Raw genomic sequence first — 56,564 nt, 5'->3', positions numbered from 1 at the left:
CACTACTTAATTCTAATAATTTGGTTCTAGACATCGCATAACCTGCATGTAGATTCCATGTAAAATCTTTTGTTTTAACAGGTGTAACATTTAAATCAACCTCAAAACCTTTCATTCTGGATTTACCAATATTATCTCTGTAAGAAGACAATCCTGAAGAGTTTGACGGTGTAATGCTGCTAATCAAATCCTGAGTTGTTGACTGATAAACAGATCCTTCCAATGTAATTCTATCATTCAGGAAGCCCATTGCTACATTTAAATCCATTGTATTAACAAATTCCGGCTTTATGTTTGGATTTGTAATAGATGTAGAGAGTATATAGGAAGGAGAAGATCCGAAAGGATACCCTGTAGGAATTATACCTGTTGCATTAATATTGTATGGATTGATACCTGATGAGTTTCCAACTTTTGTAAAACTTGGAGCAATTTTCATATAATTCAATACTCCTCCACCAAAATTAAATGCCTTTGTAGGAATAAATGATAGTCCAACAGAATAATATGAGTATGGCTTATTAGAAGCTAATCGTTCATTAGTAGATGCATCTCTACTATTTAACGTGTATACAGAATTCTTTTCATATCTGAATGTACCATTTAAGAATAAATAATCTTTAAACGCTAAATCTAAATTGGCAAAACCTGCAATCACCCTGTTTCTAAGCGTATAGTTATCCATTGTTCCTCCATCAGCCTGAGTTGCGGTATCACCATATTGCGCCGGATTTGAAACGTTGTTAAAGTTATACCAACCCGGAATGAATAAACCAGTACCACCAACAGTCCTTGCTGTGAAATAACTGTCCTGAATATTATTTCCTATATTAAACTTTAAATTTAAGTCTGAGGTTAAATCATAATCAAAGTTTAATAATAAATCTCCATAATATTTTCTGTCATTGTAAACTCTATTGTAGTAGTAAGCAGTAACGTCTGGTGAACCAAACTGATTTAAAGTATGAGTATCTAAGAAAGGAACTCCAGTATTTGCATATGCGATAGTTCCTGTAGATCCGTCATTCCAGTTATCTTGTTGTGTTTTGGTTAAACTTAAGTTTCCTGTATAAGAAATATTTATATGTTTATTAAACTCGTATTGTAATGATAAAATACCATTCAAATAATCTCTGTTTGTATTATATCTTGCATGCTGAATAGTCCAGTAAGGATTTGTTGCATACGCAGTTAAGTACCCTCCAATGCCAGAGTTTCTATATTTTCTAATATCATTGGTTGAAGGTATCTGAAGTATATCATCATAAAGACCTGAATCAGTTTTATTAACCAGTCTTCCGATATAATTAAATTGTCCGTCAACTCTAAGCTTCCCCAATTTTTTTCCTCCTTTGAATAGGAAATTATTCTGTCTCAACTTATCCCCTTCAACAACAAAAGAATTGTCTAATCTGTTGATTGACATGAAAGCATATGAATCTGCTCCACCAACATTCAAACTTAATCCGTTTTGAAAACTAACGCCGTTAGTAAAGAATTTAGAAAAATGATCATCTACTGGCGCATATTTTTCTAAAATAAACTGATTATTAGATTGAGGTAATCCACCTGGCACCATTGTTCCTCCTAGCGATGAATTGTAGGCAGGTCCCCAAGATGTATTTTCCCAAGGAACATAATTTGTACCCCCGTAATCAACATCACTATAGCTATCATCCTGAACTCCTTTTCCATATTTCGTCTGAATTTTTGGATACTTAAAGCCCTGGCTAACTTCAACAGCTGATGTTAAATTAAATTGAATCTTTTCGGATTTTGTGCCTTTTTTTGTTGTAACGATGATAGCTCCGTTAACTCCTTGTGATCCATAAAGAGCAGCACCTTGTAAACCTTTAATAACATTTACACTTTGAATTATTTCTGGAGGTAAAGCATTTAAAACTGTTGCATCAGAGATAACATTATCAATAACCACCAATGCCTGATTGTTCCCAGTGATGGATTTAGATCCCCTTAGAATTATCTTGAAACTAGGATCTACTGCACTATTTGTATTTGTTATCTGTAAACCAGAAACTTTTCCAGTCAATGCCTGAACTGCGCCTGGCGCAGCTGCTTGATTCAATTCTTTTGTATTAACTATCTGCTGTGCATTTGTAACAGCATCGGCTTTCTTTTTTATACCTAAAGCTCCTGTTACAACAACTTCTTCAATTTTTTGTGTTCTTATAGTATCGCCTTTCTGTGCTTTTACAACAGCAAAAGAAGATGACAAAACTACAAGTAAAACACTTGCTGTTAATTTCTTCATATTTAAATTGATTATTTTTTATTATTTGCAAATATGTAAAACTTTCTTAAAGTGACCAAATATTTTGTTAAAAATCTTTAATATTGCATGATTTTACTTGGGTGAAATAGCGAAAATTATGGATTTAATAAAAAAATGGTCAATTTTTTATGTTGAGGCAGGTTGCGATGAAGTGGGTCGAGGCTGTTTATCCGGACCTGTGGTCGCTGCTGCAGTAATTTTAGATGAGAATTTTAACCAAAATTTGGTTAACGATTCTAAAAAGTTAAATTTTAAGACTAGAATGGATCTTGACAGTTATATCAAAGATAATGTAAAAGATTACGCAATTGCAGAACTTTCTCCTGCTTTTATAGACCAACACAATATACTGAATGCAAGTATCCATGCAATGCATCAGGCCTTGGATAAATTAATCATCAGACCGGAGCTGATTTTAGTAGACGGGAATAGATTTCATCCATACAATTTTATTCCTCATGAATGTATTATCAAAGGAGATTCTAAAGTATTATCAATTGCTGCAGCTTCTATTTTGGCAAAAAATTACAGAGACAAATTAATGATTGAGCTTCATGAAGAGCATCCCGAATACGGCTGGAACACAAACTTTGGCTATGCTACTAAAAAACACCAGGAAGCTTTGATAAAATTCGGACCGACAAAACATCACAGACAGTCTTTCAGGTTGAAATATGACTAATATTAATGATTTAAAATAAAAAAGAGAGGCAAAATTTAAATTTACCTCTCTTTTTTTATTCTCAGAAATTTTATTTCTTTTTCTTCTGCTGCTCCTGATATTTTTGCTGCTCCTGAGCTTTCTCCATCATTTCTCTCATTCTCTTCTGGAACTTCCCTTCCGTTTTCGGCTTTTCTTTATTCGCCTGAATCTGTGCATGGATTTTCTTTTCATCGAGAATTACATATTTAATTACAAGGATTATTAAAATGTTAATCGCATTCGAAACAAAATAATACCATGAAAGACCGGATGCCGAAGTATTCAGGAAGAATAAGAATGTAACCGGGAAGATATACATTAAGACCTTCATATTAGGCATTCCCTCTTGTTGCGGCTGTTGCATATTTCCTGAAGTCATTACAGTATAAATTAAAATCACCACAGTACAGGCTAAAGCAAAAATACTTAAGTGATCTCCCAAGAAAGGCACTTTAAATGGCAATTTAATTAAATCATCATAAGCCGTTAAATCTTTTGCAAACCAGAATCCTTTACCTCTTAAATCTATAAAATTCGGGAAGAAACGGAATAATGCATAGAAAATAGGAATCTGCACCAACGCCGGCAAACATCCCGCCATCTGATTAACTCCGGCTTTTCGATAGACCTCCATTGTAGCCTGCTGCTTCTTCATCGGATCTGCATCCTTAAATTTGGCATTCACCTCATCAATTTCCGGACGGATTACTCTCATCATCGCGCTTAATTTGTGCTGTTTGTACATAATCGGCGATAAGATTAATTTAACCAAGATGGTCAGTAAAAAAATTGCCCAACCTGCAGTTAATCCCCAAGATGCGATAAAGTTATAGATAGGAATAAAGAACCCTCTGTTCATCCATCCGATGAAAGACCATCCTAAAGGAAGAATTTCATCAAAGTTTTTATCATATGTTTTTAATAATGGTAAATCCAAAGGCATGAAATACCATGTGAAATCCTGATTCAGCTCACTTCCTGTCATCTGAACAAAACCTTCATAGTTTAATTTTTTCAGATATTCTCCTTCTTCAATGGCTTCCTGATTTCCTTTACTTTGGGTAAACCCTGTTTTAGATTCAATCACAGAAGCAAAAAACTGCTGTTTAACCCCGATCCAGTTAAGCGTCTCTTTATCCTCAGTCATCGTTGTTCTTCCATCATAATCATAGTCTTTATAATTATTGAAAGCATATGAGAATTCCGAGTGAGACTGTTCCTGCGCTCTACCCTTTTCCAAGTTTCTTACGCTGTAATCCCAAATGAAATCTGCCTTATTGTCGGAAGTAATTTTAGCAAGTCCCTGAGTTCTTACTTTAAAATCTAAAGCATACTGATCTTTCAGTTCCGCTTTTGGATTATTGTTTAATGAATATACAAACTGAATAACTGCGCCATTGTAATTCGCCGTTAAGGTCGCAACATTTTCATTGACAACAGGAGCAAAAACTAAATCTTTAGTATTAATAATTTTCCCCGTCTTGTCTTTAAACTGAAAACCGTAGTTGGAATTGTTTTTTGTAATCAGGTAAAGCGGAAGATCTGCATTATCCGTTTTATGATCGTATGCTTTGTATTTTGCAAGTTCCACTTTGGAAACCTGCCCTCCTAAACTGTTGAATTCAATTTTCAATTCATTGTTTGCAAGCGTTGCCGTCTGAATTGAGCCGGGAGTTACATTTGGATTGATATTGGTTGCCTGAGTCTGTTTTACGGCATTTTTAGCCTGTTCAGTTTTCTGCTGCTGAGCTTTTACTGCATCTTCTTTCGATTGTTTGTTTTGGAAATAAAACATGAAACCGAAAAGAACTAAGCATAAAACCGCAAAACTAATAATCTGACTTTTATCGAGTCCGTTGTTCTGTTGCATTTTATTTTAATTAAAATTTTACCTATTAAATAAATATATAGTAAACACTATACATTTTCGAGTCGACAAAAATACTGTTTTTTTATCAAAACTCTATTCTTTAATGCATTACTATATAATAAACTCAGGCTGAGAATAATCAGTCTGAGTTTATTTATGACGTTTGTAATTTTTAAATTACTTTATTTTGAAGTACATGCTTTAATAAAAGCTCTGAATAAAGGATGCGGTGTTGCAACCGTACTCTTGTATTCAGGGTGATACTGAACTCCCACATAAAAAGGATGATCCGGCATTTCCAACGCTTCCACCAATCCTGTTTCAGGGTTTGTTCCCGTTGCTAAGAAACCGTTTTTCTCGAATTCTCCAATGTAATCACTGTTGAATTCATATCTGTGACGGTGTCTTTCCGTAATATTTTTTGCTCCGTAGATTTCGTTTAATTTAGAACCGTTTTTCAAAGAACATTTCCATGCTCCAAGACGCATTGTTCCTCCTTTGTCTACTACATTTTTCTGTTCTTCCATTAAAGAAATTACAGGATGCTCCGTAGAAGTATCGAATTCCATAGAGTTCGCTTTAGTGTATCCTAAAACATTTCTTGCAAATTCAATCGTCATAATCTGCATTCCTAAACAAATTCCCAACATCGGTATTTTATTTTCTCTTGCGTATTGAGCCGTAAGAACTTTTCCTTCAATTCCTCTGTCGCCAAAACCCGGTGCAACCAAAATTCCGCTAACTCCGGATAAAGTTTCTTTAATATTTTCAGAAGTTAAATCACCACTATAAACCCATCTTACTTTCACTTCCGTTTCAAGATCTGCTCCGGCATGTTTGAAAGCCTCAGCAATGGAAATATAAGAGTCCTGAAGAGAAACATACTTTCCAACCAACGCAATTTCAATAGATTTTTTAGGATTCTGGAATTTTTTAAGGAATGATTTCCAGTCTTTAAGATCCGCTTCTTTATCACTTTTCAGATCCAATTCTTTAAGAACCACATCATCAAAGTTCTGTTTCTGAAGGTACATTGGAACTTCATAAATTGTATCTAAATCTTTACATTCAATTACATTATCTAAAGGAACATTACAGAACTGAGCCAGTTTCGCTCTCTGATCTTTCGGGATCTTATGCTCCGTACGGCAAACCAAAACATCCGCCATAATTCCGCTCTCCATCAACTGACGAACAGAATGCTGAGAAGGTTTTGTTTTTAATTCTCCGCTTGAAGCCAGATAAGGCAACAAAGTAAGATGAATTACCATAGAATTTTTCTCACCCAACTCCCATTTTAACTGACGAACCGTTTCAATGTAAGGTAAAGATTCTATATCTCCCACAGTTCCGCCGATCTCCGTAATAATGATATCGTAGTTCTGTTTGGATAAGATTTTAATTCTGCGTTTGATTTCGTTCGTAATATGAGGAATTACCTGAACTGTTTTTCCAAGGAAATCTCCTTTTCTTTCCTTTTCGATTACCGTCTGGTAAATTTTTCCTGTTGTAACGTTGTTATTTTGGGAAGTCGGCGCATCAAGATAACGCTCGTAGTGTCCTAAATCCAGATCCGTCTCCGCACCATCTTCGGTTACGTAGCATTCTCCGTGTTCGTAAGGATTCAAAGTTCCCGGATCAATATTAATATAAGGATCAAGCTTTTGAATAGTTACGTTGAAGCCACGCGATTTTAGTAGAAGTCCAAGAGAAGCTGAAACGATTCCCTTTCCCAAAGATGAAGTTACACCTCCTGTCACAAAGATGTACTTTGTATTCTTTTTACTCATTAGATTAGGTTTGTGCAAAGTTAGGGGAAAAAGAAATACAAAGCAATTTTGGATGAAGTTTAATCCAAATGTTTATTTGATAATAAAATTAAAAATCCAAAAATCGTTTTAATTTTTACTGCTTGAAAAGGCTTTTCAGAGTAATTAATTTAATAAATCTTTAGCAAATTAAAATTTCATTAAAAATTGATTCATAAATCCTTCTTTCTCCAAAATAATAAAAAAGGGTTTCCAAAACTGAAACCCTTCTAATCATATTTATAGTTATACAAATTATATTTTGGTCATTTCAAAATACAGATTAACATCCACGTCTTTAGCAACTCCTGTTCCTGTAGGATCATATTTAATATCGTAATCCAAACGGTTTATGGTAAAACTTGTCTGGAAACCCATCACTTCTTTCCCCTGCTGGTTTTTCGCAATTCCGCCAAAAGTTACGGGAACAGTGACATCTCTGGTTACATCTTTTATAGTTAATTTTCCTTTCAGAATGTAGGTGTTATTTTTATCCTTCTTCATGGAAGTTGTTACGAAACTCATCGTCGGATATTTTTCTGCACTAAAAAAATCTTCGCTTTTCAAATGCTTATCCCTCATTTCAACTCCCGTATTAATAGTGTTTACCTCAACCGTAAAATTAAGGTCTGCATTTTCTAAAGTATTGCCTTTTGTGGAAGCTTTCCCGTCAAACTTATCAAATCTTCCCTGCACAAAGCTGATTCCCATGTGTTTGATGTTGAAATTAACAGAAGAATGCATCGGATCTACCGCCCAGTCTGTCTGCGCAAAACTAAAAATATTGAGCAGAGTAAATACGAAAGTTAAAAATACCTTTTTCATTATATATTATTTTGAATTAATTCTAAAGTAAAAGTAATCTATTATAACGTAAAACAAGCCCTGATTAGTTTTTCGATTTTGTTAAAATTACTTATTTCCTCTACTGGAATGATAAGCTTCATTATTAGGATTCATTTGGTTAGCGTGATTATCTAGCTCAGCCTTTGAATATCCACTGTTTCCTCCCGCATTTTGCCAATTATCAGGTCTTTCATTATGCCCTCTACTTCTCCAATAGGCGTTGTTGTTTGAATTCATTTGATTAGAACGATTGTTGATATTAGCTTTGGAATATCCCGAAACTTCATTATCAAAACTATAATCTTTGTCATCACGATACGTGTCTGAATTATAATTAAATTTATTTGACGTCTGATGATAATTTTTAAAATTCACTTCAGAATCAGTCAGTTTATCATATAATCTTTTAGCCCGACCATCTTTTATAGGAGAAATGATAAAATGCCCGACGAACATACCGGCAAAAAAAATTGCGCTTTTTGAAATTTTCATGGTTAAATTTTTAAACAAATTTAAAATTTTATCTTATTGACACTTAAAAAATATTTCAGAACTTCGCAGTATGGCAAAACTCAAAACAGCATATTTCTGTCAGAACTGCGGAACCCAGTATTCCCAATGGATGGGACAGTGCAAAAACTGCGGACAATGGAATACTTTGGTGGAAGAAGTCGTGGAAAAAACAACTTCACACAAAACACCGCCCTTTTCGAAGACCAAACAGCACGTCATCAATATCGTTGAAGTTGAAACCAATGAAGAACCGAGAATAAAAACACCTTCTGAAGAACTCAACCGTGTTTTGGGAGGCGGAATTGTCTTAGGATCCGTTACGCTGATCGGCGGAGAACCGGGAATTGGTAAGTCTACCCTGCTTCTTCAACTCGCTCTGAAAATGAAGAAAAAAGTCTTCTATGTTTCGGGAGAAGAAAGTGCTTCTCAAATTAAAATGAGAGCCGACCGTCTGACTGACATCCAAAATCCCAACTGCTTTTTATTCACAGAAACCAATCTGGAAAAAATTCTTCACGAAGCTAAAAAACTGGAGCCCGATTTCGTCATTATCGATTCTATTCAAACCTTGCAGTCTCAATTAATTGAAAGTTCTCCCGGAACAGTTTCACAGATCAGAGAATGTTCGAATGAAATTATTAAATATGCCAAAGAAAACAGCGTTCCAGTATTTTTAGTCGGTCACATCACAAAAGACGGACAAATCGCAGGACCAAAAGTGTTGGAACACATGGTAGATGTCGTTTTAAATTTCGATGGCGACAGAAACCACCTTTTCAGATTATTGAGGGCCAACAAAAACCGTTTCGGATCCACTTCCGAGATTGGGATTTATGAAATGATTTCTCAGGGTTTAAAGGAAATTAAAAATCCATCGGAAATTTTAATCACCAAAAAATTCGAAGAACTTTCCGGAAATTCTGTAGCCGTGACGCTGGAAGGAAACCGTCCGATGCTGTTGGAAATTCAGGCTTTGGTAAGTACGGCAGTTTACGGAACACCGCAAAGAAGTTCCACCGGTTTTGATGCCAAAAGATTGAATATGCTTCTTGCAGTTCTGGAAAAAAGAGCAGGTTTCCAACTCGGAGCAAAAGACGTTTTCTTAAATATTACCGGAGGAATAAAAACCGATGATCCTGCTTTAGATTTAGCGGTTGTTGCTTCCATTCTTTCCTCGAATGAAGATATTGCCATTTCCGAGCATTACTGTTTTGCGGGAGAAATTGGTTTAAGCGGCGAAATCCGTCCGATCGCACAGGCGGAACAGAGAATTACCGAAGCAGAAAAATTGGGCTACGAAAAGATTTTTATTTCTAATCTGAACAAATTACCGAAGAAAAAATTCGGGATTAAAATTGAAGAGGTAAGCAAAATTGAGGATTTTCATGAAAGATTATTTTAATTAAAAACACACCATATTAAATGATGAAAACCAACATTCTCAATTACTATAACCATCTTGCAAAAACCTATGACGAAAACCGTTTCGGGAATTCCTACGGAAAATATATCGATGAACAGGAAAGAGCTTTTTTAAATTCCTTTTTTAGAAATAAAAGTTATTCAAAAATTCTGGATTTAGGTTGCGGGACAGGAAGACTGCTGAATTTTGCCACTCACGGCGCAGATTTCAGTGAAGAAATGCTGAATATTGCCCGAAAAAAATATCCTGAAAAAATTTTAGCCAAAGGAGAAATTTCAAAAATCCCTTTTGCAGATGAATTTGACTGTATTTTCTGTTTCCACGTCATCATGCATCAAAACAGAAAGGAAACGGAAGCTTTTTTGGATGAATGCTTTTCGAAATTAACCAAAAACGGAACTTTAATTTTCGATTATCCCACGAAAAACAGACGGAAAGTTGTTTCTCCACAGGAAAACTGGCACGCAGGAAACAGTTTTACACCCAAAGAAATTTCTGAATTAGCCGGAAAACGATGGAAAATTAAAAATTCAACCGGAATTTTACTGTTCCCGATTCATAGAATTCCTAAAAGCCTAAGAAAATATTTTCTTCCGCTGGATATTTTGCTGTGTAAAACATTCCTGAAAAACTGGGCTTCTTATCACATTGTTGTTTTAGAAAAGATATGAGACAGCAATTACGAAAACTTCTTCCACATGGTTTTAAACTGCAATTGAAATTATTGAGAAGATATATTAACGAAAGCAAAACCCAATATTCTTATCCGAAATATTACAGCTCAGAAAATATTGGAGAATATAAAACTGAACTCCGGCAAATCATCAGGAAAGGAGAATTTTATGAGAACAAACTTCATAATCTGAAGATTGTGGGAGAAAAAATCAACCATCTGATTATTTATCCCAACGAAGTTTTTTCTTTCTGGAAACTGATCGGAAAACCGAATGAGAAAAATAATTTTAAAGAAGGAAGAAATTTAATTAAAAACAATATTTCGAGTGATTTTGGAGGCGGAATCTGTCAGTTTTCTTCAATTTTATACTTCTTAGCATTACAGTCAGGTTTAAAAATCATTGAAAGATTCCCTCATTCCATTGATATTTATAAGGATCATGAGCGTTTTACGCCTTTAGGTTCAGATTGTACCGTGGTTTATGGGTATAAAGATTTACAGTTTCAGAATACTCTTTCATTTCCTGTTCAGTTGCAATGTTTTGTGAATGATGAAGAACTTTATGTCTGTTTTCTTTCACCGAAAGAAATCGTTTTGAATACAATCAATTTCAGCTATTCTGAAACAGAAAACGGAGTCTGGGTTGAAACTTTACAGAACGGTAAAGTTTTGCTTAAAAATTTCTATATTCGTTTATGAATTATTTGGCGCATTCCTTTCTTACTTTTACAGACGGACAGATTGTCGGTCAGTTTTTGGAAGATTTCATTAAAAACAGAGACCGTTATTCTTTTCCGAAAGATATTCAGGACGGGATCACTTTACACCGCGCTATTGATACTTTTACAGACGGTCATCCTGCCATTCATGAAGCAAAAAAAGTTTTTGCACCTTTGGTAAGATTGTATGCCGGAGCTTTTGTGGATGTTTCTATGGATTATTTTGTAGCGAATGATTTAAGTCTGAATTCTCTGGAAGGCTGGAAAAATCATTCCCGAAAAGTTTACCGTGTTTTGAATGAAAATTATGAATTTCTTCCTAAAAATTTCAGAATCATGCTTGAAAAAATGGAAGAAGGCGATTGGCTTTACAATTACCGTTTCGAGAAAAACATCGGTTACAGCATGAGAAACGTTCTGAACAAAGCAAAATATTTAAACATTGATATTCCAGTTCACGAAGCTTTTTTAAAGAATAAAGATTTTATTCAGGAATGTTATGATGATTTTTTTCCTGATTTATTGGAACACGCCAAAGGAATCAATGCGCTTTTACAGCTCGAAAATTAATTTTTAAAACTGCTGAAATAAATAACGGTTCGGATAGGTTAATTTTTCGCTTTTCCGGTTTCCGTTAACAATGATGTGAACAATATTGATCTGATCTTCAAATAAATTATACAGAAAACTTACCGCTGCTTCTACTTTTTTCGGGTTGTCGATTTTTTCAGATTCAAGGTAAATATTTACCGATTCATGATCTTCTTCATAGCCTACATAATTAACATTCAGAAATTTATTATTGCCTTTTAGCTTAAAATATTCCGCTGAATAATTTTTAAGAGATTCGTTGAGCTGTGCTTTGAATTTCGGATCGTTGAAATGAAGCGATTTGCTGTATTTATTGTTCAGTCCGTTTTCCAGATCATCCAGAAAAAAACGCCCTGTAATTTCAAACGTTTTGGATTTCTGGTTATAATTAATTTCTACAGAACCTACATGATAGGGATGTTTTGCCTTTGTAAAAGAGAAAAATATAATTAAAACGGTAAAGAAGAAAAACAGTTTTTTCATTGTAATAAATCAAGGATTTTTTGTGGATCTTGTCGCATATCGAAGAACAGAAGAACTTTAATTTTAGTCTCACTTTCTTTTCGGAAGAACATTCTTACGTGTTTTTTGCCGATTAATGCTGAACGGATGTCTTTAGAATATTTTTGAAAAAGTAGGAATTTACCTTCCTTCAATTGATTTGTTACTTTTTCTGCTTCATCTATAAAAATCCCCATCTCTTTCTCAGTCCATGTTTGGGAAAGAAACTCAAGAATATCTTCATAACTCCGGCTGGCTACTTTCGAGAATATAATTCGCACGCTTTTTTTCTTGCATATGAAAAAAACTCCTCTTCTGAAACCATGTCTTTATCTTCCAGACGATCTGCATAATCTGCAAGTTTATCAATAAACCATTTTGGCGTTCCGTCTTCATAAAATTCTTCTTCTTTTACAGAAACAGATTTTACACCTTTTATTTTCTCTAAAAGTTGTTTGATAAAGACAAAATCTTCAGCATTTTCTAATTCTATATTAACAAGCATACCATTGAATTTTATAACAAAGTTAAAATAAATTTTGTATCATCGCGTTTCAAAAATAATATTGGAAAAATGCAGGATTTTTTATTCTATCTGAATCTCGGCTGGGAACACATTATTTCTTTAGATGCACTCGATCATCAGCTTTTTGTTCTGGCTTTAATTGCGGTATATTCTTTTAACGATCTCAAGAAAGTTTTAATTCTTGTCACCGCTTTCACCATCGGACATTCCATTACTTTGGCGTTAAGCACTTTTGATATCATAAGAATCAATTCAGACTGGGTGGAGTTTCTCATTCCGCTCACGATTGTTTTAACTTCGCTGAATAATATTCTTATCCGGAATAAAAAACAGTCTCAGAATAACGCCAATTATTATTTAGCCTTAATTTTCGGACTGATTCACGGAATGGGCTTTGCGAATACTGCAAGAGTGATGATTGCCAAAAGCCAGAGTATTGCCGTTCCTCTTTTAGGGTTTAATATTGGGTTGGAATTGGGACAGATTGCCATTGTTTTCGGGATTTTAATTCTGCTCTTTATTTTGCTTAAATTATTCAAAGTAAATCAGAAAGACTGGATCCTTTTTGTCTCTTCGGGAGTATTTGCTCTCTCTTTAAAAATGACATTAGAAAGAATTCCTTTTTAACGCTGAAACATTTTCAAATTTTCAGCTACTTATTATTATATTTGAAAATCTTTAAAACAATTTCGGTTATGAAACTAAAAGTTGCCATACTTTCTCTTTCTGTATTTGCGTATACAGGTTTCACCGCACAAAATATCCAGAACAATCCTGGAAGCAACCACGGAAACAAATTCGAGCAGTTAGGAACCATTCTTCCTACGCCTAATATCTACAGAACCGCTTCCGGAGCTCCCGGTCACGGTTATTGGCAAAACAGAGCCGATTACGAGATCAATGCTTATCTGGACGAAGACAAAAGAAATCTGAAAGGTTCTGAAACGATCACGTATTATAACAATTCTCCGGACGATCTGGATTATATCTGGCTTCAGCTTGATGAGAATCAACAATCAACAGTAAAGAAAGCGGACTTTCCTTTCTCTTCTACCCTTCCGAAAGCGGCAACAGACCAACAATTGAGAGCTTCTGAAGTTCCGGCAGTTGATAACGGATATGGAGTAAATCTTGAAAAAGTAACCGATGCTTCAGGAAATCCTTTGAAATATACCGTCAATAAAACCATGATGCGTATTGATCTTCCTAAAGTTCTGAAAAAAGGAGAAAAGCTGGTTTTCAAAGTAGACTGGAATTACAACATCCCGAACCGAATGAAAATGGGCGGTCGTGGCGGTTACGAAAACTTCCCTGAAGAAGGAAACGATCTTTACACCATGACGCAATGGTATCCGAGAATGTGTGTTTACAGTGATTTCCACGGATGGCAGAATCATCAGTTTACAGGAAGAGGTGAATTTGCTCTTGTTTTCGGAAATTTTAAAGTTTCGATGAATGTTCCCGCAGATCATGTTGTGGGTGGAACAGGAGAATGTAAAAACTACGATCAGGTTTTAACATCTGAGCAATTGGCAAGATATAACAAGTCTAAAACTTCTACGGAACCTGTAGAAATCGTGACTCTGGATGAAGCTAAAAAAGCGGAGAAAAATCATTCCAAGCAAAGAAAAACATGGACTTTTGAAGCGAATGACGTGAGAGATTTCGCATGGACTTCATCAAGGAAATTTGTGTGGGACGGAATGGGCGTTACCATTCCTGAAAACAACAATAAAGTAATGGCAATGAGCTTTTATCCTAAAGAAGCTTATGGATTATACAGAAAATATTCTACAAAAGCAGTTGCACATACAATCAAAACCTACTCAGAATTCACGATTCCTTATCCTTATCCTGTCGCACAGTCTGTAGAAGCGGCAAATGGAATGGAATATCCGATGATCTGCTTCAACTACGGAAGAACGGAAAAAGACGGAACCTATTCGGAAGGAATTAAAAACGGAATGCTGGGCGTTGTGATTCACGAGGTGGGACATAACTTCTTTCCGATGATTATTAATTCGGACGAAAGACAATGGAGCTGGATGGACGAAGGTTTAAATACTTTCGTGGAATATCTTACGGAAGAAAAATGGGACAATAAATTCCCTTCAAAAAGAGGTCCGGCTTGGACAATTGTAGATTACATGAAACTTCCGAAAGATCAACTGGAGCCAATTATGAGTAATTCTGAAAACATTATTCAGTTTGGTCCGAATGCGTATTCCAAACCGGCAACCGGATTGAATATTCTTCGTGAAACGATCATGGGAAGAGAGCTTTTTGATAAAGCTTTTAAAACCTATGCTAAAAGATGGGCTTTCAGACATCCTGAACCTGCAGATTTTTTCAGAACGATGGAAGATGCAAGCGGTGAAGATCTGGACTGGTTCTGGAGAGGATGGTTCTACGGAACTGATCCTGTAGATATCGCGATTGATAAAGTGACGATTGCAACTCCGGATCTGAATACAGCTCCAAGAGAAGGCAAAGAAAATAAATATAAAGTTGATAAACCTGCCCTGAACGAATTTGAAGACATTTCAAAAATCAGAAACAGAGAAGATAAAAACATTACTTTCTACGTAGATAAAGACAAGGAAGCACAGGATTTCTATTACAGATACGACAGAGGTCAGGAAAAAGTGGATAACGATAAGGAATACGTTTCTAAATTCGACGGAACCGAACCTTTAACGCAGAAAGAAAAAGATAAATTTAAAAACCTTACCGCTTATCAGATTGATTTCGTGAACAAAGGAGGTTTGGTAATGCCGATTATTTTAGAATTTACTTTTGAAGACGGAACAAAACTTACCGACAAATCTTCTGCACAGATCTGGAGAATGAACGAGCAGAAAGTTTCTAAAACGTATTACTTTGAAAAGAAATTAAAATCTGTTCAGCTTGATCCGATGAGAGAAACTGCCGATATTGATACTTCCAACAATTTCTGGAGCAACGACGGCGGAACGGCACAGGTTTCCAAATTCGATCTGTTTAAGCAGAAAGAGACAGGAAATGCAAGAGGCGCTTCTAACGGAAAAGTAAATCCGATGCAGGCCGCAGGAAAAAAATAAAATTTTCTATGAAAACATATTCATAACTGTAAAAGTTATATTTTTAAAACAGATATTTTCTGAAAACGTAAGATTTATTTATTTTTCTTTCTTTTCAAAAAGTATCTGTTTTATTTTATCTTATTTTCTGTAGAAACAGATCCAGATCATCTTCTTTTCCCAACCCTAACTTCTGTTTAATTCTGTATTTTGCCACTCTTACACTTTTGGCTTCTATATGAAATAAACCTGCAATCTGCTTCGTATTCATCTGTAAATGAAGACAGGCGCAGTATTTCATGTCCAACTGTGAAAGTTTCTGCACAGATTTATCATGGAGTAAGTTAAAAAAATCCGGATGTAGTTGCTGTACCTGAGATTTTATTTCGGCAAAATCATGATCTCTGAGCATTTCTTCTTTGATGAGCTTATTGATCTGATGGGTTTCTCCTTCGTTGGCTTTGGCTTTAATCTGCTGAAGCATTTCATTTTTTTTAGAAAGCTGCAAACTGCTTGCTATCATCTCTTTTTGAAGCTGGCTTTGTTTTACGGCTAAGAGTTCATGCTCCAGATTAAGCCTTGCTTTTTCTTCTTTTTCGAATTTTGCCTGCAGTTCGGCTTCCTGCTTTTTGGCTTCCAGTTCTTTTGCTCTTTGTGTAGAGTATTTAAGTTTGTAATGATAAGAACGGAACATGAATCCCAATCCTGCTAAAGTAGCCCCAAAAATTCCAAGATAAAGATAATTTTGCAGCGTCCTGCTCTCTGCCCTTTCCTTCAATGTTGCCAATTCTGTATTTTTCTTCTCTACTTCGTATTGGATCTCTAATTTCTGGGCATTTTTTATTTGTTCCTGATTATTAATTTTTCCAATAACATCCTGCAGTTTTTTTTGATAGACAAATGCTTTGTTGAAATTTTTCTTTTTTTCATATAAATTGACCAAAGCCTGATAATCATTCATCCAGGTATAGTAATAGGGAGGATTTTTCTGAAGCATTTTTTCTTCTGCCAAAAGATAATATTTCTCTGCCCCTGCCAAGTCGCCTTCATTTTCTGCATATGCACCTTTTATTCCGTATACATTGGTGAGATAATCATATTTAAGAGGATGATTTTTTACTGTTTGTTCTACTATCTGTAAATAATGGTCTATCTTCCTCTTAGTATCATTATTATGAGGAAGATAAGCTAAAGAAAAGGTGGCTAGATTAATGTTCATTCTGGAATAGGCAGTGTAGCCAATCTCTTCCTGATATTTTTCGCAGAGGTTATTTATCTTCTCTGCAAAATAAAATACACTGTCTTTGTATTTTTTGCTTTTGGTTGCAAATTCCATATGATCGTAATAATGCATTTCTGCGTCATATGCATCTATTATACAATTAACGTTTTTCGATTTTTCTGCATTCTTCAATGCCAGATGAGCATATATTTTTACCTTATCCTGTTTTCCCCACTGCTCATAGGCATAATACATATCCCAGTACAGCAAAGATAAGAGTGTGTAATCTCTTTTAATTTTAAGAAAATGAATTCCTTTCTGTGCATCGCGGATGGACAAGTCCAGTATTTCATTATGCTTATAGAAGTAGGAACTTGCTGATAAAGCCACAGCATTTGCGAGATCATCTTTCGATTTTTCAGCAAAATATAATGACTTGCTTATCGCATTTTTAGCCGCTTTTACATTGTCATTAAACGTGAAGATCTTGCTTAGAGAGGCATATTCGTACGCCAGAGCAACATCATCATTTTTAGGCTCTGATATTGAAATTGCTTTATTTATAAGTTTTAAAGACGTTGAAAAATCCTCATTTAATCTTGAAAGTTCAGCATCTTTCAGAAGTTTTACAACTTTTATATCTTTCAACTGTGCCTGCAGATAAAATACGTTCAAAAGGATCAGTATTAAAAAAATAATTTTCTTCATATTGGGTTTTAAAATGTAATGAAAAACTTCAGCATTTAATCCGATTAGCTCCAGGAATGATGTCAGGAGCAACGGGAAAGTTCAGCATATTTTTCTCCGATTGATATTCTTGTCGCAAAAGAGCAATAATTCAGTCTTTATAATTCCGTTTTTCTTTTTGCTTTTGACAGAAGATGGCTAATCATGTACCTGCTTATAGTTTTTCATGTTACAAAATTATATTATTTAGGAACAGATAATGAAATCGAATACAATTTCAAAGCACTTCTAAAAAACTAAACATCAGCTATTTAAAAATCATGTAGTCACTTTGTAGTCACGCCTTTTACTACAGGTAGCCGTTTTGTGGTATCCTTTTTTATTGTTCGGCTGACAATTTAAAAGAGTTTTGCATTAAGATTTTAAATAAAAAATGCAAACCAATAAATAGCAGCGTTTAAATAATGAACACAAAAAAGACGGCAAAATTATTTCTTATATTCATATCGGGTTTTGCAACAGCACAGATCGGTATTAATACTCCTAATCCGTTAGACACTTTTCATGTCGACGGCGGAAAAGATAATCCATCATCCGGAATTCCGACAACAGATCAGCAATCCAATGATTTTATTGTGACCAAAAAAGGAAAAGTAGGAATAGGAACTACAACGATAGGCTCCGGTCATATGCTGGAAATTGTGGGTCCTACCAATCAGATTCCAAACATTCAGGAAGCAAGTGCGGATATTTATATGATTCCGGGATCTTTACAGGAAAAATCTACTCTAAGAGTGGCTAATTTTCAGGGAAAGGAAACTCAGGTCACAACTTTTGACGGATCTTATACGGGAACCAGAGGAGATGGAATACCTTACGCTAATCTGGGGGTTTACTTTTCCAATGGAGACAACATTAGCCATGAGCTAAGAAGCACAGTAGGAGGAAACCACTATTTTGTAATCAATTCCAGAACAATTACTACGATGACGGCTTCCGGAAATGTAGGGATGGGGATTGTAAACAATGTGGGAAATCTTGCTCCGGTAAGCACTTTGGACGTAAAAGGTTCTGTGGGCGGAAATATCAGAGCTTTGTCTTCGGGAACTATTGCAGATAATGATTTCACGCTATTGGTTCAGGGTTCTGTAAGTCTGCCTGCTGCAAGTTCCGCCAACATAAGACGTATATATTATCTTATTAACGATACATCCGCCTCACAAACTGTTTCAGGAAATTTCAGATTGAACGGAAATATTTTTAACTCCTATACACTTAATAATTCTGACGGAGGAAGAGGTATTTCTGTACAAAGTGACGGAAATAACTGGATCATAATTTCTAAGTTTTAAATAAAAACCTTACACTTTAAAAACACAAATCAATAATAAAAGTAAATTTCCATTCACGCAGTGTTGTTTTAACCAAATCACAATTTTATTAATCATCTAAAAATAATTTCATCATGGACAGAAAAAATGCAGCAATCATTTCTTACCTCATCATCATCGGATGGCTGATTGCGTATCTGATTACAAACGGCGACAAAAGAGATTCTTTTGTAAAATATCATTTGAAACAGTCTTTCGGGCTTATTATTTCACAATTTGCTTTTGGTATTGCCGCAGGCATTCTGACTTCAATAATGCCATCATTATCATTTATCAACTATTTTGCAATTGTATTTTTGATATTATGGATTTTCGGAATCATTAATGTTGTAAATTCAGTAGAAAAGCCAATTCCTGTGATCGGCAGGTTATTTGAAGATAAATTTAATTTCATCAAATAAATAATAGGAATTTGGAACTGTTAACGTACATTTTAGTACCGTTTTTTATCGCTCTTTTGTTTAAAAAATTAATGTTAACAAAGAAATTTTTAACCTATTTACTTACCACATTTATTATTTTGATATACCCTTTTTTGCTATTCTCTTTGGAGGATTTTCTGAACTTTGCAGATCAAAAATCAAGATGCGGAAATATTCAGGGTTTATTTGTTATCGGAAATACTGTAATTTATCTACCCGTTGCTTTATTGCTGCAATATTTTTTTAATAAATGGCTTGTGAAAATTAAGAACACAAATGACTAAAATACTGTAACTTTTACATAAAGGGCACAACTAATTATTAAAAAAATTCATGAGACTATTTCTGATCCTTTTAATAATGAGCAGTGCCCAAATTTTTGCTCAGAAAACCATTTTTCCAAGTAATGTAAAACCGGAATCACAATACATTAAAGATGAAATATCCGATGCAGTATGGTACGCTTCGAAAGGTGACCAGAAAATGGAAATCGGGAAAATAACCTCCGAGGTAAAAAAATTAGATAAAAACAGACTTCTTCTTAAAACTACGGTAAAGATGAATCAGGCTCCGGAGAAACCATGGACAGATTCTACGGTGGTAAGAATTTCAGATTTCCAGCCGATGTATCATTCTTCCTACAATATGATGAGAGACATGGTGATTAAGTTTGAAAAAAATAAAGCAACAGGATATTATTTCGATAAAAAAGCACAGAAAAAAGACGTTATTAACGAAAAAATTTCTACTGAATATTTCGACAGCAATGCGTATCCCGCAATCATAAGATTTATGCCTTTAAAAGAAAATATATCCGCAGAAATGCCGATTTTCGATTACAATCCGGCTGCTAAAAAAGGCGTTATAAAAGCCTATGTAGAAAATGTAATCCGAGGAGATCTTAACGGTAAGAAAGTCTGGATCGTAAAAACCACGGATGATATTCAGGACAGAAAGTCTGTAGTCACGTATTATATTGATTCTTCCACAAGGAAGGTTTTAAAACAGGAAATAGATTCCGACGGAAGAAAAATGGTTATGGAATCTGTAAAATAAAAAGATTATCCTTTAAAAGTATTCAGAATCTGGATACTTTTTTTAGATTTGCACCTGATAAAAAACTTTAAAAATATCCATGAAAAAACTTAGCCTTTTATTGGTGTTTATTCTTTCAGCACAAAACTTCTTTGCACAATCTCTACAATTTTATACAGGAAAAAGAGATTTCCTTCCCATAGAAATTCTAATGGAAGACGGCAGTACAAAAAAAGGATTTGCGCAAGACTTTATGCTTCCTGATGTTGCAACATTCAGTTTCATGGGAAAAGGACCTAAATATGCCAATTTAGACAGAAAAGAAGTAAAATTTAAATCTTCAAAAAGCGATACCCAAGTACAATTAATCCCTGTTTCTGATATTAAAAGTTTATTGTATACAAATGAAGAAACCCAGGAGCAATTTCAACTGGACAAACGTCTGGTAAAAGAGATCAACAAAGATCAGGAACTGGAATCCGAAGGAAAAGTACTGATGCTTCCTTTGATGGAAAAAGGACTGATAAATCTTTATGGTTACAGAAGCATGATGTGCAAGGCAGATTTTGGAAATAATTATTCCGCAGCTTCCAATGGAAACGAAAACGATTGTCAGTTAACTTATGTAATGGTTTATTTAAGCAAACCAGACGACACCGTTGCCATTGCGCCGGTAGATTATCCTTCATTAAGTCCCTTAGATTTATTTAATCTTAAAACATTATACAAAAAATTCTATACAGCCTATGAAATGGTAGGAGCAGACTGTCCGGAGTTTCTGAAAAAAGTAGATGAAGCAAGACAGAACGATTATTTTTCCAATAAAACTTTTAAGGAAAAGAAAAGAGCAACCGATGACGAAAGAAAAGCAGCACTTAAAGGTAAAAGAGGAGCTGAAGCATCAAAAATAAATATGAAATATAAATCAGCAATATACACTGATATCTATAAAAAACTGATTGACGATTACGAAGATTCTTGTCATCAATAAAATACAAGTCACCTCATTTTTGAAGTGACTTTTTTTCTGCCAAAATTTCCGTTCAAAAAAAATTAGTCTGCCAAAATTTTCTTTTGCCTGTGTTGGCATACAATTAGAGAATTTCAAGACAGAAATAATTAATAAATTAAATATATTATGTCAGTAAACTTTAAACCATTAGCAGACAGAGTTTTGATCGAACCGATCGCTGCAGAAACTAAAACAGCTTCAGGTATTATTATTCCGGACACCGCAAAAGAAAAACCTCAGGAAGGTACTGTTGTGGCAGTTGGTCCGGGCAAAAAAGATGAGCCTACAACTGTACAAGTGGGTGACAAAGTTCTTTACGGGAAATATTCAGGTTCTGAATTGAAATTGGAAGGAAAGGATTATTTAATTGTAAAAGAGGGAGATTTACTAGGAATAATTGGCTAATAGCTTTTTGCTTCCGGCAGATGGCTTTCCAGCATCGAAAATAGTAAATGAGAGATTTCAAAAAATTTGAAGTTTGGCAAATAAGCCATCAACTGACTTTAAAAATTTATACCTCAACCAAAAATTTCCCAAAGGAAGAAATGTTTAGGTTGACCTCTCAAATCAGAAGATCATTTGCTTCTATCGGATATAATATTTCGGAAGGAAGCGGAAGAAATTCAGATAAAGAGTTTGCTAATTTCATCAATATTACGCTGGGATCATCCAACGAAGCAGAAAACCAATTAATTCTTGCTAAAGATTTAGAATACATTAATGAAAATGAATACCAAAATCTTTCAGAAGAATTAATCCTGCTAAAAAAGAAGCTTGTCACGCTTTGGAACAGGCTTAACGGAAATTAAAATCAAATTATAAAAAATAAACCGCGAATTGCTAAAGCCAAAAGCTAAAAGCAAATCGCCAAAAGCTTAAAACAATGGCAAAAGAAATAAAATTCGATATCGAATCAAGAGACGCTTTAAAAAGAGGTGTTGATGCATTGGCTAATGCAGTAAAAGTAACTTTAGGACCAAAAGGTAGAAACGTGGTAATCGAAAAATCTTTCGGTGCACCTCACGTTACCAAAGACGGGGTTTCAGTTGCAAAAGAAATCGAACTTGAAGACAGAGTAGAAAACATGGGAGCGCAAATGGTAAAAGAAGTGGCTTCCAAAACCAATGATATCGCAGGAGACGGTACTACTACCGCTACTGTTTTGGCACAGGCTATCGTAAGAGAAGGTCTTAAAAACGTAGCTGCAGGTGCAAATCCAATGGATTTGAAAAGAGGAATCGACAAAGCGGTTGCAACAGTGGTTGAGAATTTAAAAGCTCAGTCTCAGGAAGTTGGAGATTCTACAGATAAAGTAAAGCAGGTAGCTTCTGTTTCTGCTAACAACGACGAAACTATCGGTGCTTTAATCGCTGAAGCGTTCGGAAAAGTTGGTAAAGAAGGAGTTATCACTGTAGAAGAAGCTAAAGGAATCGATACAACGGTAGACGTTGTAGAAGGGATGCAGTTTGACAGAGGTTATCAGTCGCCGTATTTCGTGACGAATCCTGAAAAAATGTTGGCTGAACTTGAAAATCCATACATTCTTTTGGTGGAGAAAAAAATCTCTTCCATGAAAGAATTACTTCCTGTTCTTGAACCAATTGCTCAGGGAGGAAAATCTTTATTAATTATCTCTGAAGAAGTTGAAGGAGAAGCTTTGGCAACTTTAGTAGTAAACAAATTAAGAGGTTCTCTTAAAATTGCTGCGGTAAAAGCACCTGGATTCGGAGACAGAAGAAAAGCGATGTTGGAAGATATCGCAATCTTAACAGGAGGACAGGTAATTTCTGAGGAGCAAGGTTTTACAATGGAAAACATCTCTTTAGATATGTTGGGAACTGCTGAAAAAGTTTCTATCGACAAAGACAACACTACGATTGTAAACGGTGGTGGTGACGACAGCAAAATCAAAGGAAGAGTTGCACAGATCAAAGCTCAGATGGAAACGACTACTTCTGACTACGATAGAGAGAAACTTCAGGAAAGACTGGCTAAATTAGCAGGAGGTGTTGCTGTACTTTACGTAGGTGCTGCTTCTGAAGTGGAAATGAAGGAGAAAAAAGACAGAGTGGACGATGCGCTTCACGCAACAAGAGCTGCTGTAGAAGAAGGTATTGTTGCAGGTGGTGGTGTTGCTTTGGTAAGAGCAATCGCTTCTCTAGAAAGCCTTTCCGGTGCAAATGCAGACGAAAATACAGGAATCAAGATCGTAAAAAGAGCAATCGAAGAGCCATTGAGACAAATCGTTGCCAACGCAGGAGGAGAAGGTTCTGTAATCGTTGCTAAAGTTGCTGAAGGAAGCGGAGATTTCGGGTACAATGCGAAAACTGACGAGTATGTAAATATGCTTGAAGCAGGGATCATCGATCCTACTAAAGTAACAAGAGTTGCCCTTGAAAATGCAGCTTCTGTTTCAGGAATGCTTTTAACAACAGAATGTGTAATCACAGAAGTGAAAAAAGACGAACCAGCAATGCCAATGGGTGGCGGAATGCCGGGAATGATGTAACAGCGTGTCGCTGAGACAATTTAATATATAAACCGTTCTGATTTTCAGAGCGGTTTTTTGTTTGAAAATTTACAATAAACTTTTTAACTTAAAATTTAGTCAAAATCGTAATATGCATTAAGTTTCTTTTATTTTAATATTATAATGTCCTAAAAGTTGTTTGATGATTTGTCGAAAAATTGAGATTTTTTCATACTTTTGGAATATGAATAAAGAAGAATTTTTAACAGCACTTCAAAGTGAGGTTTTAGAATATAACAAAGTAATCTCTACTGAAAAAGGCGATTGGATTGTAAAAGGTTTTATAGATATTTACAAAAAAATATACACAATAACCATTGATACAAAAGTTGTTTCGAAAGTAATTGAAATATTATTAATTCCTCAATTTGAAAAATTTGCTCAAAAGTATAATTTAAACTTAATTCTTCCTCCACAACAAAATTTTTATCCTGATTTATCATTTGTTTGTAAAGAAACAGGAAACAAATTTGCTGTTGATATTAAAAGTACTTTTAAAGATAGCCAAGATAAAATAAAAAGCATGACTCTTGGTGCTTTTACAGGCTATTTTAGAAATCGGGAATCTAATAAGAATACTACATTCCCATATCAAGATTATCAATCTCATCTAGTGTTAGGTGTAATATATACTCAGGTTTCAAAATCTTCTAATGAAAAAGAAGTTTATTCATTGGAGGAAATTGACCAAATTGAATCAGTAATAAAAGACTTTCAATTTTTTGTACAACCCAAATATAAAATTGCATCTGCAAGCCCAGGGAGTGGAAATACCAAAAATATAGGAGCCATTAATAAATTAGAGAAACTAATTAAAGGTGAAGGTGTTTTTTCTGAATTGGGAGAAGAAGTTTACGATGATTATTGGACTTTCTATCTTACAAATGATATGGCTAAAGCATTAGAGATTAAAAGACCTTACATAAATCTCAAAACTTATTTGGAATATAAAAGCAAAGGGATTGATGTTTTAAAAGAACATAAATATGAAATTCTAGAACTAAATGAAGAAGAAATAGAAGAAGATTCAGAACATGACGAAGAATAAAATTATAATACCACCTATAAAAAGTCAAGGAATTAAAACAAAATTAGTTCCTTGGATTAATGACTTGGTTGAAATTGCAAACCAAAAAGGAAAATGGATCGAACCGTTCCTCGGAACAGGTGTAGTTGCTTTTAATGCGAGATTTAAGCACGCAGTTTTAAACGATACAAATCCTCATATCATTAACTTCTATAAAAGAATTCAAACAAAGGAGATTACAGCACCTTTAATGAAAAATTATCTTGAAGCAGAAGGAAAATTATTAAGTCAAGCAGAAAACAATGGTTATGAGCATTATTTAAAAGTCCGTTCAAGATTTAATAGTGGAGAATTTTCCCCTTATGATTTTATTTTCCTTTCAAGGGCCGGGTTTAACGGCATGATGCGCTTTGGAAAAAAAGGAAATTGGAATATTCCTTTTTGCAAAAAGCCTGATCGATTTGCACAAGCATATGTTACAAAAATTACAAATCAAGTTGCTGCCATTTCTGAAATTATAAAACCTGAACCATATTGGACTTTTCATAACAAATCTTTTGAAGAAATTATATCATTAGCAAATCAAGATGATATGATTTATTGTGATCCTCCTTATTATGGTAGACACGTCGATTATTACAATGGATGGTCAGAAAATGACGAGGAATTATTATTTAATTTATTGTCAGAAACAAAAGCAAAATTTATTTTATCAACATGGCATCATAATGATTGGAGAGAAAATGAAATGATTAATAAATTTTGGAAGAAATTCAACATTGTTACAAAAGATCATTTTTATCATAATGGTGCAAGTATCGAAAATAGAAGAACAATTGTTGAAGCATTAGTTTGTAATTTTGATGTTGATGATATTGAAAAACATAATCATGGACAAAAAGGTGAACCCTCTACAAAACAATTAACATTTGAATGGAATGAAAAATAGGCTTCATAACATTTTATAACAAAATAGGATGAAAGTTTAGATTAACACTAGATGTCGCGGATTTATAATCCGTGACATTCCCTACCAAATAACCTCGTTCAAAAAATCTGTAATCTACACTTATACAATATAAAAATTAAAATCACGGATTGAAAATCCGCGATATCGAGGTTTACTCATCAATTTTATACTTTTCTATATCAAAGTCAAAATCAAATAATTCTTTTGGATGAATTTGTAATGCTACGGCAAACTTTATCATAGTTTTCAAAGTTAAATTTCTTTTTCCTTTTTCATATTTACTTACTTCTGCCGAATCAATACCTGTTAAAAATTCCAAATCTTGTTGAGTTTGGTTATTTTTCATTCTAATTTCAGAAATACGCTTTCCTATCAAAATTTGCAGGTCTTTGTGAAAATCCATTAATACTATGTTTTCAACTAAATTGCATTTATAAAAAATAAATATTATTGGGATATATGCCAGTATTGTGATTTTTTGTTATATTTGTCGAATAAAAGCATTTAATATAAAATCAATTGCTTATTTAGAGATTAAAAACACAATTTATCATATACCCTTGGTTTGTATAGGCAGGAAGTTCAGGCATTTTTACAACTTCCTCCTGTACAGCCAGAAAAAATGTAAAAACAAATAACCAAAACCAAATTTATCAGATAACAAAAACACCATGACGAATTCAAGAAAACTAAAAATCCATTCAAGATTTCAGAAAAGCAGCAACCAACTCATCATCGTTCCGGAAATCCGCCTCAGAGGAAAATGGCTTGATGAAATAGGCTTCGGAGAAGGAAAAATGGTGAATATTCAGCAGAAGAAAACAAAATTATCATTACGGTGGATAAATTATAAATCATCGCAATATCTACAAAATTATTAACTTTCTAAAAAACGTGAAGAAAAACAATGGTTTGTGTATGCGTACAATCTACGAATGTGTAAATTTGAAAGTCAGCCGCAATGAATTAAAATCACTATGAAACATCTCTTGACCTGCATTTTTATTTCTGTGTTGCTTGTAAGTTGCAGCGCTTCAAATCTCAATAAAAAAACAGGTAACGATGTTGCGCCTGTTTATACTACAACAAGTTATCTCGACATAAAGCTGGATTCTAACAAACAACTTCCTTCCAATCCGTATATTCTGGAATTTACAAACGGTAAAAAAACAGTGGTGTTTTGCGGTGTCGCTCATCTCACAGACGATTTGGATATTGAAAATCCAATGTTTGCAGAAATTGAGCAGAATTTTTTTGCTTTCAGACCCAATATTGCCATTAATGAAGGAGGCGACATCTCAAAAATTTATACTTCCAAACAGGATGCCTTATTAAAAGATGGCGAAATTGGATTAACTAAAATACTGAGTGACAGTTTAAAAATAAAAACAGTTGACGGAGATCCCCCTGTTTCCTTCGAGTTTAAAGAATTACTTAAAAGCTATTCTAAAAAAGAATTCTTGGCGTACATCATTACAGAACGCCTTATGTGGGGACTTAAAGGACAGCACATTACAGACCTCCGCGAAATAGAAAAAAGATACAATACATTTATAGAAAACTATATCATTAAAAAAGGCGGTATAGCATTATCCAAGTCCGAACAGACGTTCAGTTTCTATAAATCCGGTTATGAGCAGTTGTTGAAACGTCCTTTCGACATTTTGGAACTTGAACCTACGAATCCCTTTGAACCAGTGGGGAAATTTCAGGAAATCGGAAGAAAATCCAAAGAAATACGCGACCAGTTTTTACTAAGTACCGTTGATAAATTATTAGACAGCAACGACAGAATATTTATTGTTTTTGGCGGATGGCATTTATTAACCTGTAAACCCGGACTTGAAGAAATCATTAGCAGAAAAAGAGAATAACTTTTATTAAAATTTAAAAAGATGCAGCGGATTTGAAATCTGTGACATTTCCCTACCCAAGAACCTCGTTCGTAAAAATACCTAAAAACTAATATCAGAATATTTTTCACTTTACTATAAGTCCTGAAATTAATCCGATTACAAATACACTATACCGATTTTATTAAACTTTTTTACTATATTTAAACTATTGCAGTTCGCTTGAAGTTCGGGAATATAAAGAACCGTTATAAATAAGGCGATAATCAATGAAAAACTAAAAACAAAAAAGTGAAAACAAATTTAAGTGCTTTAAATGAGAAACAGCAAGATGCAGTTATTAGCGAAGATAAGAGACTTTTAGTTCTTGCAGGAGCAGGTTCAGGAAAGACCAAAACACTTTTGCAAAAACTCATTTACTTAATTGAAGAAAAAAATGTGAATCCTTCCGGTATTCTTGCGATTACTTTTACAAAAAACGCAACAAATGAGATGATTGACCGGCTTATCATTTCTGCAGACGAAAGTGGTGAATACGAGAAACAACTTTTTGACAAGCAAAAAAGTATTGCAGACAAAGAAAAAGAAAGATTTTTACAACAGAAGAAATACACCTGGATCGACGGACTTACAATTAAAACTTTTCATAGCTTCTGTTACAGTGTTTTACGTAATTATGGTGTAAATGAGTTTGATAACAAATTCAAAATAATAGGAGACGAAAAGCGCGACGACGAGAGTGAACTTTCAAAACACATTGCTCCCGAAACGGCTTTTGAAGTAATGCATAAATTACTGATAGACGAATGTGAAAACACAGAATACCTGTTAAAGCTAAAACGCTATATTCTGGATTATATCATAGACAAAATCCATTTAAAACAAATAGATCCTAAATATATACCCAAAGACGGAAAATATTTTACTACACTTAACGGAACAAAAGTACGTTCGAAATCAGAACAATTTATTGCAGATTGGTTTTATCGCCACAGCATAAAATTCGAATATGAACCTTTGCTAAACATTAAAGATTTTACTTTTACTCCTGATTTTTATATCCCGAATGCAAATCTTTACCTTGAGCACGTTAGCAATAAAAGTTACTCAACAAAAGATAAAGAAGAACAGTTTAAAATAGGAAATCTTTTGCTAATCAGGACTTTTGAAAGTATGACAAAAGATTCTGCGTTGTTCAATCACACGCTCGACAAAATTGTTAAAAATCGTTTACCATCAGATTATCACCAAAATATTTCCATAAACTTTAAAGAAGAATTTAATGGCTATCATGAAAACGTGAAAGATTTTATTCTACAAATCTTAAGAATTACGGATATGATAAAAGTTGAAAACATCTGCATAGATAAAGTTTCAGAAAACGCTGGGAAAGATCAACACGAACGTGTACGCTTTTTTTATGAGTTGGCAATTCCCATTGTGAAAAAATATATTCATTATTGTACAAACAAATCTTACCTTGACTTTAACGATTTAATTTCACGAACAGCTTCATTGTTTCAAAATCACGAAGATATAGCAAACAAATACAAAGGAAAATTTCAATATATCTTGGTTGATGAGTTTCAAGACGTAAACAATTTACAAGTAGAGCTTATTAAATTATTACTTACCAACAATACCCAGTTATTCTGCGTTGGTGATGATTGGCAGAGCATTTACGGTTTCAGAGGATCAAATGTGAGCTATATTGTAGAATTTGAAAAACACTTTGCAAATGCAAAAACAATAAAACTCAATCTAAATTATCGTAGCACACAAAATATTGTTGGTGCAAGCAACGAAGTTATTAAACACAACAAATTTAAGGTAGAAAAAGACGTTCAGGCATCAAAAAAATCCGAACATAAGATCGTTGTTTTCGCAGGAAATACAGAAGATGAAAATCTGCAATTTTGTACAGATAAAGTAAAAGAGCTGTTAGAAGACGGGATAAACAATGATGAAATTTTATTTCTGTACAGACGAAGTAAGATGTTTACGCCTTATTTTTTCAGATTTAAAAATGAAAATATTCGTGTTCAGAGTAAGACAATACATGCATCCAAAGGACTTGAAGCAAAAGTTGTTTTCATTATTGGTTTAACGGAAGGCAATGGTGGATTTCCGGATATTTGGCTTGAAGACAGGATTTTCCAAGTGATAAAACAAGCAAATCACGATCTGCTTATGGAAGAAGAAAGACGTCTATTTTATGTTGCTATTACCAGAGCCAAAGAAAAGCTTTTTTTAATTACTCAAAAGGGAAATGAATCGAGTTTCTTAAAAGAAATTCCAACTGCATACACAGTTCGAACTACAAACAAAATTAAACAGGTTTTTGATAAGGTAATCCTGTGCAGCACTTGTTTCAGCCAATTAGAAAAACTTCATAAATTTTGTCCATATTGTGGACAAAAAATATCAGAACAAAAAGACGAAATTGAAAACAATGAAAAAGAATAGATTTCCAAAGTGTTAAAATTTGCCTGCGTGTTACAAAAATATAATGATGTTACAGCAAAAAACCGATGAAAAAAATAACCTCCCTCCTGTTCTTAATACTGTCAATTATCTGTTTTGGTCAGAAAATCGTTCATTTTGCGGATTCAATCCGGATAGCTTATCACATTCCGGAAATAAGCTACGCAGTCATCAACAGCAAATCTACACTGGAAATTGCGGCATTAGGAAAACACGCCGTTGATCTTCCGGACACGGCAACTTTAAACGACAGATTTCATATCGGTTCCAATACCAAAGCTATGACTGCATTTATCATTGCCAAATATGTTGAAAACGGAAAATTAAAATGGACGACTAAATTTTTCGATCTGTTTCCCGAATGGAAGCCGAAAAGCAAACCCGAATACGCCAATATTACCTTGCAGGATCTCCTTTCTCATAAAGCAGGAATTCAGCCGTTTCAGGGAGAAGACGATCCCAAAATTCCGGATTTTAAAGGGACGCATCAGGAAAAAAGAAAACAGTTCGGAGAGTTTGTACTGACGTTAGAAACTGTAAAGACAGACGAACAGCATCCGTTTGTCTACTCCAATGCAGGATATACTTTAGCGACTTTAATGGTAGAAAAAGTAACTGATAAAAGCTGGGAACAACTGGTTGATCAGGTCTTTAACAAAGATTTAAAATTAAACGTACAATTATCGTGGCCGGAAAATCAGAAGCAGAAAGACACTTGGGGACATTTTACGGAAGATGGCAAACTACAGCCTGTTCCTTCCACATTTAATTATCATCTGGATTATACAGAACCTTCGGGAGATATCAATATAAAACTGAAAGATTACATCAAATTCATTCAGCTTAATATTCAGGGGCTTGAAGGAAAAAATAATTATCTGAAAGCCAAAACGTATACTTTTATCCACAAAGGAATTCCGAATTATTCGATCGGATGGTTTAACATTTACGAGAACGGAAAGGAACTTTCTACCCATTCCGGTACAGCAGGAACGTATTACAGCCTTGTTCATATCGACAGACTAAAGCACAAAGCGTATATTATTTTAACCAACTCTTTTAATCCCGATACACAACAGGGCGTGAGACTTTTAATGAGAAAGCTGAAAGAAAATTATGGGAGTTAGAATTAATTTATTGAAGATGAGAGCCTTGCAACAATTGAAGCTCTGAGACTAAAATTTAATCCGAAACAAAGCCGATTCATCGAATGGCAAAAAATAAATTAAGAAAAATAAAAATAGAGAATGAGACCTATTTATGGAAGAGGAATCATCTTCATTTGACAGAATTCAAGCATTCTAAATGCGTTGAAAAAGTTGTAATTTATCTTGAAGGATACAAAGACTCACCTCTTCAACTATTATTTAGAGAAGAGGATAACTTAATTATGAAAACGGATATTGAAAAAGAAAAATGGTGTGTAGGTTATCCTGATGATGGAGTAATTTGGTTATGTAAAAATGAGCCGTATTCACCTGATCAGCAACAAACGATTGACATCAATTTAAATCGTCCTGCTGTTATAGAAGAACTCACCAGATATTTTCTTCAAAAAGATTGGAAACCTAAAGAAAGTACAAGCCCACTCATTATTGAAGATGCATTGAAATTACTTGAGACAATTGTACTACCGAGAGGTATAAATTGAGGAATGAAAAGTTATCAGATGTCGCGGATTTGCAATCCGTGACATTTATTTACCAAGAACATCTTTCGCAAAAAAAATTTGCAACCTATACTTTCAGAATATGAAAATTAAAATCACGGATTACAAATCCGCGACATCGGACATCGGTCTTGGTTTTAACTATGTTACAGAATTTAATAAAGTAAACAAATAAAAATATAGCTGACAAATATGAATTTTGAAAATTACAGAATTATACCAAATTATAATACCAATAAAACAGACCTGTTTTTAGCTACAGAACAAGAAATCGAACTATGTGAAAAAACTTTAGCCATCGAATTTGATGACGATTATAAAGATTATGTTTTGACATTTGGTAATGGAATTCTTGGTGGAACCTATATAAGAATGTACTTACCGAAAAGGATTATGAATACATTATCAAAATGGAAAAACAGAATAACGGAGTATTGGTTTTGGGACGAGGGGAAAGACATTTTGACAAAAGATGAAGTATTAAATTCAGTACGGGTTGGCGATACATTTGACGGGGATGAACTCATACTTTATAAAAGCTACTATTATATTTTACCAAGACATAGCGAAAAAATTTACAAAATTGGAAAAACATTAGACGAAATGATAACTTGGCTATGTTCGACAGGCATCTTGACAGAACCTTTTGTGGAAAGAGATTTTGAACCATTTGACCCAGTAGAATGGGGAGAATAAAAACCAGATGTCGCGGATTTGCAATCCGTGACATTTACCTACCAAGAACATCTTTCGCTAAAATTTGCAATCTATACTTTCACAATATAAAAATTAAAATCACGGAATACAAATCCGCGACATCGGATGTCATTCAAAAAAGACCGTATTATAAAGAAAAAAAACGATGAATTTAAAATTATTACTGCCTTTACTATTTTTTATAATTAATTCTGTTTTTGCACAAAACACAAAGACAGAAAATCTATTGTTTGATAAAACATTGAAAAAAGACAGCATCCTTGTTGAATTTTCTGAACTTTATAATTTAACAAATACTATCCATCCAGGACAGTTTATGTTCTGTACAAAAAATGAATTTAACAAAACTTATTTATCATTAAAAAAGAGCATCAAAACAGATTTATCTATTATTGAATATTACAAATTGACAGCAACTTTAATGGCAAAAATTAAAGACGGACATACAGCAGTTGATAGAGCTCAAATTATTTCTTTGCTTAAAGAAAGATTAGTATTTCCATTCAGTATTTATAAGATTAATGACAATTATTATTTAGGTAAAACCACAGATACCAACAAAGATTTTATTGGTTTGCAAGTGTTAAAAATAAATGGAAAAGAGATAAAATCTGTAGTGAAAGAGATTGAAAAATTTATTCACCTTGAAGGCAGAAATGAAACAGGATTGAATACTCGATTCAAAAACTTCCCTTTTTACTATTTTGTTTTAAATCAAACCAACCAATTTGAAATAGAATATTTAGACCAAAATAATCATAAGAAAAAACAAAAATTCAACGGAATAACTTTTGAAACCCATACCCAAAACATTTCTGAAAAAATTGAACCTTTAACAACTGAATTTAGAACTAATAATTTGGCAATTCTAAAATTTCATTCATTTGAAAATGGCTATAATGAAAAAGATAGAAAAATTGCAGAAAAACAATTAGATGATTTTTTTATACAGTTAGAAAGTTTAAAAACTAGAAATTTAATAATTGATTTACGAGATAATAGTGGTGGAGCAGCAGAAATGGCAAACTACCTTTTTTCATACCTGACAGATAAAACATTTTACTATTTTGACTATGTGGGAGCAAAATATAATACGGTAAAAGAATGGAAACACTTTGCTCAATATCCTGAAAATATTGAGGAAATAAATTTGAACGAAACAAAACAAAAATACGAACTGAATTGCTATACAGCAACAGATGCTGCGGATTATTGGTGGTTTGAACAACAGCAGAACAAACCAAATTATTATAAAGGTAAAATAAGTGTTCTAATTAATGGTGGATGTTTTTCAACCACAGGACATTTATTAGCACTAATGAGAGAATATAAAATTGGAAAATTTTACGGTGAATATTCGCAAGGAAGTAATTATAGTAATTCAGGTGGGCAAGCCTTTGTTTTGCCTTATTCAAAAACATTAGTTTGGATTCCCACTTTTCAATACAAAATGAAGACACCCAATTTTCAATATGACCCAAAAGGAATAAAACCAGATATTGAAATACAAATAAAACCAAATGACTTAAAAACAAAATTTGACAGACAAATGGATTATGTAATAAAACTAATTGAAGAGAATAAATAAACGAACGCCCAACAAGGGTATTGCCAAAAGCGGGGCTTTATTGATAGACTGAACATTTGTATTTTTATTAGTATTTGTACTAAATTTGAGCTTTAGTTCCTTCTAGCCTCCACCTTCGCCAAACCCAAAAACGTTATTCTATTAGCTAAAAACCTCTTCCTCTCCTCAAAACCTCTACCCTACTTCAAAATCAAACAATTCTTGCGGATGTACTTCTAAGCCTTTCGCTAATTCCTGTATGGTAGAAATTCTAACATCAACTTCTCCTTTTTCAATTTTGCTAATATTACTATGGTCGACATCGCATTTTTGAGCTAATTCCCGATAGCTTAATCCTAATTTTTTTCTAAATTTTTCAATTCTTTTCCCAAAAGCTATCCGAAATTCAATTCTATCCATTCCATTGTAAATGTTAACGTTGTGATTTAGAAAGTTTCCAACTGTTCTCAGAATTTATTCATCAATTTTATATTTTTCTATATCAAAGTCAAAATCGAATAATTCTTTTGGCGGAATTTTAAAGGCTGAAGCCATTTTAAGAATAGTTTCAATGGTTGGATTTCCTTTACCGTTTTCAAACTTATTATAATTACTGGAATCGAAAACGGAATTTTCAGCAACAGCGTCCATAGAATTGTATTTCTCCTTCCTAATCTCCTTGAGATGTTCAGAAAAACTCTTCATATACAATTTTAAAACGTCTTTGCTATCCATTATTTTTAGAATTAACAGCAATTTTGAAATTTAATGCTGTTGTTAAGATTTTCTCTTTATTTCGATTTCTCTTACAAACTCATATTTATCCTCTAAAATTGGCTGTTCAGGCCAAAAATCTTTGGGAGAGCAACCCAAAGCTTTTGATATTAAATTTAAACTTTTAATATTATATTTAGCGGTTTTGGAGTGGGCTTCAATGTCTGAAATATAACTCGTACTCTTGCCGATAGCCAAAGAAAGAGAAGTTTGACTAATCCCTCGTTGTTCTCTTATTTCTTTCACCTTTGAAATTATATATCGTTCTATTTCGTCTAAAGAATCATGCATAAATGTTGACGTAGTTATTCAGAAAGTTTCCAACTTTTTTTAATCAAAATTAATATCTAATAAATCTTTAGGCGATACATTCAGACCTTTCGCCAAATCAATTAATGTAGTAAATGCAAAGTTTCTTTTTCCATTTTCTATATCACTTATTGTAGCTTTAGTAATTTTGGAGCTGTTAAGAACAACATCATCTTGCGTAAGCCCAGATTTGAGCCTTAAATTTTTAACGTGTTCTCCAAATTTTTTTAGTATTTCATCTTGTAAAACGTCCATTTGTAAGCAGTTTACACACATTTGAGATTTTAGAAAAATACAGCCAACTCATCCCCATCTGGATAAATTTTAAACTTTTTAAAATTTATCATCAAATCCTTCAGCAAAAAATTCTTCTAAACTCATATTAAAAGCCTGAACTATTTTTGCCAGTGTGCTAAATCTTAAATCTTCTCCTCTTTCATATCTTCCAAACTGAGCGCGTGAAATATTATGTTCGTAAGCAAAATACTCATAGCTTGTGTATCCCTTAGCTATTCTTATCTCTTTAATTCTTTTACCTAGATTTTTTAACACAGCCTCTTTAGAAAACTCATTTGCCATACTTGTAAATTGTATAATTAATAATTTTTACAAATCTTATAAATAACCATCATTTATGTTACCATTAAAAAGATGGATCATATTAGTGTCTTTTAAAAATGTTTTTATATCTTTGAAATAAAAATGATGAATTCAAGAAAACTTAAAATCCATTCAAGATTTCAGAAAAGCAGCAATCAACTTATCATCGTTCCGGAAATAAGGCTCAGAGGAAAATGGCTTGATGAATTGGGTTTCGGAAAAGGAAAAACTATACACATCCAGCAAAAGAAAAAGAAGCTTACCATTACTGTTGTGAACTAACAAAATCTGAAAATGCATTTCGTTTCCCGCAAACTGCGCGAGACTTCCTGCGTTTGCAGGAAATGTAAAACAACCCTGTTTGTAATCTCCTGCAACTGCATTTGCTTTCCCGCAGATTGCGCAAGACTTCCGGAGTACTCCGGAAATATAAAACAACCTTGTTTGTAATCTCCTGCAACCGTATTTGGTTTCCCGCAAGTTGCGCAAGACCTCCGGAGTACTCCGGAAGTTTAAAACAACCTTGTTTGTAATCTCCTGCGACCGTGTTTGGTTTCCCGCAAGTTGCGCAAGACCTCCGGAGTACTCCGGAAATCTAAAACAACCTTATTTGGAACTAGCGGAGATGACGATAGCGCGGATTGTGACATAGGTTGTTTTTATTCTTACAAGAAAGAAAATAAAAGTTTGTAAGTTTAAAATCTATATCGTAATATTGCAATATAAAATTAAAGAAAAAAAATGGGAGCAACTAAAACAGACCATTTTACAGACCAACAAAATACGGTTGCAACACTTTTAAAAGCGTTGGGGCATCCTGCAAGGGTGGCAATTATAGAATATTTAATGAAAGTTGATACTTGTATTTGTGGTGATATTGTAAACGAACTGCCACTTGCACAGCCTACTGTTTCACAACATCTGAAAGAACTCAAAAATGCAGGGCTGATAAAAGGCAGCATTGAGGGAAATTCAATCTGTTATTGCATTGAAGAAGAAGCTATCGAGAAGTTGCAAAATTATTTCGCCAACATTTCAATAAAACTTTCTAACAAGAAAAACAACTGCTGTTGAACTAAAAACAAATAAAAATGAAATTATCACAAGTAAAAGCACTTTTGCCTACATTAGACAATGTTACGTTTAAATTGGAAAACGGAACTTTCGTTCCTGAACATTTTCACGTTACCGAAATCGGAATGGTTACTAAAAGCTTCATCGATTGCGGCGGAACAGTACGCCAAGAAAAAATGGTAAACTTTCAGTTGTGGAATGCAAACGACCTCGAACATCGTTTGAAACCCATAAAGCTTTTAAACATCATCGAGCTTTCGGAAAAGCAATTGAACATTGAGGATACTGAAATTGAAGTTGAATATCAAAGCAATACAATCGGAAAATACGGGCTGGCTTTTGACGGGGTAAATTTTATTTTGCAAAACAAAACAACGGCTTGTCTGGCAAATGACAAATGCGGAATTCCGCAGGAAAAACAAAAAGTAAATTTATCTGATCTCACAACGCAATCGGCTTGCTGTACCGTTTCATCGGAAAACGTTAAAAATAATTGCGGCTGTAACGCCAATGTTGATGAAACTGTAAGTTCCGACAAAAATGCTTGCTGCTGATGAAATCTTTTTTCATAAAACACAAAAAGCCAATTATTATAACAACTTCGGTTATTGTGTTACAGCTCATATTCGGTTTTGATCCGAAATTTTTCATCATAAACATCATTTGGTTATTCGTATGACATATAGAAAGAAAATTCTGGTGCTTTGCACGGGCAATAGCTGCAGAAGCCAAATTGCAGAAGGATATCTGAGGTATTTTGCAAATAATAAAGCAGATATTTACAGTGCAGGGGTGGAAACACACGGGGTGAACCCCAAAGCCGTTGCCACAATGCAGGAAGATAACATTGATATTTCAAAACACACTTCAAATAATATTAAAGAATATTCCGACATTGAGTTTGATTTTGTAATTACAGTTTGTGACAACGCAAAAGAACGTTGTCCCTATTTTCCGAGCAAGGCAAAAAAATTTCATCAAAACTTTCCAGATCCGGCAAAGGTTACCGGAAAAGAAGAAGAGATTAAAGAGGAGTTTAGAAAAGTAAGACAACAAATAAAAGACTATTGCCAACAGTTTGTCGCAGATAATTTATAGCCCGGTTTCGCGATTTTACAATATGGAAATTAAAGTTACAGATTGCAAATCTGCGACATCGGGAGTATATTTTAAATGAAAGAATGAAAAAAATATATTTGATATTTTTATTGCTCCGATAGCGCGGATTTGTAATCCGTGATTTTATAATATGGAAATTACAAATCCGAGACATTGGGTGAACGAACGACTTCGATTGGACTTTTGTCCTAAAAATCTCCGCCTTCGGTAATATATAAACAGGCTTTTGGAAAGATTGCGAATTTTGTAGTAAATCTCGTATACATTACACAAGAAACTTTATCTTTAACAGAAAATAATCGTTTCCGAAGCCAGTAACTTTGGCAAGCACCGGAACGTTAGCAGCAATTAGAAAAAAATGGGAACTACACACAGGGTATATGGACTCAAAGAAAAAAACATTCCTCTTTCTCAATTATTTAAAGATATTAAATTAATCAATGATTCTTTATGTATGGGTGATAAGAAGTCTTTTTATTACCGATTTATTTTGAAAACGCCTGAGCTTATAGATAAACTTAATTCAATGTTCGAAATTAACTTTCACCACTTCAATTCAACTTTTTATCTTTCGGACTATGATAAGTTACTAAATTTGTTTGAGATAGCTCCAAGTGCACAAAGGTTTTCATTTTCAAATAAATTAGAGAAGAGTGAAAGAGTAAATTATTTGTACTACTCGCTAGAAATAGAACAGTCCAAACTAAGTGCGACAGTTGTACCTTCAATAACGGAGGACTTCTTGCAAATGAAGAAAGAACTAATTGAGATTTTTGAAACGATCAAAACACAACGACTAATTAATCTGAGAAATGACGAGTTGGTAACTCTTGTAGATAATTTAATAGATACCAACCTTATTCCAAACGCAACATTTTCATATAAAAGTAATGGAGTAACATTTTCAGCAAGTGCTAATTTTGTTCCTAAAGGTAGTAACCAAATAAGACCTTCCGGAATTAAATTAAAATTTGATGAAGATTATATAAGATTAAATGGAGGTGTTGCTAATGCTTCAAAGCAACTTTATGAGGGACTAAATAATGTTTTTGATAAAAGTAAATATAAAATAAAGGGAAGCGTCAGCTTTGTATATGATACGGAAATGTATAACATTTTGAGTAAGATGGATTTTTTAGATTTTAATATTTATGCCTTTATTGATTTAAACAGGAATTTAAATTTTACAGCTGATTATTTAGAATTAACATCAATTAACGGAGGACATATTTCTTTAAATAATTTTGACTGGAAAAATAGCGAGTCTAATTATTTAGACAATAGAATTTATCTAGAATTGAATAATTCTAATGAATATGAGCTTCAAATAGCAGTTTCAAAGCAAATAAATGAAGAATATTATTTCAATATAGAATTATTAATTGACAAAGAATTAGAGTATTTAGGAATGGAATAAAACTGCCATTAAAAAGTATTGCCAATAGCTAAGGCTGAGTGGCTTTGATTGGGCATTTGTGAAAGTTTCAACTTTCGTTATTCTATTGAACCTTGGTGCTAAAAATCCCCGCCTTTGGCAATACCCAAACCGTTAGCTGTAATAATATAAAATTATGTCCCTAGAAAGTTTAACCCGATAGCACGGATTTGCAATCCCTGATTTTACAATATGGAAATTAAAGTTACAGCTTGCAAATCTGCCACATCGGGAGAAAATATTTTAAATGAAAGAATGAAAAAAATATATTTGATATTTTTATTGATTTTTTTATCTAATTTTAAATGTCAAGACATTAATAGAGTTAAAATTAGAGATTCTTTAGCAACAGCTGTATATGATAATAAGATGAAATTGAGTAATGAGTTAATTACAAATTTTAAAAATTTAGACTATTCAAAACTCAATAAGAAAATCATTAAAGATATAGGGTTTAAAAATTTAAAAAGTAAAAATATAATTTTCTATTATAATGGCTATTGTGATCATTATATCGATGACGACCTATTCTCCATTCATTTTTGTGCTTACAAGACCATATGCCCCGCATATAACCAAACTCATTTTTGGACAGAGAAAACAATAAAATACATCGTGAGCAAATACAATATTAATTTGATTCCTTATTTGGGTTACGTGGATAGTTTTATAACTGACGATAAACCTTACCAGACTTTTGAAGAAAAAATTAAACCGTATTATTATGATAATTCTAAAGATATAATACTAACAGCAAAGAATGAATCTAAAGGATTGTTTATTGAAAAATATAAAAACCAGAATGGAAGTAAAACTGAAGATATCTTACCATTTTATTACTTTTCTAACAAAGGAGAAAAAAGTGAGTTAATCTTAAGAAAAATTCAGGGGAAAGCAGAAAATTATCAATCCATATTTATTTCTTTTGAAAACATAAAAGATAAAATTGTTATTGTTAGATTCAAGTATAATCAAGACGAATCGGGAGAATTTCAAGATAGTAAATATAAAGTCTATCAATATAAAAATAAAAAATGGAAAGAAATTCCCCTCAGATAAGAGTATAAATCAACTTATTAAATCCGATAGCGCGGATTTGTAATCCGTGATTTATAATATGGAAATTAAAGTCACGGACTAGAAATCTGCAACATCGCGAGAATTATACTGCTTTTGTGAAGCGTTTTTTACAAGTAATCTAAAGGACTTTTGACTTTACTTTTGGAAATATCTGTAATATGGGTGTAAATTTCTGTGGTTTTAATATCGTTATGCCCTAAAAGTTCTTTAATTATTCTGATATCTGTACCGTTTTCTAAAAGATGCATTGCGTAAGAATGGCGCAGTGTATGAACAGTTGCGGGAGAACTGATGTTTGCCCTTTTCAATGAGTTTTTCAATACCTGCTGCACACTTCTTTTTGAGTATTGTTCTGTATTTTGACCTTCAAACAAGTACGTTTTCGGCTGATACATTTTAAAATAAACTCTCAATAATTCCAGCAATTTGGGAGAGAGGTTTACAAATCTGTCCTTCTTCCCTTTTCCCTGCCTGATCAAAAGAACAGATTCCTGAGATTTTATATCCGATATTTTCAATTCCAGAACTTCACTTAATCTTAGACCACACGAATAGATGGTAGTAAGGAGAGCTTTATGCTTTATATTTTCGGTACATTCAAGGATCTTTTTTACTTCGTTACAGGTAAGAAATTTAGGCAGCTTTGTTTCTCTTCTTTTAGGATACAGATGTTTAAGATTGATATCCTTACTAAATAATAATTTGTAAAATTTAGCAATACTCGAAAGAATAATGCTTTGATGCGATGCAGAAATATGATGTTTATTAATTTTCCAAAAGATAAACTTTTCAACATCTTCTAAAGAAATATCAAGCGGATCTGTATACTTTTGAGAAGCCATACTCAAAAAATTCTGAAGAGCACTTGAATAGTTTTTTACAGACGATGAACTGTATCTTTGAATAATTAATTTCTCTTTGTAAGAATCTACAAGCGAAATAATTTCCATGGTTAAGTTTTCATCAAATATATAAAACTTCACCCATACAAAAAAATAAAAACCTCAGAAAAATATACTTTACAAGCTTTAAATCAGTAGTTTAATCAATATTATTGAGTTGATTATAAAATGAATGGACGCATGTTATAAATGTGAATTTGATGAAATGCGTAAATTTAAATGTTATCTGTAAGCGTTAAAACAAAAATCTACAAAATATGAATTCTTTAGATAAATTAATTGAAGCTATTCAACAGAAGAAAATAATTGAATTTGAATATAATAAACCTGGTAAAACTCCCGGGAAAAGAATTGGAGAACCCTATGCTATTTTTATATTGACTTCAAAGGAAGGGAAAATAAGTACAAAAGTACATATAGTTCAAATTGATGGTGTTTCAGATACAAAAGATACAAATCCTTTTCCTGAATTTCGTATGTTTAATATTGAAGAATTATCAAATATTAATATTACCGACAAAACATTTTTTGAATTTAACCCAAAATATAATCCTGAATGGGAAGGTTATAAAGATGTGATAGAAAAAATTTAGAATGAGCACTCCATATCATTTAGAAGTTTTCAAAGGAAATAACAAGAGATTATTTATTAATTATTCCGGTATAACAGGAGATGTTGCTGATGAGTCGCTTAAATTTAATATTTATGCAACAAATAATTTTGGAATACCAATATTTACAGAAGAACTATCCGTTGATGAAATAAGAAAATTATATAATCATCTAAGCGCTATTTCAGTTGTAACAGAAGGTGCAATCAAGTCATCCAAAATTATTGAAACCACTGAAGAAATTAATCTGCTAATTCAAAAATTAGAAGAATCTGACTTAGAAACCATTGCTATTTTGTTACAGAAGTTTGAATCTGATGATAAAATAAAGGGATTATTATCTGCATTAGATAAAATTGAGATAGAACATTTACACGGGGCTTTTCATCATAAATATATGATAGAAGAAATCTCATATCTTGAAATGCTAATTGAACTTGAATTAAATTATAACATAACAAGTGAAATAGATAGTTATCCTAATTTACTTAAATATAAGGCAGGCCAACCTGAAAAAATTTTTCAAAATTGGATAGAAAACAATTTATGGGTATTTGGTATTGAATATATTAAGCATCACGACGCTAGAAAAATCGCTCTATTTTCAGAAGGAGATTTACTAATGGAATCATTAGATGGATATCTAGATTTGATTGAACTAAAACGTCCAAAACATACACTTCTAAAATACGATGAAAGTCATAGTTGCCATTATCCCCATAATGAACTCTCCTTAGTTCTTGGTCAATCTTTATTCTATTTGCAAAAACTTTCAGAGTATAAATTGAATATTGAAAATGAGTATAAAACAAAAGTTTTGATGCCAAGAGTTAAGATAATCATTGGAAATACCTCAGCGTATGATGAAAATCAATTACATTGTTTAAGAATGATAAATTCAGATTTAAACTCAATCCAAATAATAAGTTATTCAGACCTTATTAAATATGGTAAATTGCTAATTGAAAGCTACGAAAAATATGATACCTACTGATAATGATATAGTGGCTAAAGTGCTACGATTGAGCATTTTTGCCAGATTGAAAAATAGTAAATCTATTGAACTTTTGTACTAAGTCCCAACCTTCTGTAATATCCGGAAAGTTGTGCGTAAGAAAATAGCTTAAGAAAAAAAACATTAATTAAACAAGATAAATATGCCTGTAAGTACTTTCGAACACCCTTTATTTGGTCGCATAGAATTTCGCACTGCAAGTCAGGAATGGAAGCGTGGAGACAAAATAGAATTTATAAGTGGGTTTAACCTGAGTGATGTTACACCCATTTTTATACCACAACTCAAAAATGTTCCTGGTTCAAATAAAGGAAAGCTATCATTTCATAAAAGAGGACATGCTCAGCTTTTGAACGTATTCAATGAAATTGAAGCCAGAGGATTATTACATTTTGTTAAAACATGTGCAGGAACATTGAACCCAAGGCTTCGGAAACCTACAAGTGGTGCATTAAGCAAGCTTCCATCTAATCATGCCTTTGGAATTGCCATTGATCTTAATGAGAATGATCCAGGGTTTGGGGATTCCGTAGCACCTGTAGCACATATTTTTCAGAGATTTGGTTTTATCTGGGGCAAAGCATTCAATGATCCAATGCATTTTGAATTAAATAAATTTTTAACTGCTACTGAAGTAACTGAAGGTGCATACGTGAGATATGATGCAACCAAACAACATGTTTTTAATCGCGGTGTGGCACCTGACAGCTTTCTTGATCAATTAGTAGCGTGGGGAAAACAAGCTGATGATGAAATATTTGAAAGAAATAATTTTAGCGATATATATTCTAATGTAAAGAACACACTTGGCCCATGGCGAAATCTCAAACATAGAAGAGCAGTAATGTTGGAAGTAATGAGAGTTCTTGCAGGTTACGAATCTTCTTGGAACTGGAATGAAGGTAGAGATGTCACCAATACAAACTCAATAACCCCAGAATCTATAGAAGCCGGTGCCTGGCAAGTAAGTGCGGACTCTATGAACTTTGGATTAGAATTAAAAAATCTTGTGCTAAATGCAGTTGGAACAACTGACGGCAAATCTTTCCAGAAATTAATGAAAGAAAATCATGATTTAGCCATGGAATATGTAGCCAGATTATTACGTCGCACTGTTAAACATCATGGTCCAGTTTTAAGACATGAAATTGATCCATGGCTACGAAAGGATGCAGTTGACGAGTTCGAAAGATTAATTTGATTTAATATCAAGGTAGAAAAAAGGACTTTTTTTGAAATATAGTTTTTGATAATGATTTACCAATTATTTTTTGTGGTATAAGACTAATCCTATTTCTTAAATAAAAAGGTTCTACATTTCTACGCACAACCAAGCATTGCCAAAAGCGGAGGCTGAACTTTTATTAGAAATTTATACAAGATTCAACAGCAGTAATTCTATTTACCTTTTGTGCTAAAAAACCAAACCTTCGGCAATATCCGAACACTTAGCCGCAATTAATAAGGTTAATAATCGAAACAAAATCTATTAAACAATTCAATATGAAAACCATTTTACTAACTGTTGTATCATTATTAAATTTCTGTATATGCTTCGGACAAGAGGTTTTTACCGGCTCCATATTAATCGAAGAAACAGAGTATGCTGGAATTGCAGGCAACTTACCTCAAACATCAGTTGCCAGCCTCCCTTCATCAATTGATTTATCAATGTATTTACCCCCTGTCGGAAACCAAGGGAATCAAAATTCATGTGTTGCCTGGGCTATTGCGTATGGTGCACAAACCTATTATGCAAAGAAAGTAAAAGAAAATTGGTCTTTTACCAATAGTAATGGACAGTTGAATTATGATAATCTCTTTTCTCCAAGTTTTGTTTATAACCAAATAAATGGTGGTGTTGATAATGGCAGCAGTTACATCAACGCTTTAAACCTACTTAAGAACCAGGGAGTTTGCACATGGAGTTCAATGCCATATTCTGATAATGATTTTCGGTCAGCTCCAACTCAAACGGCAAAACGACAAGCTATCAATTTTAAAATTGAGCGCTATTTTCGACTTGGTGAAAGACAAAATTTGTTTTCAGATGTAAAAGAACAATTGGCAAATTCCCATCCAGTTATTGCAAGTGCTATTTCTGACATTAATTACCTTAGAGGTGGGTATGGAAACAATCCAAATACACCTTATGTGTGGCAAACTATAGGGAATTTTGACCCAAGGATGGGACATGCTATCCTAATCGTTGGGTATGACGACAATCGTCAAGCGTTTAAGTTTCTTAACTCTTATGGTAACACATGGGGTAATAATGGATTTGGATGGATTAGCTATTCAGTTTTTAATGGTGTAGTAAGGCAGGCTTTTACAATGAAGCCTTCTTTCGCAGACTCATATACTGTAAATAATATCATAACAGAAAACAGAAATAACTTAAACAATAATGATATCAACATAGGGCTAAACCTGATTGTTACAAGTGTACATCACATGAATAGCTTTTCACATCCACAAATTTTACCGCAAAATAGATATATGACCATTACTGGTTTGCTTTCAGTTCCTAATAACACAGGAAATTCTGCTCAAATTATTATTTATTATTATTTAGTTGATCCAAGTGGGAGAAGGACTCCGTTGCAAGGGCTTATTCCTGAATTTAAATTACAATCAGGACAAGCAATGTCATCTACACCTCCAATTTCAACTTCTCAAAGACTTATCAACTTGGGTTGGTATTCTACAATTCCATATTTTGCATTTCCACGATTCGCTTCATTTTCAACACCACCACAAACTTATGTTGTTGAGGCTGAACCAGCATTAATTATTGACAATTACCCAGTAAGGCTTGGAACAACATTTAGGTTCACTGTTACACAATGATAATTAATAATGCTAACAAATAAAAACTACGGCTAACAGCAGTTTCACAAAATTGTGGCGTTTGGGATTCATCAAAATTGGTAATTTCTTAAACTAAACATTGTCTATATTTGCAATAAAAAAAATTGAAAACCAACAACTTATTGAATAAAAAACATTATTCTATCAGCTAAAAACTTCTACCCCACTTCAAAATCAAACAATTCTTGCGGATGTACTTCTAAACCTTTCGCCAATTCCTGTATGGTAGAAATTCTAACATCAACTTCTCCTTTTTCAATTTTGCTGATATTACTATGGTCGACATCACATTTTTGAGCTAATTCCCGATAGCTTAATCCTAATTCTTTTCTAAATTTTTCAATTCTTTTCCCAAAAGCTATCCGAAATTCAATTCTATCCATTTCATTGTAAATATAACGTGGTGATTTAGAAAGTTTCCAATTGTTCTCAGACTTTATCCAGTCCAGAATAATACTCTTCAAAATCAAAAATAATATCAAATAATTCTTTTGGATGTATTCTTAATCCGGTAGCAATTTCAATGAAAGTACTGAGCTGACAATCGATTTTGTTATTGGCAACATCACTAATTCTTGCCGCTGTAACATTGCACTTTTCAGAAATCTTAGAATAAGGAACCTCTCCTTTTATTTCTTTTATTTTTTCTGAAACCAGTTTTTTGATTTCATCGGTCTTAAATTCATTCATAACTACACTCTTTTGTGCAAATTGAAATTATTAGTATAAATTATCATTACCGAATTCGGTAATGATAAAAATATTTTTACTACATTTGTCGAGCAAATAATTAATTAGAACAATCTTATATCTTCTGATGAAAAATAAAATCATTAAATGGACAAAAATTTGCTTATTTAGAGATAAAACACGATTTATCATATACCCTTGGTTTGTATAGGCAGGAAGTTCAGGTATTTTTACAGCTTCCTCCTGTACAGCCAGAAAAATGTAAAAACAAATAACCAAAACCAAATTTATCATTTAACAACACATCATGATAAATTCAAGAAAACTTAAAATCCATTCAAGATTTTCAGAAAAGCAGCAATCAACTCATCATCGTTCCGGAAATCCGCCTCAGAGGAAAATGGCTTGATGAGCTGGGTTTCGGAAAAGGAAAAACTATACACATCCAGCAAAAGAAAAAGAAGCTCACCATTACTGTTGCGAACTAGTATAATCTGAAAATGCATTTCGTTTCCCGCAGACTGCGCGAGACTTCCTGCGTTTGCAGGAAATGTAAAACAACCCTGTTTGTAAACTCCTGCAACTGCATTTGCTTTCCCGCAAGTTGCGCAAGACTTCCGGAGTACTCCGGAAATGTAAAACAACCTTGTTTGTAATCTCCTGCGACCTTGTTTGGTTTCCCGCAAGTTGCGCAAGACTTCCGGAGCACTCCGGAAATGTAAAACAACTTTGTTTGGAACTAACGGAGATGACGATAGCGCGAATTTGTAATCCTTGATTTTACAATATGGAAATTAAAGTCACGGATTGCAAATCTGCAATATCGGTGAATATTAAGCAGAAGAAAAACAAGATCATCATTACGGTAGATGAATTATCAATAAAATTCAATTTGAAAAACTGTAATCTTTATACTTTTTGGAGCTAACTTTTGCTTTTTGAAAATTAAAATTCTTATATTCGGCTCCTTATATTTAAAAACTAAATACGGATGAAAATCGAATTAGAAACCCTACTTTCATTTGAACATGAAAAATTTCCCAAAATTCTGGACATAGATATTGATGAAAATTCCTCCTCCATTGGCGAACTCATTTCAAAAATTCACGAACTTTTACACATCCCTACTAATTTTGAACTAAAGTGGGAGCATCTAACAGAGAAAATATCGTGTACATATTATTTCATTGAAAAAAAAGAATTTAACGAGTACACTATGATTACGGATCTGGAAGAAAAGATTTCTGGTTTCCCTAAACACGGGCAGGACGGAGCATTACATTTATTTATAGATGGAAACACAAAACTTGTTAATTAATTACAGATGGAGAGAAGATCTTCTCAATGATCAGGAAATCAAGAAAAATTTACAGCAAGAAAGAAATTTAGTTATAATAAAAGACTTTCCGTTAGATGATGAAGAACTGGAAACATTCATCAGCAGATTGGGAATTGCTGTACATGAAAGACGAAATAATAAAGGCAAAGCGGTTTTTGATGTAAAAATAGCCCGTCTTAATAATTTCTTCACATCCATTGCAAATTCTAACTTAGAATTTCCTTTACATACGGATTGTGCCGATTTTGATGTAATTCCGAACGTTATAGGTTTGCTGTGTGCAGAACCTGCAGATCATAATGAAGGCACAAATAAGTTTATGTTTCTTCATACGTTACTGGATCATTTACCGCAAGATGAAGTACAGAAACTTTCAGAAAAAAAATGGAAATTCAGAAATCGGCAGAGAAGTATTTTGCAAATAGAAAATGGAAGGTATACAATCTGTTATGACAGAATTACTATGGAATCCTTTTCGAAATTAAATCCTGACGAAATTGAAGAATTAAATAAACTGGATGCACTTTTCAAACGTTTTTCCTTTAGCATTAAACTGGAAAAAGGTGATTTAATCTTATTCAGAAATGATCTGTTGTTGCATGGAAGAGAGAAAATTAATATCAACTCCCAAAGACTGCTGAAAAGAATCAGATTCTCAATTGATAATTTTTCCTAAAGAAAATTTTGCTTCCACAATCTTTTAAAAAACTAATAAAATTACAGATCCATGAGTTTTTATTTCACTATTCAATCAGAAAAAGAAATCACGTACAGACAATTAATCAATGAGTTACCTCTCGAAAATATAGAATTTGGTCACTTAGAAGACATTGATGATTATATTGGCGAAAATAATTACAAAGCTTTTATTAAAAACAAATCTACACGCGGCGTAAATTTAAGCTATCGCGAACAAAACTATTCCGTAAGCCTGAATGTAATTGCCAGTGAAACCGATTTTGAAATTGCATTACTTATTGTTGAAGCCCTTTCCAAACTTACAGAGGCTGAAATATTACCGGAAGACAGAGAAAATCCTATCGACATAGTTACTTTTAGAAACGATTATGATAAGAACTGGATAGAAGAAGAAAAATATCTGGGAGTAAGTATTTTCTTAGACAAAATCGGTAATGAAGGAGATACGTTAGAAATAGCATGCTGTTATATGAGTTATCTGGTAGGTCCCGATATTCATAAAAAGCTGGATGCAGGTTCCGAGAAATCTTATTACAAAGGATTAGTAAGCTATATCAGCAGCACACAATTTTGGGACAGAGAAAAATACCACATTCCAAGTATTATAAGATTTACAGATAAAGATACGGGTGAAGATAAGGAGCTTGTTCTTTTATACCAAAATGGAAATCAGTTTCTAAGCAAAGCAGATGAAGTAGTTTTATCAGACGGAGAATCCAGAATTAAAATTCCGTATGATAAAATAAAATTACTGGCAACTGAAAAATTTCATTTAGTAGATGAGAAACAATATGTGGTGGATGAATTAACGGATGAAGAGTATAAAAGTATTTATCAGAAGGCAATGGAAATTTCTTCTGTAAATAAGGCTGAAAATACAACAAAGCCAGAATCTGAAATCAAAACCCCAAAGAAATGGTGGGAATTTTGGAAGTAATGACGGGTTGAAATGAAACATTTGTGAAAATTGCTTTATATTTTTTTTGAATCTCCATTAAACAACCTATTACTATGCACTGATATGAAAATCAATTATTTATAACAGGCACTTCGACAAGCTCAGTGTGACACCTCTAATACTAAACGCTTGATTTATAGCGATGTCAAGCTGAGCCTGTCGAAGCTTTAGGTTAATAAACGTACAATCAAAATATTTTTAGTAAAACAAAAAAACAGGACTATGAATTTCAGACAAATTTTATCAAAACCAGAAAAGAAAATAAAAGTAATTTTAACGTATAGGATTGACGAATCTGATATAAAAAATTCTGAATTTGCTAATTTTAAAATTGTGGATTTTTCCGACGTTCTTCAAAAAAATAATTATGATCCTTTAAAAGATTCAGAGCTGAATAAACTTGAATATCTTTCTAAAGTGATTATCAGCTCGGAAGATAATATTGTAATTTACAACACAGGATCGAATCTGGAAGACTTTGATACCCTGTCTGAAATGTTAAAGCCGTACGAATTAATCATCGACAATATTTTAGTCCCCAACGAATCCAAAAGAAAACAACAACTTATTGATGGACAAAAAGCGTATAGAGAGCATAATCGCTGGCTGAATTTTTATCCCGGAGAAATTGAAGAGAATCATAAGTATTTTGAACAGAGAATTAACACCTTAAAAGAAAAGTATAGAAATACTGAAACAAAAATATCAGAGATCTAAATCCTGATAACCCGATGTCGCGGATTTGTAATCCGCGACATCGGGTGAAATAATATATCATTTTAAATCCACCAGTTCTGACAAAGAAACTTCCAAAGCAGCAGCCAATTCCAGCAAAGTATAAAGTGTAGGATTTACTTTTCCGTTTTCCAATTTTTCAATTGCCTGTCGGTCTTTATTACAGGCACGGGCAAAATCCGACTGGCTCCACCCTTTCTGTTCGCGAAGCCTAATAATTCTTTTACCCAATTCTGTCTTTAGCTGTTCTCTGGTCATAATTCAAATGTCAGCTAATTTGCTTACAAAATTGTCATACAAAAAGTTGACAAATTGAATTTTTTTTATACATTTGTCATATAAAAATACGACAACAATGAATCCAAGAAAACTTAAAATCCATTCAAGATTTCAGAAAAGCAGCAACCGACTGATCACCGTTCCGGAAATCCGCCTCAGAGGAAAAATAGGCTTCGGAAAAGGAAAAATGGTGAATATTCAGCAAAAGAAAAATAAACTGATTATTACCGTCGATGAGTTATAAATATGATATGATGTATTTGTTATTCGCAACATTTAGTTACAAAATTCAATCATAAAAAACTCAAATTTTGCACTCTTTTTGGTAAAATACTTTCAGTACCTTTGATTATATCTGAAATTTCAGAAAATTACTCATCATCAATAAACATCACAGCATGAAAATACTCATCATTGGCGGTAACGGAACCATCGGAAAAACAGTAGCAGTACATTTTAAAGAGAACAACGAAGTGGTAATTGCCGGAAGAAATTCCGGAGATCTAACGGTAGATATTGCAGACAGCCATTCCATTAAAGAAATGTTCGAAAAAATTGGAAAACTGGATGCCATCATCTGTATTGCCGGTGAAGCAAAATGGGCAGATTTCAAAGACCTTACCGAAGAAGATTATTATATCGGACTGAAAAGCAAACTGATGGGGCAGGTCAACCTTGTGCGTATCGGAAAAGATTATCTGAATTCCAATGGTTCTATAACATTATCTACAGGAATTTTAGCGGATGATCCGGTTGTTCAGACTGCAAGTGCAGCAATGGTGAACGGCGGAATCCACAGCTTTGTACAGGCGGCAGCACTGGAACTGGAAAACGGAATCAGACTGAACGTTGTCTCTTCCGGAATGGTGGAAGACGCTTATGAGAAATACAGAGATTATTTTCCGGGACACAACCCTATTCCGATGAAAAAAGTCATCAACGGTTATGTAAGAAGCGTAAACGGAAAAGGAAACGGAGAAGTCATCAGAATTTACAACTAAAAAATAAAAGGTTGAATGATGAATAAACTGCCGAAATATTTACATGATCTTGAAGAAAAAATCTCAAAACACACTGTTTCAAATCCTGAAATTTCGAAATCGACTGTAGGATGGCAAATAGAACATATTCTGCTGACAATTAATGCCATCATTGAAAACATAGAAAAATCTGATCCCAAAAATTATAAATGGAGCTTTAAGCTTTCGAAAATTATGGTTTTTGCGTTGAATAAAATTCCCAGAGGTCGTGCAAAATCGCCCAAAGTAGTCACTCCGGGACATTATGATGAGCAGACTTTAGAGCAGCATTTGCAATTCACCAAAACGAAAATCAGGCAATTGGAAAACCTTGATCCCAATAAATATTTCAACCATCCCTTTTTCGGAGATTTAAAACTGAAAAAGGCAATTAAATTTCTGGAAATACACACGAATCATCATGTGGAAATCATTAATGATATTTTGGAGAGTAAAAATATATAAGTTCACAAGTATTTGTCCTTTCTGAGAATAACAATAATATGTACAAATAAAAGCTAAAATTCATGAAGCTGAAATTCGTTTTTATTTTAATTTCCTTCTTTCTTTATTCGTGTAAAAAAGAAAATAAAAATACGGAAACTAAAATACAGAGTAATATACACTCTGAAATTTCAACTGACATCAATTCTCTTCAGAAATTAATTAATTTATCTAAATTCAGACCAGAGAAAGTGAAATTTAAATATGTTTTTATTGATAATTCCGAAGGAAGAATTCCCGGTCCATCCGATTCTTTTTTGGAAGCTGTTATATGTTTTGATGAACAGACAATGAAAAAAATATGGGATCTGGATAAAAACACAGATTTTGTATTTCCTAATTATACGAAAAAGGATTTTGAATTTGACTGGCTGAATGAAGATATTATACGCGAACTTAAAAAATCTGATAGTTTGAAAGCAGCTCATCCTGATTTTATTTTTGACACGGAAAACGGAAAATGTTGGTATCTGAAAAACAAAATTTTATTCATTAAAACAGTAAATTAATTTAAAATAATAATTAAACTGTATTGATGACGAACAATAATCAACTCTTCCACATTATCTGGACAACTTATAATGAATATCCTGTCTGGGATAGAAACGGCTGTTGGAAAAAACTTACTGATACTTACTCGAAATTACGCCACCAGAATATAAGCTGCACATTATCCCACGATTTACCCGACGAATATATCAATAAAACTCCACAAAACAACAGGATTCTTTTGCAGGAAAAATCTATAAACCAATTGAGAACTGAGATTCATGAACTTTGCAGAGAAAACAACGACAGAGTAATTGACGGACTTGAAATTAAAGCGCTTCATATTAACGAATCAAAAGTTGAAATAGTCGTGCTTTCGAATATAAAAGTACTCAATCAGAAAATTTCAAGACTGAAAAGCAAAACCTCTTCTGCCCTGTTAAGTTCAAAATATACCGAAGAATTTTCCGGAAACAAAATCTGGGGAAAAGGGTTTTGGTATTCAATGATTTTAAACAAAGAAGATTTGGCGATTGCAATGATACAGAATGGTTTTTCTAAAGAATTTTGAGGAATATGGATTAATTATAAGATTTAATCTGGAAAATAAACCTACCACATCCAAAAACTTATAGAATTGAAAATGAATAAATAAGCATTATTTAAAATTATAAATAGCTGAATTTAACGTTGGAAATTAACCTGATTTCCACTTATTCAATTTGCGGATTTGTAAAGTAAATTCTATATTTGCCGAAATCAAAAACTAAAAACCGTTGAAATATTTAAATTATACCACAAAAATTACTTTTTATTTGTAAAAGTGTTATTCTATATTTTAACACTTAAAGACACAAGAAAAATTTTATTTAAAATCTACCGCTTACAATCAGTCATATCTTTTATAAAAAAGATCCGTTAAAAGATTAAAAAACACAAAGCCAGAATTTTAAATCCTTAAAAAGACCAACATTTAAATAAAACATAATGACCAAACAATTAAAGTTTGCAGTTGTATTATTACTAACAGTTGCAAGCATGAATGCAAATGCTCAGAAAAAAGCACCTGCAAAAGCCACAAAACCTTCTACAGAAAGCAAATCTTCAAAACCAAGCAAGCAGGAAACAATGGATTGGATAGCCGGAAAAATGAAGGAAAACCTAGGATCATACAGAACATTTGTTTCTTATTCCGACGGAAAATTTGTCTATAAAAAGCCATATGAAAGAGAAAACAACTTCTGCACAACAACGATTGATCTTAATAAAATTACAGGAATGAATTCTGAATATTCAGACGATTTTTATGTAACAGGAAAAGGCTGCATGTCAACAATTTGCGATAATGAGACTAAAGCAAGTAGTTATCAGACATTTTCCATGAGCGGTCCCAACTATAATGACTATTCAGCTCCGTTCAATTTTACCCCGGATCAGATTTTAGTAGAAAGGTTAAAAAAAGCGGTTACGACTTTAATTGAATACAACGGATCAAAGAAAGAAGAAGGAGAAGCTTTTTAAAATATCATAAACAAATATTCTTAAAATTAATAACATGAAAAATAAATCAATTTTAGCAGCATCTTTTTTTGCTGTTTCCTTAACGCTTATCTCTTGTGGAGAAAAACCTCAAAACATAGAAATGGGAAAAGAATTCAAAGTATATGAAAATCCCATTACCGTTTTAAAAGTAGAAGAAAGCAAAATTCTCAGAAACGACAAAGATTCTACCCTGCTTTTTGCTCCCAATGGAAAAAAGTATGTTTATGCAGAAGTGAAAAATCCTAAAAATGAAATGATTTTCATAAAAGCGTTCAGTAAAGATGTGGAGGTAAAATATGATGACGATTTATCTTTGTCAGATTACAAACATGATATCGACAAAGGATTTACCGATGATTACTTCCTGATTGATGACAACAGCTCGATTGATAAATTAGTGATTACAGATCCATCAGAATCGCAATTTGTTTTGACAAATCCAAAAATTACAAAATCTACTACTGCAATTTCTCCCGAAGCTCAGAAAATAGTAGACTCTTTCGCTAAAGAAATAAATCTTTTAAATGCTTTTGCTCCATATGTAAAAGATGGTAAAGACGTTCTTTCGATCACAAAAGACGAGGGAGATTTGCCTGTTAACCGTTTGAGCATGAAAGCTGAAGTAAATTACTTTTCCCCGGATGGAAAGCTGTATATCTTTAAAGTAACCGATATTATTAAAAACATAGCAAAAGTGTATACAACCTGGGAAAATGGGAAAATTACAAGCATAGTAGTAAAGCCTCATTACAGACAATAAAACAAATCTTAATAAATAGAGGAAGATTATTTGGAATTCTTGCTCTTTAAAATTTAAATAATAAAGTTTTCAACAAGATTTTGTTGAAATTCTATAAAACGTATACAATGAAAAAAATTAATTTACTTTTACTGATTTTCGGATTCTCCTTTACGATGTTTCAGGCACAAACTTCTAAAAAAAGCATCAATGAAAATCATTTCAAAACATCAGATCTTGTAGATCTTGACTTAAGCAGCAAAGGGTATAATGTAATTACCAAAGCTCCAAAAGGAGCCAGAATAATTCAGGATGGAAAAGATATTGCTGTTTATGGAGGGAAATTTTTCAAAATGACTTTTTCTAAACAAGATTTTTCAAATCCATTTAATGAAGATGAAAAATACAGCAATATTGCCGAGAAAGTAGCAGATATTAAAACATTAGCAAGCGATAAAGAAATGAATCCTGGCTTTGTAAAATTTGAAGCAGAAGATAAAAACGGTTTCCTGAACAGAAGTACAGTAGGCGGTCTATCATTTACTTATGGAGTAAAAGCCGGAGATAATGCCATTATGATCTCTGATGGTATTACTTATGATATATCACCCGATAAATTTACAAAGTATACCGATGAAGATATAAGAGTAATGTATGAAGCTGCAAAAGCAACGGTAGCAAAATAATTATAAAAGTTCTACAAAGAGTATTTTCATCAGCTCTTAGTTCTGTGAAAGTTTCAGAGTAAACAATACAGAATCCCGGACTTCAGGTTCGGGATTTTTTATATCAGAATAAATGGAAATCGCAAAAACTGTTTTTCCTTTAATTGTTTTCGATATATTTGTTTTCCATATTAGTTTCTAAAATTCTAAAAAACTGATATCCGAAAATAAAATAACCAAACTCAAATATGAAAATTGCTCTTTTCTCAGACATTCACGGTAAAATTCTGTTACCTTTCAAACTTGTTGATCTGTACCAGAAAGAAACAGGCAGCAAAATTGATTTTATCTTACAGTGCGGAGACATGGGAGCCTATCCAAACATCGAAAACCTTGATAAAGCAACGATAAAACATGCCCAATACGATAGGGATGAACTCGGTTTTCATGATGATTTCACGAAAGAAAATCCCGAAATTAAAGCATTTTTAGACGAACTTAATATTAACATGATCTGCGTTCGCGGAAATCATGAAGACCACGATTTTTTAGATGAACTTGAAAAAGAAAATCCTGACAAAAGCATATTTCCTATCGATATCTACGGAAGAGTTTTTGTCTGCAGATCGGGCTTGGAGCAAAAATTAGAGACAGAAGACGAAGTTTTACAGTTTGTAGGAATCGGAAGAATTGGAGACCGGAAAGGCAGATCCGAAAAGCGCTTTATTCAGGATTACGAAAGAAAGGAAATCAGAAAATTGTTAAAAACTAAAAATACTTTTGATGTCCTGATTACTCACGACAAAGACGACAGCCAAAGCGGTTACGGAATGACTGAAATAAGACAAGTGCTTGACAACATAATATTCCAATATCATTTTTACGGACATACGGGAGAGCCTTTTAAAGAGGAAACAGATTCCAACGGCATTACACAGACTATTAAAATAAAGGAAATGGAATTCAACGAAGACGGAATATTAGAAAACGGCTGTATGATTA

Annotated in this window: 66 protein-coding genes (2 of these 66 only partly in view); 47 read left to right on the top strand and 19 right to left on the bottom strand. The window is 33.2% G+C overall.

The window, feature by feature from the left end; all coding sequences use genetic code 11:
- Positions 1-2,272, bottom strand: the 5' portion of a protein-coding gene (locus WFH39_RS01615) for a SusC/RagA family TonB-linked outer membrane protein (protein WP_336688546.1). The gene continues 746 nt to the left of window position 1, outside the view; the window shows 2,272 of its 3,018 coding nt (coding positions 1-2,272); it begins with the start codon at positions 2,270-2,272; its stop codon lies beyond the left edge, outside the window.
- Between the two features lie 118 nt (positions 2,273-2,390).
- Here WFH39_RS01615 and WFH39_RS01610 point away from each other — a divergent pair, with 118 nt between their 5' ends.
- Positions 2,391-2,975, top strand: coding sequence for a ribonuclease HII (locus WFH39_RS01610; protein WP_336688545.1), 585 nt, complete (start codon positions 2,391-2,393; stop codon positions 2,973-2,975).
- Positions 2,976-3,045: 70 nt separating this feature from the next.
- On the opposite strand, the gene yidC is transcribed toward WFH39_RS01610, so the two are convergent.
- The 4 genes from yidC to WFH39_RS01590 all read right to left on the bottom strand — a co-directional run bounded on the left by yidC (position 3,046) and on the right by WFH39_RS01590 (position 8,012).
- Positions 3,046-4,866, bottom strand: coding sequence for a membrane protein insertase YidC (yidC, locus tag WFH39_RS01605; RefSeq protein ID WP_336688544.1), 1,821 nt, complete (start codon positions 4,864-4,866; stop codon positions 3,046-3,048).
- A 182-nt stretch (positions 4,867-5,048) separates the two neighbouring features.
- Entirely contained in the window at positions 5,049-6,656 is a 1,608-nt protein-coding gene (locus WFH39_RS01600; protein WP_214590890.1) for a CTP synthase, read from the bottom strand.
- Positions 6,657-6,929: 273 nt separating this feature from the next.
- A complete protein-coding gene (locus WFH39_RS01595; RefSeq protein ID WP_336688543.1) occupies positions 6,930-7,499 on the bottom strand; it encodes a YceI family protein in 570 nt (189 codons plus the stop codon).
- 87 nt (positions 7,500-7,586) lie between these two features.
- Positions 7,587-8,012, bottom strand: coding sequence for a hypothetical protein (locus WFH39_RS01590; RefSeq protein ID WP_336688542.1), 426 nt, complete (start codon positions 8,010-8,012; stop codon positions 7,587-7,589).
- Positions 8,013-8,082: 70 nt separating this feature from the next.
- Between WFH39_RS01590 and radA the strand changes: the two genes are divergently transcribed.
- The 4 genes from radA to WFH39_RS01570 are packed head-to-tail and all read left to right on the top strand — an operon-like array spanning position 8,083 to position 11,421.
- Positions 8,083-9,435 carry a DNA repair protein RadA gene (gene radA, locus WFH39_RS01585; protein WP_336688541.1) on the top strand — a complete coding sequence of 451 codons (1,353 nt, stop codon included), beginning with the start codon at positions 8,083-8,085 and terminating at the stop codon, positions 9,433-9,435.
- Between the two features lie 23 nt (positions 9,436-9,458).
- Positions 9,459-10,127, top strand: a complete 669-nt coding sequence (locus WFH39_RS01580; RefSeq protein ID WP_336688540.1) for a class I SAM-dependent methyltransferase — start codon at positions 9,459-9,461, stop codon at positions 10,125-10,127.
- Positions 10,124-10,831, top strand: a complete 708-nt coding sequence (locus WFH39_RS01575; protein ID WP_336688539.1) for a VanW family protein — start codon at positions 10,124-10,126, stop codon at positions 10,829-10,831. Before WFH39_RS01580 ends, WFH39_RS01575 begins: the two co-directional genes overlap by 4 nt.
- Complete coding sequence (locus WFH39_RS01570) at positions 10,828-11,421, top strand: acyl carrier protein phosphodiesterase (protein WP_336688538.1); 594 nt, start codon at positions 10,828-10,830, stop codon at positions 11,419-11,421. The genes WFH39_RS01575 and WFH39_RS01570 overlap by 4 nt, the downstream gene beginning before the upstream one ends.
- Before the next feature lie 3 nt (positions 11,422-11,424).
- Here WFH39_RS01570 and WFH39_RS01565 read toward each other — a convergent pair whose 3' ends face one another.
- Genes WFH39_RS01565 through WFH39_RS01555 form a run of 3 tightly spaced genes read right to left on the bottom strand, consistent with a single transcriptional unit; the run spans position 11,425 to position 12,448 of the window.
- The gene (locus tag WFH39_RS01565; RefSeq protein ID WP_336688537.1) at positions 11,425-11,925 is read right to left on the bottom strand and encodes a DUF6702 family protein; all 501 of its coding nucleotides are present in this window, start codon (positions 11,923-11,925) and stop codon (positions 11,425-11,427) included.
- Positions 11,922-12,224: a type II toxin-antitoxin system RelE/ParE family toxin gene (locus WFH39_RS01560; protein WP_336688536.1), complete on the bottom strand. Its 303-nt coding sequence runs from the start codon at positions 12,222-12,224 to the stop codon at positions 11,922-11,924. Before WFH39_RS01560 ends, WFH39_RS01565 begins: the two co-directional genes overlap by 4 nt.
- A complete protein-coding gene (locus tag WFH39_RS01555) occupies positions 12,200-12,448 on the bottom strand; it encodes a hypothetical protein (protein ID WP_336688535.1) in 249 nt (82 codons plus the stop codon). Before WFH39_RS01555 ends, WFH39_RS01560 begins: the two co-directional genes overlap by 25 nt.
- 69 nt (positions 12,449-12,517) lie before the next feature.
- Here WFH39_RS01555 and WFH39_RS01550 point away from each other — a divergent pair, with 69 nt between their 5' ends.
- On the top strand, positions 12,518-13,096 hold the full coding sequence (locus WFH39_RS01550) for a HupE/UreJ family protein (protein WP_336688534.1): 579 nt from the start codon (positions 12,518-12,520) through the stop codon (positions 13,094-13,096).
- Between the two features lie 68 nt (positions 13,097-13,164).
- Positions 13,165-15,549: a M1 family metallopeptidase gene (locus tag WFH39_RS01545; protein WP_336688533.1), complete on the top strand. Its 2,385-nt coding sequence runs from the start codon at positions 13,165-13,167 to the stop codon at positions 15,547-15,549.
- 115 nt (positions 15,550-15,664) lie between these two features.
- Here WFH39_RS01545 and WFH39_RS01540 read toward each other — a convergent pair whose 3' ends face one another.
- Positions 15,665-17,458 (bottom strand): hypothetical protein, encoded by a 1,794-nt coding sequence (locus WFH39_RS01540; protein ID WP_336688532.1) that lies wholly within the window; start codon positions 17,456-17,458, stop codon positions 15,665-15,667.
- Positions 17,459-17,901: 443 nt separating this feature from the next.
- On the opposite strand from WFH39_RS01540, the gene WFH39_RS01535 reads away from it, so the two are divergent.
- From WFH39_RS01535 to WFH39_RS01495, 9 genes are all read left to right on the top strand, one after another.
- Positions 17,902-18,789 (top strand): hypothetical protein, encoded by an 888-nt coding sequence (locus WFH39_RS01535; RefSeq protein WP_336688531.1) that lies wholly within the window; start codon positions 17,902-17,904, stop codon positions 18,787-18,789.
- A gap of 113 nt (positions 18,790-18,902) precedes the next feature.
- Entirely contained in the window at positions 18,903-19,229 is a 327-nt protein-coding gene (locus tag WFH39_RS01530) for a DUF4870 domain-containing protein (RefSeq protein WP_336688530.1), read from the top strand.
- 354 nt (positions 19,230-19,583) lie between these two features.
- Positions 19,584-20,306 carry a DUF3108 domain-containing protein gene (locus WFH39_RS01525; RefSeq protein ID WP_336688529.1) on the top strand — a complete coding sequence of 241 codons (723 nt, stop codon included), beginning with the start codon at positions 19,584-19,586 and terminating at the stop codon, positions 20,304-20,306.
- 79 nt (positions 20,307-20,385) lie between these two features.
- Positions 20,386-21,276, top strand: a complete 891-nt coding sequence (locus WFH39_RS01520) for a hypothetical protein (protein WP_315085329.1) — start codon at positions 20,386-20,388, stop codon at positions 21,274-21,276.
- Positions 21,277-21,423: 147 nt separating this feature from the next.
- The gene (locus WFH39_RS01515; protein ID WP_040997294.1) at positions 21,424-21,702 is read left to right on the top strand and encodes a co-chaperone GroES; all 279 of its coding nucleotides are present in this window, start codon (positions 21,424-21,426) and stop codon (positions 21,700-21,702) included.
- A 47-nt stretch (positions 21,703-21,749) separates the two neighbouring features.
- Positions 21,750-22,106 carry a four helix bundle protein gene (locus WFH39_RS01510; RefSeq protein ID WP_336688528.1) on the top strand — a complete coding sequence of 119 codons (357 nt, stop codon included), beginning with the start codon at positions 21,750-21,752 and terminating at the stop codon, positions 22,104-22,106.
- Positions 22,107-22,180: 74 nt separating this feature from the next.
- Entirely contained in the window at positions 22,181-23,806 is a 1,626-nt protein-coding gene (groL, locus tag WFH39_RS01505) for a chaperonin GroEL (RefSeq protein ID WP_076390782.1), read from the top strand.
- 205 nt (positions 23,807-24,011) lie between these two features.
- Entirely contained in the window at positions 24,012-24,875 is an 864-nt protein-coding gene (locus WFH39_RS01500) for a type II restriction endonuclease (protein ID WP_336688527.1), read from the top strand.
- Positions 24,862-25,803, top strand: a complete 942-nt coding sequence (locus WFH39_RS01495) for a DNA adenine methylase (RefSeq protein WP_336688526.1) — start codon at positions 24,862-24,864, stop codon at positions 25,801-25,803. The genes WFH39_RS01500 and WFH39_RS01495 overlap by 14 nt, the downstream gene beginning before the upstream one ends.
- Positions 25,804-25,975: 172 nt before the next feature.
- Here the strand turns inward: WFH39_RS01495 and WFH39_RS01490 are convergent, their stop codons facing one another.
- Entirely contained in the window at positions 25,976-26,227 is a 252-nt protein-coding gene (locus WFH39_RS01490) for a helix-turn-helix domain-containing protein (protein ID WP_087707305.1), read from the bottom strand.
- A 268-nt stretch (positions 26,228-26,495) separates the two neighbouring features.
- Between WFH39_RS01490 and WFH39_RS01485 the strand changes: the two genes are divergently transcribed.
- The 7 genes from WFH39_RS01485 (at position 26,496) to WFH39_RS01455 (ending at position 34,135) form a co-directional block, all read left to right on the top strand.
- On the top strand, positions 26,496-26,705 hold the full coding sequence (locus tag WFH39_RS01485; RefSeq protein ID WP_336688525.1) for a hypothetical protein: 210 nt from the start codon (positions 26,496-26,498) through the stop codon (positions 26,703-26,705).
- A gap of 96 nt (positions 26,706-26,801) precedes the next feature.
- On the top strand, positions 26,802-27,698 hold the full coding sequence (locus WFH39_RS01480; protein WP_336688524.1) for a hypothetical protein: 897 nt from the start codon (positions 26,802-26,804) through the stop codon (positions 27,696-27,698).
- Positions 27,699-27,968: 270 nt separating this feature from the next.
- A complete protein-coding gene (locus WFH39_RS01475; RefSeq protein WP_336688523.1) occupies positions 27,969-30,143 on the top strand; it encodes a UvrD-helicase domain-containing protein in 2,175 nt (724 codons plus the stop codon).
- Positions 30,144-30,208: 65 nt separating this feature from the next.
- Positions 30,209-31,288, top strand: coding sequence for a serine hydrolase domain-containing protein (locus WFH39_RS01470; RefSeq protein ID WP_336688522.1), 1,080 nt, complete (start codon positions 30,209-30,211; stop codon positions 31,286-31,288).
- 83 nt (positions 31,289-31,371) lie between these two features.
- Complete coding sequence (locus WFH39_RS01465; RefSeq protein ID WP_336688521.1) at positions 31,372-31,812, top strand: hypothetical protein; 441 nt, start codon at positions 31,372-31,374, stop codon at positions 31,810-31,812.
- 210 nt (positions 31,813-32,022) lie between these two features.
- Positions 32,023-32,526, top strand: coding sequence for an SMI1/KNR4 family protein (locus tag WFH39_RS01460; protein ID WP_290263447.1), 504 nt, complete (start codon positions 32,023-32,025; stop codon positions 32,524-32,526).
- A 166-nt stretch (positions 32,527-32,692) separates the two neighbouring features.
- The gene (locus WFH39_RS01455) at positions 32,693-34,135 is read left to right on the top strand and encodes a S41 family peptidase (RefSeq protein ID WP_336688520.1); all 1,443 of its coding nucleotides are present in this window, start codon (positions 32,693-32,695) and stop codon (positions 34,133-34,135) included.
- Positions 34,136-34,309: 174 nt separating this feature from the next.
- On the opposite strand, the gene WFH39_RS01450 is transcribed toward WFH39_RS01455, so the two are convergent.
- From WFH39_RS01450 to WFH39_RS01430, 5 genes are all read right to left on the bottom strand, one after another.
- Positions 34,310-34,534 (bottom strand): helix-turn-helix domain-containing protein, encoded by a 225-nt coding sequence (locus tag WFH39_RS01450; protein WP_214590926.1) that lies wholly within the window; start codon positions 34,532-34,534, stop codon positions 34,310-34,312.
- 54 nt (positions 34,535-34,588) lie between these two features.
- A complete protein-coding gene (locus WFH39_RS01445; protein WP_336688519.1) occupies positions 34,589-34,849 on the bottom strand; it encodes a helix-turn-helix domain-containing protein in 261 nt (86 codons plus the stop codon).
- 42 nt (positions 34,850-34,891) lie between these two features.
- Positions 34,892-35,179, bottom strand: a complete 288-nt coding sequence (locus tag WFH39_RS01440; RefSeq protein WP_336688518.1) for a helix-turn-helix domain-containing protein — start codon at positions 35,177-35,179, stop codon at positions 34,892-34,894.
- A gap of 39 nt (positions 35,180-35,218) precedes the next feature.
- Positions 35,219-35,452 (bottom strand): helix-turn-helix domain-containing protein, encoded by a 234-nt coding sequence (locus WFH39_RS01435; RefSeq protein WP_214590928.1) that lies wholly within the window; start codon positions 35,450-35,452, stop codon positions 35,219-35,221.
- A gap of 78 nt (positions 35,453-35,530) precedes the next feature.
- A complete protein-coding gene (locus WFH39_RS01430) occupies positions 35,531-35,776 on the bottom strand; it encodes a helix-turn-helix domain-containing protein (RefSeq protein ID WP_336688517.1) in 246 nt (81 codons plus the stop codon).
- Positions 35,777-35,899: 123 nt separating this feature from the next.
- On the opposite strand from WFH39_RS01430, the gene WFH39_RS01425 reads away from it, so the two are divergent.
- From WFH39_RS01425 to WFH39_RS01400, 6 genes are all read left to right on the top strand, one after another.
- Positions 35,900-36,079, top strand: coding sequence for a SymE family type I addiction module toxin (locus WFH39_RS01425; RefSeq protein WP_290263474.1), 180 nt, complete (start codon positions 35,900-35,902; stop codon positions 36,077-36,079).
- A gap of 459 nt (positions 36,080-36,538) precedes the next feature.
- Positions 36,539-36,871 carry an ArsR/SmtB family transcription factor gene (locus WFH39_RS01420; protein WP_214590931.1) on the top strand — a complete coding sequence of 111 codons (333 nt, stop codon included), beginning with the start codon at positions 36,539-36,541 and terminating at the stop codon, positions 36,869-36,871.
- Between the two features lie 17 nt (positions 36,872-36,888).
- Entirely contained in the window at positions 36,889-37,425 is a 537-nt protein-coding gene (locus WFH39_RS01415; RefSeq protein ID WP_336688516.1) for a DUF6428 family protein, read from the top strand.
- Between the two features lie 121 nt (positions 37,426-37,546).
- Positions 37,547-37,969 (top strand): arsenate reductase ArsC, encoded by a 423-nt coding sequence (locus tag WFH39_RS01410; protein ID WP_235129586.1) that lies wholly within the window; start codon positions 37,547-37,549, stop codon positions 37,967-37,969.
- A gap of 379 nt (positions 37,970-38,348) precedes the next feature.
- Positions 38,349-39,407, top strand: a complete 1,059-nt coding sequence (locus WFH39_RS01405) for a hypothetical protein (RefSeq protein ID WP_336688515.1) — start codon at positions 38,349-38,351, stop codon at positions 39,405-39,407.
- Between the two features lie 210 nt (positions 39,408-39,617).
- The gene (locus tag WFH39_RS01400; protein WP_336688514.1) at positions 39,618-40,484 is read left to right on the top strand and encodes a hypothetical protein; all 867 of its coding nucleotides are present in this window, start codon (positions 39,618-39,620) and stop codon (positions 40,482-40,484) included.
- 128 nt (positions 40,485-40,612) lie between these two features.
- Here the strand turns inward: WFH39_RS01400 and WFH39_RS01395 are convergent, their stop codons facing one another.
- Positions 40,613-41,455, bottom strand: a complete 843-nt coding sequence (locus WFH39_RS01395) for a tyrosine-type recombinase/integrase (RefSeq protein WP_336688513.1) — start codon at positions 41,453-41,455, stop codon at positions 40,613-40,615.
- Positions 41,456-41,664: 209 nt separating this feature from the next.
- Between WFH39_RS01395 and WFH39_RS01390 the strand changes: the two genes are divergently transcribed.
- The 4 genes from WFH39_RS01390 (at position 41,665) to WFH39_RS01375 (ending at position 45,883) form a co-directional block, all read left to right on the top strand.
- A complete protein-coding gene (locus WFH39_RS01390) occupies positions 41,665-42,000 on the top strand; it encodes a hypothetical protein (RefSeq protein ID WP_336688512.1) in 336 nt (111 codons plus the stop codon).
- A gap of 1 nt (position 42,001) precedes the next feature.
- Positions 42,002-43,012, top strand: a complete 1,011-nt coding sequence (locus tag WFH39_RS01385) for a Shedu anti-phage system protein SduA domain-containing protein (RefSeq protein WP_336688511.1) — start codon at positions 42,002-42,004, stop codon at positions 43,010-43,012.
- A gap of 163 nt (positions 43,013-43,175) precedes the next feature.
- On the top strand, positions 43,176-44,234 hold the full coding sequence (locus tag WFH39_RS01380) for a M15 family metallopeptidase (protein WP_336688510.1): 1,059 nt from the start codon (positions 43,176-43,178) through the stop codon (positions 44,232-44,234).
- Positions 44,235-44,536: 302 nt separating this feature from the next.
- A complete protein-coding gene (locus WFH39_RS01375) occupies positions 44,537-45,883 on the top strand; it encodes a C1 family peptidase (protein ID WP_336688509.1) in 1,347 nt (448 codons plus the stop codon).
- Between the two features lie 179 nt (positions 45,884-46,062).
- Here WFH39_RS01375 and WFH39_RS01370 read toward each other — a convergent pair whose 3' ends face one another.
- Both WFH39_RS01370 and WFH39_RS01365 read right to left on the bottom strand, forming a co-directional pair.
- Positions 46,063-46,287, bottom strand: a complete 225-nt coding sequence (locus tag WFH39_RS01370) for a helix-turn-helix domain-containing protein (protein ID WP_336688508.1) — start codon at positions 46,285-46,287, stop codon at positions 46,063-46,065.
- Between the two features lie 46 nt (positions 46,288-46,333).
- Entirely contained in the window at positions 46,334-46,594 is a 261-nt protein-coding gene (locus WFH39_RS01365) for a hypothetical protein (protein WP_336688507.1), read from the bottom strand.
- 314 nt (positions 46,595-46,908) lie between these two features.
- On the opposite strand from WFH39_RS01365, the gene WFH39_RS21185 reads away from it, so the two are divergent.
- The 5 genes from WFH39_RS21185 to WFH39_RS01340 all read left to right on the top strand — a co-directional run bounded on the left by WFH39_RS21185 (position 46,909) and on the right by WFH39_RS01340 (position 50,307).
- On the top strand, positions 46,909-47,082 hold the full coding sequence (locus WFH39_RS21185) for a SymE family type I addiction module toxin (protein ID WP_442891693.1): 174 nt from the start codon (positions 46,909-46,911) through the stop codon (positions 47,080-47,082).
- 503 nt (positions 47,083-47,585) lie between these two features.
- Complete coding sequence (locus tag WFH39_RS01355; protein ID WP_336688505.1) at positions 47,586-47,912, top strand: hypothetical protein; 327 nt, start codon at positions 47,586-47,588, stop codon at positions 47,910-47,912.
- Positions 47,887-48,609 (top strand): TauD/TfdA family dioxygenase, encoded by a 723-nt coding sequence (locus WFH39_RS01350; RefSeq protein ID WP_336688504.1) that lies wholly within the window; start codon positions 47,887-47,889, stop codon positions 48,607-48,609. Before WFH39_RS01355 ends, WFH39_RS01350 begins: the two co-directional genes overlap by 26 nt.
- A gap of 51 nt (positions 48,610-48,660) precedes the next feature.
- Complete coding sequence (locus WFH39_RS01345; protein ID WP_336688503.1) at positions 48,661-49,569, top strand: hypothetical protein; 909 nt, start codon at positions 48,661-48,663, stop codon at positions 49,567-49,569.
- A 243-nt stretch (positions 49,570-49,812) separates the two neighbouring features.
- Complete coding sequence (locus WFH39_RS01340) at positions 49,813-50,307, top strand: hypothetical protein (protein ID WP_336688502.1); 495 nt, start codon at positions 49,813-49,815, stop codon at positions 50,305-50,307.
- 57 nt (positions 50,308-50,364) lie between these two features.
- Here WFH39_RS01340 and WFH39_RS01335 read toward each other — a convergent pair whose 3' ends face one another.
- Positions 50,365-50,583: a helix-turn-helix domain-containing protein gene (locus WFH39_RS01335; RefSeq protein ID WP_336688501.1), complete on the bottom strand. Its 219-nt coding sequence runs from the start codon at positions 50,581-50,583 to the stop codon at positions 50,365-50,367.
- Positions 50,584-50,680: 97 nt separating this feature from the next.
- On the opposite strand from WFH39_RS01335, the gene WFH39_RS01330 reads away from it, so the two are divergent.
- The 9 genes from WFH39_RS01330 to WFH39_RS01290 form a co-directional block, all read left to right on the top strand.
- Positions 50,681-50,848, top strand: a complete 168-nt coding sequence (locus WFH39_RS01330; RefSeq protein WP_336688500.1) for a hypothetical protein — start codon at positions 50,681-50,683, stop codon at positions 50,846-50,848.
- 154 nt (positions 50,849-51,002) lie between these two features.
- Positions 51,003-51,605 carry a short chain dehydrogenase gene (locus WFH39_RS01325; RefSeq protein WP_336688499.1) on the top strand — a complete coding sequence of 201 codons (603 nt, stop codon included), beginning with the start codon at positions 51,003-51,005 and terminating at the stop codon, positions 51,603-51,605.
- A 15-nt stretch (positions 51,606-51,620) separates the two neighbouring features.
- Complete coding sequence (locus WFH39_RS01320; protein WP_336688498.1) at positions 51,621-52,088, top strand: DinB family protein; 468 nt, start codon at positions 51,621-51,623, stop codon at positions 52,086-52,088.
- 62 nt (positions 52,089-52,150) lie between these two features.
- Positions 52,151-52,636, top strand: coding sequence for a hypothetical protein (locus WFH39_RS01315; protein WP_336688497.1), 486 nt, complete (start codon positions 52,151-52,153; stop codon positions 52,634-52,636).
- A gap of 26 nt (positions 52,637-52,662) precedes the next feature.
- Positions 52,663-53,187: a hypothetical protein gene (locus tag WFH39_RS01310; protein WP_336688496.1), complete on the top strand. Its 525-nt coding sequence runs from the start codon at positions 52,663-52,665 to the stop codon at positions 53,185-53,187.
- A 416-nt stretch (positions 53,188-53,603) separates the two neighbouring features.
- Entirely contained in the window at positions 53,604-54,137 is a 534-nt protein-coding gene (locus WFH39_RS01305) for a hypothetical protein (protein ID WP_336688495.1), read from the top strand.
- Positions 54,138-54,171: 34 nt separating this feature from the next.
- Positions 54,172-54,918 carry a hypothetical protein gene (locus WFH39_RS01300; protein WP_336688494.1) on the top strand — a complete coding sequence of 249 codons (747 nt, stop codon included), beginning with the start codon at positions 54,172-54,174 and terminating at the stop codon, positions 54,916-54,918.
- A gap of 107 nt (positions 54,919-55,025) precedes the next feature.
- Positions 55,026-55,583: a hypothetical protein gene (locus tag WFH39_RS01295; RefSeq protein WP_214590951.1), complete on the top strand. Its 558-nt coding sequence runs from the start codon at positions 55,026-55,028 to the stop codon at positions 55,581-55,583.
- A 227-nt stretch (positions 55,584-55,810) separates the two neighbouring features.
- Positions 55,811-56,564, top strand: the 5' portion of a protein-coding gene (locus WFH39_RS01290) for a metallophosphoesterase family protein (RefSeq protein ID WP_336688493.1). The gene runs 92 nt beyond the window's last position; only the first 754 of its 846 coding nucleotides appear in the window; it begins with the start codon at positions 55,811-55,813; its stop codon lies beyond the right edge, outside the window.

The organism is Chryseobacterium sp. MMO-72 (genome assembly GCF_037146035.1).
Taxonomy (GTDB): Bacteria; Bacteroidota; Bacteroidia; order Flavobacteriales; family Weeksellaceae; genus Chryseobacterium; species Chryseobacterium indicum.
The sequence above is the reverse complement of the archived record's forward strand: the minus strand, read 5'-3'. Positions and strand labels throughout refer to the sequence as shown.

Coding starts and splice junctions, on each gene's coding strand:
- WFH39_RS01610 (WP_336688545.1), top strand. CDS start 2,391: ATGGATTTAATAAAAAAATGGTCAATTTTTTATGTTGAGGCAGGTTGC.
- yidC (WP_336688544.1), bottom strand. CDS start 4,866: ATGCAACAGAACAACGGACTCGATAAAAGTCAGATTATTAGTTTTGCG.
- WFH39_RS01600 (WP_214590890.1), bottom strand. CDS start 6,656: ATGAGTAAAAAGAATACAAAGTACATCTTTGTGACAGGAGGTGTAACT.
- WFH39_RS01595 (WP_336688543.1), bottom strand. CDS start 7,499: ATGAAAAAGGTATTTTTAACTTTCGTATTTACTCTGCTCAATATTTTT.
- WFH39_RS01590 (WP_336688542.1), bottom strand. CDS start 8,012: ATGAAAATTTCAAAAAGCGCAATTTTTTTTGCCGGTATGTTCGTCGGG.
- radA (WP_336688541.1), top strand. CDS start 8,083: ATGGCAAAACTCAAAACAGCATATTTCTGTCAGAACTGCGGAACCCAG.
- WFH39_RS01580 (WP_336688540.1), top strand. CDS start 9,459: ATGAAAACCAACATTCTCAATTACTATAACCATCTTGCAAAAACCTAT.
- WFH39_RS01575 (WP_336688539.1), top strand. CDS start 10,124: ATGAGACAGCAATTACGAAAACTTCTTCCACATGGTTTTAAACTGCAA.
- WFH39_RS01570 (WP_336688538.1), top strand. CDS start 10,828: ATGAATTATTTGGCGCATTCCTTTCTTACTTTTACAGACGGACAGATT.
- WFH39_RS01565 (WP_336688537.1), bottom strand. CDS start 11,925: ATGAAAAAACTGTTTTTCTTCTTTACCGTTTTAATTATATTTTTCTCT.
- WFH39_RS01555 (WP_336688535.1), bottom strand. CDS start 12,448: ATGCTTGTTAATATAGAATTAGAAAATGCTGAAGATTTTGTCTTTATC.
- WFH39_RS01550 (WP_336688534.1), top strand. CDS start 12,518: ATGCAGGATTTTTTATTCTATCTGAATCTCGGCTGGGAACACATTATT.
- WFH39_RS01545 (WP_336688533.1), top strand. CDS start 13,165: ATGAAACTAAAAGTTGCCATACTTTCTCTTTCTGTATTTGCGTATACA.
- WFH39_RS01540 (WP_336688532.1), bottom strand. CDS start 17,458: ATGAAGAAAATTATTTTTTTAATACTGATCCTTTTGAACGTATTTTAT.
- WFH39_RS01535 (WP_336688531.1), top strand. CDS start 17,902: ATGAACACAAAAAAGACGGCAAAATTATTTCTTATATTCATATCGGGT.
- WFH39_RS01530 (WP_336688530.1), top strand. CDS start 18,903: ATGGACAGAAAAAATGCAGCAATCATTTCTTACCTCATCATCATCGGA.
- WFH39_RS01525 (WP_336688529.1), top strand. CDS start 19,584: ATGAGACTATTTCTGATCCTTTTAATAATGAGCAGTGCCCAAATTTTT.
- WFH39_RS01520 (WP_315085329.1), top strand. CDS start 20,386: ATGAAAAAACTTAGCCTTTTATTGGTGTTTATTCTTTCAGCACAAAAC.
- WFH39_RS01515 (WP_040997294.1), top strand. CDS start 21,424: ATGTCAGTAAACTTTAAACCATTAGCAGACAGAGTTTTGATCGAACCG.
- WFH39_RS01510 (WP_336688528.1), top strand. CDS start 21,750: ATGAGAGATTTCAAAAAATTTGAAGTTTGGCAAATAAGCCATCAACTG.
- groL (WP_076390782.1), top strand. CDS start 22,181: ATGGCAAAAGAAATAAAATTCGATATCGAATCAAGAGACGCTTTAAAA.
- WFH39_RS01500 (WP_336688527.1), top strand. CDS start 24,012: ATGAATAAAGAAGAATTTTTAACAGCACTTCAAAGTGAGGTTTTAGAA.
- WFH39_RS01495 (WP_336688526.1), top strand. CDS start 24,862: ATGACGAAGAATAAAATTATAATACCACCTATAAAAAGTCAAGGAATT.
- WFH39_RS01490 (WP_087707305.1), bottom strand. CDS start 26,227: ATGGATTTTCACAAAGACCTGCAAATTTTGATAGGAAAGCGTATTTCT.
- WFH39_RS01485 (WP_336688525.1), top strand. CDS start 26,496: ATGACGAATTCAAGAAAACTAAAAATCCATTCAAGATTTCAGAAAAGC.
- WFH39_RS01480 (WP_336688524.1), top strand. CDS start 26,802: ATGAAACATCTCTTGACCTGCATTTTTATTTCTGTGTTGCTTGTAAGT.
- WFH39_RS01470 (WP_336688522.1), top strand. CDS start 30,209: ATGAAAAAAATAACCTCCCTCCTGTTCTTAATACTGTCAATTATCTGT.
- WFH39_RS01465 (WP_336688521.1), top strand. CDS start 31,372: ATGGCAAAAAATAAATTAAGAAAAATAAAAATAGAGAATGAGACCTAT.
- WFH39_RS01460 (WP_290263447.1), top strand. CDS start 32,023: ATGAATTTTGAAAATTACAGAATTATACCAAATTATAATACCAATAAA.
- WFH39_RS01455 (WP_336688520.1), top strand. CDS start 32,693: ATGAATTTAAAATTATTACTGCCTTTACTATTTTTTATAATTAATTCT.
- WFH39_RS01450 (WP_214590926.1), bottom strand. CDS start 34,534: ATGGATAGAATTGAATTTCGGATAGCTTTTGGGAAAAGAATTGAAAAA.
- WFH39_RS01445 (WP_336688519.1), bottom strand. CDS start 34,849: ATGGATAGCAAAGACGTTTTAAAATTGTATATGAAGAGTTTTTCTGAA.
- WFH39_RS01440 (WP_336688518.1), bottom strand. CDS start 35,179: ATGCATGATTCTTTAGACGAAATAGAACGATATATAATTTCAAAGGTG.
- WFH39_RS01435 (WP_214590928.1), bottom strand. CDS start 35,452: ATGGACGTTTTACAAGATGAAATACTAAAAAAATTTGGAGAACACGTT.
- WFH39_RS01430 (WP_336688517.1), bottom strand. CDS start 35,776: ATGGCAAATGAGTTTTCTAAAGAGGCTGTGTTAAAAAATCTAGGTAAA.
- WFH39_RS01425 (WP_290263474.1), top strand. CDS start 35,900: ATGATGAATTCAAGAAAACTTAAAATCCATTCAAGATTTCAGAAAAGC.
- WFH39_RS01420 (WP_214590931.1), top strand. CDS start 36,539: ATGGGAGCAACTAAAACAGACCATTTTACAGACCAACAAAATACGGTT.
- WFH39_RS01415 (WP_336688516.1), top strand. CDS start 36,889: ATGAAATTATCACAAGTAAAAGCACTTTTGCCTACATTAGACAATGTT.
- WFH39_RS01410 (WP_235129586.1), top strand. CDS start 37,547: ATGACATATAGAAAGAAAATTCTGGTGCTTTGCACGGGCAATAGCTGC.
- WFH39_RS01405 (WP_336688515.1), top strand. CDS start 38,349: ATGGGAACTACACACAGGGTATATGGACTCAAAGAAAAAAACATTCCT.
- WFH39_RS01400 (WP_336688514.1), top strand. CDS start 39,618: ATGGAAATTAAAGTTACAGCTTGCAAATCTGCCACATCGGGAGAAAAT.
- WFH39_RS01395 (WP_336688513.1), bottom strand. CDS start 41,455: ATGGAAATTATTTCGCTTGTAGATTCTTACAAAGAGAAATTAATTATT.
- WFH39_RS01390 (WP_336688512.1), top strand. CDS start 41,665: ATGAATTCTTTAGATAAATTAATTGAAGCTATTCAACAGAAGAAAATA.
- WFH39_RS01385 (WP_336688511.1), top strand. CDS start 42,002: ATGAGCACTCCATATCATTTAGAAGTTTTCAAAGGAAATAACAAGAGA.
- WFH39_RS01380 (WP_336688510.1), top strand. CDS start 43,176: ATGCCTGTAAGTACTTTCGAACACCCTTTATTTGGTCGCATAGAATTT.
- WFH39_RS01375 (WP_336688509.1), top strand. CDS start 44,537: ATGAAAACCATTTTACTAACTGTTGTATCATTATTAAATTTCTGTATA.
- WFH39_RS01370 (WP_336688508.1), bottom strand. CDS start 46,287: ATGGATAGAATTGAATTTCGGATAGCTTTTGGGAAAAGAATTGAAAAA.
- WFH39_RS01365 (WP_336688507.1), bottom strand. CDS start 46,594: ATGAATGAATTTAAGACCGATGAAATCAAAAAACTGGTTTCAGAAAAA.
- WFH39_RS01355 (WP_336688505.1), top strand. CDS start 47,586: ATGAAAATCGAATTAGAAACCCTACTTTCATTTGAACATGAAAAATTT.
- WFH39_RS01350 (WP_336688504.1), top strand. CDS start 47,887: ATGGAAACACAAAACTTGTTAATTAATTACAGATGGAGAGAAGATCTT.
- WFH39_RS01345 (WP_336688503.1), top strand. CDS start 48,661: ATGAGTTTTTATTTCACTATTCAATCAGAAAAAGAAATCACGTACAGA.
- WFH39_RS01340 (WP_336688502.1), top strand. CDS start 49,813: ATGAATTTCAGACAAATTTTATCAAAACCAGAAAAGAAAATAAAAGTA.
- WFH39_RS01335 (WP_336688501.1), bottom strand. CDS start 50,583: ATGACCAGAGAACAGCTAAAGACAGAATTGGGTAAAAGAATTATTAGG.
- WFH39_RS01330 (WP_336688500.1), top strand. CDS start 50,681: ATGAATCCAAGAAAACTTAAAATCCATTCAAGATTTCAGAAAAGCAGC.
- WFH39_RS01325 (WP_336688499.1), top strand. CDS start 51,003: ATGAAAATACTCATCATTGGCGGTAACGGAACCATCGGAAAAACAGTA.
- WFH39_RS01320 (WP_336688498.1), top strand. CDS start 51,621: ATGATGAATAAACTGCCGAAATATTTACATGATCTTGAAGAAAAAATC.
- WFH39_RS01315 (WP_336688497.1), top strand. CDS start 52,151: ATGAAGCTGAAATTCGTTTTTATTTTAATTTCCTTCTTTCTTTATTCG.
- WFH39_RS01310 (WP_336688496.1), top strand. CDS start 52,663: ATGACGAACAATAATCAACTCTTCCACATTATCTGGACAACTTATAAT.
- WFH39_RS01305 (WP_336688495.1), top strand. CDS start 53,604: ATGACCAAACAATTAAAGTTTGCAGTTGTATTATTACTAACAGTTGCA.
- WFH39_RS01300 (WP_336688494.1), top strand. CDS start 54,172: ATGAAAAATAAATCAATTTTAGCAGCATCTTTTTTTGCTGTTTCCTTA.
- WFH39_RS01295 (WP_214590951.1), top strand. CDS start 55,026: ATGAAAAAAATTAATTTACTTTTACTGATTTTCGGATTCTCCTTTACG.